Source organism: Streptomyces olindensis, assembly GCF_040645895.1.
GTDB lineage: Bacteria > Actinomycetota > Actinomycetes > Streptomycetales > Streptomycetaceae > Streptomyces > Streptomyces olindensis.
Genome location: NZ_JBEYZD010000058.1, coordinates 1 through 56,459, shown reverse-complemented (window position 1 = coordinate 56,459; position 56,459 = coordinate 1). Strand labels below are relative to the sequence as shown.

At 73.2% G+C, this 56,459-nt stretch carries 46 protein-coding genes; 23 read left to right on the top strand and 23 right to left on the bottom strand.

The annotated features are described in order from the left end of the window. On the top strand, window positions 1–1,496 hold a 1,496-nt coding region (locus ABZ948_RS30115; protein ID WP_435857648.1), incomplete at its 5' end, for an LCP family protein. Here the strand turns inward: ABZ948_RS30115 and mgtA are convergent. After that, window positions 1,483–3,966, bottom strand: coding sequence for a magnesium-translocating P-type ATPase (gene mgtA / locus ABZ948_RS30110; protein WP_359764773.1), 2,484 nt, complete (start codon window positions 3,964–3,966; stop codon window positions 1,483–1,485). The genes ABZ948_RS30115 and mgtA overlap by 14 nt on opposite strands. After that, window positions 3,956–4,303, bottom strand: coding sequence for an ArsR/SmtB family transcription factor (locus ABZ948_RS30105; protein WP_359764771.1), 348 nt, complete (start codon window positions 4,301–4,303; stop codon window positions 3,956–3,958). The genes mgtA and ABZ948_RS30105 overlap by 11 nt, the downstream gene beginning before the upstream one ends. A 176-nt stretch (window positions 4,304–4,479) precedes the next feature. On the opposite strand from ABZ948_RS30105, the gene ABZ948_RS30100 reads away from it, so the two are divergent. The 6 genes from ABZ948_RS30100 to ABZ948_RS30075 all read left to right on the top strand — a co-directional run bounded on the left by ABZ948_RS30100 (window position 4,480) and on the right by ABZ948_RS30075 (window position 10,460). Further along, the gene (locus tag ABZ948_RS30100) at window positions 4,480–5,295 is read left to right on the top strand and encodes an SAM-dependent methyltransferase (protein WP_359764769.1); all 816 of its coding nucleotides are present in this window, start codon (window positions 4,480–4,482) and stop codon (window positions 5,293–5,295) included. 203 nt (window positions 5,296–5,498) lie between these two features. Next, window positions 5,499–6,503, top strand: coding sequence for a substrate-binding domain-containing protein (locus ABZ948_RS30095; RefSeq protein WP_359764767.1), 1,005 nt, complete (start codon window positions 5,499–5,501; stop codon window positions 6,501–6,503). A gap of 191 nt (window positions 6,504–6,694) precedes the next feature. Beyond that, the gene (locus tag ABZ948_RS30090) at window positions 6,695–9,082 is read left to right on the top strand and encodes a sensor histidine kinase (protein WP_359764766.1); all 2,388 of its coding nucleotides are present in this window, start codon (window positions 6,695–6,697) and stop codon (window positions 9,080–9,082) included. Window positions 9,083–9,096: 14 nt separating this feature from the next. Beyond that, complete coding sequence (locus ABZ948_RS30085; protein ID WP_010034179.1) at window positions 9,097–9,528, top strand: roadblock/LC7 domain-containing protein; 432 nt, start codon at window positions 9,097–9,099, stop codon at window positions 9,526–9,528. A 1-nt stretch (window position 9,529) separates the two neighbouring features. Beyond that, complete coding sequence (locus ABZ948_RS30080) at window positions 9,530–9,889, top strand: DUF742 domain-containing protein (protein WP_031121236.1); 360 nt, start codon at window positions 9,530–9,532, stop codon at window positions 9,887–9,889. Then, window positions 9,876–10,460 (top strand): GTP-binding protein, encoded by a 585-nt coding sequence (locus tag ABZ948_RS30075; protein ID WP_359764763.1) that lies wholly within the window; start codon window positions 9,876–9,878, stop codon window positions 10,458–10,460. The genes ABZ948_RS30080 and ABZ948_RS30075 overlap by 14 nt, the downstream gene beginning before the upstream one ends. 2 nt (window positions 10,461–10,462) lie before the next feature. Here ABZ948_RS30075 and ABZ948_RS30070 read toward each other — a convergent pair whose 3' ends face one another. The 7 genes from ABZ948_RS30070 to ABZ948_RS30040 form a co-directional block, all read right to left on the bottom strand. After that, the gene (locus ABZ948_RS30070) at window positions 10,463–11,401 is read right to left on the bottom strand and encodes a hypothetical protein (protein ID WP_359764761.1); all 939 of its coding nucleotides are present in this window, start codon (window positions 11,399–11,401) and stop codon (window positions 10,463–10,465) included. A 124-nt stretch (window positions 11,402–11,525) separates the two neighbouring features. Then, window positions 11,526–12,482, bottom strand: a complete 957-nt coding sequence (locus ABZ948_RS30065) for an ABC transporter substrate-binding protein (protein WP_359764759.1) — start codon at window positions 12,480–12,482, stop codon at window positions 11,526–11,528. Between the two features lie 77 nt (window positions 12,483–12,559). Continuing rightward, entirely contained in the window at window positions 12,560–13,225 is a 666-nt protein-coding gene (locus ABZ948_RS30060) for an ABC transporter permease (RefSeq protein ID WP_359764757.1), read from the bottom strand. Next, window positions 13,222–13,935, bottom strand: coding sequence for an ABC transporter permease (locus ABZ948_RS30055; protein ID WP_359764755.1), 714 nt, complete (start codon window positions 13,933–13,935; stop codon window positions 13,222–13,224). Before ABZ948_RS30055 ends, ABZ948_RS30060 begins: the two co-directional genes overlap by 4 nt. Then, window positions 13,932–15,056 carry an ABC transporter ATP-binding protein gene (locus ABZ948_RS30050; protein WP_359764753.1) on the bottom strand — a complete coding sequence of 375 codons (1,125 nt, stop codon included), beginning with the start codon at window positions 15,054–15,056 and terminating at the stop codon, window positions 13,932–13,934. Before ABZ948_RS30050 ends, ABZ948_RS30055 begins: the two co-directional genes overlap by 4 nt. Before the next feature lie 81 nt (window positions 15,057–15,137). Further along, window positions 15,138–16,592 carry a sensor histidine kinase gene (locus tag ABZ948_RS30045; protein ID WP_359764751.1) on the bottom strand — a complete coding sequence of 485 codons (1,455 nt, stop codon included), beginning with the start codon at window positions 16,590–16,592 and terminating at the stop codon, window positions 15,138–15,140. Next, complete coding sequence (locus ABZ948_RS30040; protein ID WP_359764775.1) at window positions 16,589–17,287, bottom strand: response regulator transcription factor; 699 nt, start codon at window positions 17,285–17,287, stop codon at window positions 16,589–16,591. Before ABZ948_RS30040 ends, ABZ948_RS30045 begins: the two co-directional genes overlap by 4 nt. Window positions 17,288–17,439: 152 nt before the next feature. On the opposite strand from ABZ948_RS30040, the gene ABZ948_RS30035 reads away from it, so the two are divergent. From ABZ948_RS30035 to ABZ948_RS30020, 4 genes are all read left to right on the top strand, one after another. Then, window positions 17,440–18,780: a ferredoxin reductase family protein gene (locus tag ABZ948_RS30035; RefSeq protein ID WP_359764749.1), complete on the top strand. Its 1,341-nt coding sequence runs from the start codon at window positions 17,440–17,442 to the stop codon at window positions 18,778–18,780. A gap of 13 nt (window positions 18,781–18,793) precedes the next feature. Then, the gene (locus ABZ948_RS30030; RefSeq protein ID WP_359764747.1) at window positions 18,794–19,216 is read left to right on the top strand and encodes an FMN-binding protein; all 423 of its coding nucleotides are present in this window, start codon (window positions 18,794–18,796) and stop codon (window positions 19,214–19,216) included. 3 nt (window positions 19,217–19,219) lie between these two features. Continuing rightward, entirely contained in the window at window positions 19,220–19,948 is a 729-nt protein-coding gene (locus ABZ948_RS30025) for an FAD:protein FMN transferase (protein ID WP_359764745.1), read from the top strand. A gap of 357 nt (window positions 19,949–20,305) precedes the next feature. Then, on the top strand, window positions 20,306–21,319 hold the full coding sequence (locus ABZ948_RS30020; protein WP_359764742.1) for a lysylphosphatidylglycerol synthase transmembrane domain-containing protein: 1,014 nt from the start codon (window positions 20,306–20,308) through the stop codon (window positions 21,317–21,319). 1 nt (window position 21,320) lies between these two features. Here the strand turns inward: ABZ948_RS30020 and ABZ948_RS30015 are convergent, their stop codons facing one another. The 6 genes from ABZ948_RS30015 to ABZ948_RS29990 form a co-directional block, all read right to left on the bottom strand. Next, entirely contained in the window at window positions 21,321–22,259 is a 939-nt protein-coding gene (locus ABZ948_RS30015) for a Dyp-type peroxidase (protein ID WP_359764740.1), read from the bottom strand. Window positions 22,260–22,385: 126 nt separating this feature from the next. Then, window positions 22,386–24,446, bottom strand: coding sequence for a beta-galactosidase (locus tag ABZ948_RS30010; RefSeq protein ID WP_359764738.1), 2,061 nt, complete (start codon window positions 24,444–24,446; stop codon window positions 22,386–22,388). Window positions 24,447–24,476: 30 nt separating this feature from the next. Next, complete coding sequence (locus tag ABZ948_RS30005) at window positions 24,477–25,295, bottom strand: carbohydrate ABC transporter permease (protein WP_359764736.1); 819 nt, start codon at window positions 25,293–25,295, stop codon at window positions 24,477–24,479. After that, on the bottom strand, window positions 25,292–26,233 hold the full coding sequence (locus ABZ948_RS30000) for a carbohydrate ABC transporter permease (protein WP_359764734.1): 942 nt from the start codon (window positions 26,231–26,233) through the stop codon (window positions 25,292–25,294). Before ABZ948_RS30000 ends, ABZ948_RS30005 begins: the two co-directional genes overlap by 4 nt. A 21-nt stretch (window positions 26,234–26,254) precedes the next feature. Then, window positions 26,255–27,613, bottom strand: coding sequence for an ABC transporter substrate-binding protein (locus ABZ948_RS29995; RefSeq protein WP_359764732.1), 1,359 nt, complete (start codon window positions 27,611–27,613; stop codon window positions 26,255–26,257). 221 nt (window positions 27,614–27,834) lie between these two features. Further along, window positions 27,835–28,854, bottom strand: coding sequence for a LacI family DNA-binding transcriptional regulator (locus tag ABZ948_RS29990; protein ID WP_435857649.1), 1,020 nt, complete (start codon window positions 28,852–28,854; stop codon window positions 27,835–27,837). A gap of 328 nt (window positions 28,855–29,182) precedes the next feature. Between ABZ948_RS29990 and ABZ948_RS29985 the strand changes: the two genes are divergently transcribed. Further along, window positions 29,183–32,284 (top strand): beta-N-acetylglucosaminidase domain-containing protein, encoded by a 3,102-nt coding sequence (locus ABZ948_RS29985; RefSeq protein ID WP_359764728.1) that lies wholly within the window; start codon window positions 29,183–29,185, stop codon window positions 32,282–32,284. Between the two features lie 58 nt (window positions 32,285–32,342). Here the strand turns inward: ABZ948_RS29985 and ABZ948_RS29980 are convergent, their stop codons facing one another. Beyond that, window positions 32,343–33,107: a sugar isomerase domain-containing protein gene (locus ABZ948_RS29980; protein WP_359764726.1), complete on the bottom strand. Its 765-nt coding sequence runs from the start codon at window positions 33,105–33,107 to the stop codon at window positions 32,343–32,345. A 159-nt stretch (window positions 33,108–33,266) separates the two neighbouring features. Between ABZ948_RS29980 and ABZ948_RS29975 the strand changes: the two genes are divergently transcribed. The 6 genes from ABZ948_RS29975 (at window position 33,267) to ABZ948_RS29950 (ending at window position 42,547) form a co-directional block, all read left to right on the top strand. Beyond that, window positions 33,267–34,151 carry a MurR/RpiR family transcriptional regulator gene (locus ABZ948_RS29975; protein WP_351334658.1) on the top strand — a complete coding sequence of 295 codons (885 nt, stop codon included), beginning with the start codon at window positions 33,267–33,269 and terminating at the stop codon, window positions 34,149–34,151. A 108-nt stretch (window positions 34,152–34,259) separates the two neighbouring features. After that, entirely contained in the window at window positions 34,260–38,471 is a 4,212-nt protein-coding gene (locus ABZ948_RS29970; protein WP_359764724.1) for a glycoside hydrolase family 38 N-terminal domain-containing protein, read from the top strand. A gap of 167 nt (window positions 38,472–38,638) precedes the next feature. Continuing rightward, window positions 38,639–39,112, top strand: coding sequence for a peptidyl-prolyl cis-trans isomerase (locus ABZ948_RS29965; RefSeq protein ID WP_359764722.1), 474 nt, complete (start codon window positions 38,639–38,641; stop codon window positions 39,110–39,112). A 128-nt stretch (window positions 39,113–39,240) separates the two neighbouring features. Then, window positions 39,241–40,614 (top strand): extracellular solute-binding protein, encoded by a 1,374-nt coding sequence (locus ABZ948_RS29960; RefSeq protein WP_359764720.1) that lies wholly within the window; start codon window positions 39,241–39,243, stop codon window positions 40,612–40,614. Between the two features lie 2 nt (window positions 40,615–40,616). Beyond that, window positions 40,617–41,654: a carbohydrate ABC transporter permease gene (locus ABZ948_RS29955; RefSeq protein WP_359764718.1), complete on the top strand. Its 1,038-nt coding sequence runs from the start codon at window positions 40,617–40,619 to the stop codon at window positions 41,652–41,654. Next, window positions 41,651–42,547, top strand: coding sequence for a carbohydrate ABC transporter permease (locus tag ABZ948_RS29950; protein WP_359764717.1), 897 nt, complete (start codon window positions 41,651–41,653; stop codon window positions 42,545–42,547). Before ABZ948_RS29955 ends, ABZ948_RS29950 begins: the two co-directional genes overlap by 4 nt. Here ABZ948_RS29950 and ABZ948_RS29945 read toward each other — a convergent pair. Both ABZ948_RS29945 and ABZ948_RS29940 read right to left on the bottom strand, forming a co-directional pair. After that, the gene (locus ABZ948_RS29945; protein WP_359764715.1) at window positions 42,511–44,766 is read right to left on the bottom strand and encodes a glycoside hydrolase family 3 N-terminal domain-containing protein; all 2,256 of its coding nucleotides are present in this window, start codon (window positions 44,764–44,766) and stop codon (window positions 42,511–42,513) included. The two genes, ABZ948_RS29950 and ABZ948_RS29945, sit on opposite strands and share 37 nt — an antisense overlap. Beyond that, the gene (locus ABZ948_RS29940) at window positions 44,763–46,139 is read right to left on the bottom strand and encodes an N-acetylglucosamine kinase (RefSeq protein ID WP_359764713.1); all 1,377 of its coding nucleotides are present in this window, start codon (window positions 46,137–46,139) and stop codon (window positions 44,763–44,765) included. Before ABZ948_RS29940 ends, ABZ948_RS29945 begins: the two co-directional genes overlap by 4 nt. Before the next feature lie 8 nt (window positions 46,140–46,147). Here ABZ948_RS29940 and ABZ948_RS29935 point away from each other — a divergent pair, with 8 nt between their 5' ends. After that, the gene (locus ABZ948_RS29935) at window positions 46,148–47,416 is read left to right on the top strand and encodes a glycoside hydrolase 5 family protein (RefSeq protein WP_359764711.1); all 1,269 of its coding nucleotides are present in this window, start codon (window positions 46,148–46,150) and stop codon (window positions 47,414–47,416) included. Between the two features lie 4 nt (window positions 47,417–47,420). On the opposite strand, the gene ABZ948_RS29930 is transcribed toward ABZ948_RS29935, so the two are convergent. From ABZ948_RS29930 to ABZ948_RS29910, 5 genes are all read right to left on the bottom strand, one after another. Next, entirely contained in the window at window positions 47,421–48,884 is a 1,464-nt protein-coding gene (locus ABZ948_RS29930; RefSeq protein ID WP_359764709.1) for a glycoside hydrolase family 3 N-terminal domain-containing protein, read from the bottom strand. A gap of 74 nt (window positions 48,885–48,958) precedes the next feature. Further along, window positions 48,959–49,366, bottom strand: a complete 408-nt coding sequence (msrB, locus tag ABZ948_RS29925; protein ID WP_359764707.1) for a peptide-methionine (R)-S-oxide reductase MsrB — start codon at window positions 49,364–49,366, stop codon at window positions 48,959–48,961. A gap of 14 nt (window positions 49,367–49,380) precedes the next feature. After that, complete coding sequence (gene murC / locus ABZ948_RS29920) at window positions 49,381–50,772, bottom strand: UDP-N-acetylmuramate--L-alanine ligase (RefSeq protein WP_359764705.1); 1,392 nt, start codon at window positions 50,770–50,772, stop codon at window positions 49,381–49,383. A gap of 81 nt (window positions 50,773–50,853) precedes the next feature. Then, complete coding sequence (locus ABZ948_RS29915; RefSeq protein ID WP_359764703.1) at window positions 50,854–51,327, bottom strand: indole-3-glycerol phosphate synthase; 474 nt, start codon at window positions 51,325–51,327, stop codon at window positions 50,854–50,856. A 253-nt stretch (window positions 51,328–51,580) separates the two neighbouring features. Continuing rightward, window positions 51,581–52,387: a pyrimidine reductase family protein gene (locus ABZ948_RS29910; protein WP_359764701.1), complete on the bottom strand. Its 807-nt coding sequence runs from the start codon at window positions 52,385–52,387 to the stop codon at window positions 51,581–51,583. A gap of 37 nt (window positions 52,388–52,424) precedes the next feature. On the opposite strand from ABZ948_RS29910, the gene zapE reads away from it, so the two are divergent. The 4 genes from zapE (at window position 52,425) to ABZ948_RS29890 (ending at window position 56,318) form a co-directional block, all read left to right on the top strand. After that, window positions 52,425–53,522 (top strand): cell division protein ZapE, encoded by a 1,098-nt coding sequence (zapE, locus tag ABZ948_RS29905; RefSeq protein WP_359764699.1) that lies wholly within the window; start codon window positions 52,425–52,427, stop codon window positions 53,520–53,522. Window positions 53,523–53,720: 198 nt separating this feature from the next. Next, the gene (locus ABZ948_RS29900) at window positions 53,721–54,149 is read left to right on the top strand and encodes a hypothetical protein (RefSeq protein ID WP_359764697.1); all 429 of its coding nucleotides are present in this window, start codon (window positions 53,721–53,723) and stop codon (window positions 54,147–54,149) included. A 79-nt stretch (window positions 54,150–54,228) separates the two neighbouring features. Next, entirely contained in the window at window positions 54,229–54,810 is a 582-nt protein-coding gene (locus ABZ948_RS29895; protein WP_359764695.1) for a carbonic anhydrase, read from the top strand. Between the two features lie 14 nt (window positions 54,811–54,824). After that, entirely contained in the window at window positions 54,825–56,318 is a 1,494-nt protein-coding gene (locus ABZ948_RS29890) for a SulP family inorganic anion transporter (RefSeq protein ID WP_359764693.1), read from the top strand. The last annotated feature ends 141 nt before the right edge of the window (window positions 56,319–56,459 follow it).

The following is a 56,459-nucleotide window of genomic DNA, read 5'->3' as shown; positions in this document are numbered from 1 at the left end:
GCCGGGGCAGCCGGGCCGCACCCCGCGACCGCAGGCGCCGGCGCGGCCGCCGCAGCGGCGTGCGCACCGCGCTGCTGGTCTGCCTGGCGCTGCTGGTGCTCGTCGCGGGCGGCGCCGGCTGGCTGTACCTGAAGCTGGACGGCGACATCAGCACGTTCGACTCCGGCGGCCTGTCCGACAACCGCCCCGAGGCCGGCTCGTCGACCGGCGAGAACGTCCTGGTGATCGGCTCCGACACCCGCACCGGCGGCAACGAGGCCCTCGGCGGCGGCGACAAGGACGATGTCGGCCGCTCCGACACGGCGTTCCTGCTGCACGTCTACGCGGACCACCGGCACGCGATCGCCGTCTCGATCCCCCGCGACACCCTGGTCACCATCCCGCCCTGCCGGCTGCCCGACGGCAGTTGGACGAAGGCGCAGCCGGACACGATGTTCAACGCGGCGTACTCGGTCGGCCAGACCGCCAAGGGCAACCCCGCCTGCACCCAGAACACGGTCGAGCAGCTCACCGGGCTGCGCGTCGACCACACCGTCGTCGTCGACTTCAAGGGCTTCGCCCGGCTGACGGAGGTGGTGGGCGGCGTGCGGGTGTGCCTGCCGCAGGACGTCTACGAGAACGACCTCAACCCGCACCTCAGGGCTCCGGGCAAGCTGCTGTTCCACAAGGGCGAGCAGACGGTGTCGGGACAGAAGGCCCTGGACTACGTGCGGATCCGGCACGGCATCGGCGACGGGTCCGACATCGGCCGGATCAAGCGCCAGCAGGCGTTCGTGGCGAGCCTGTTGAAGGAGGTGAAGAGCAAGGGCCTCACCCCGACGAACCTGCTGCCGCTGGCGGATGCCGCCACGAAGTCGCTGACCGTCGACCCCGGCCTCGGCTCCGCCGACAAGCTGATCTCCTTCGCGATGTCCATGAAGGACATCGACCTGCACAACACCCGGTTCGTCACCGTGCCCTGGCGGTACCAGGGTTCCCGGGTGGCGCTCGTGCAGCCGGACGCCGACGCGCTGTGGGCGGCGCTGCGGGCCGACCGCACGATCGACGGCAAGGACGCCGCCGGGAAGAAAACCGGAGCGTCCGGTTCCGGCACGCCGTCCGCCTCTCCCACGCCGGTCTCCGGTGACGGCATCGACGTCGCCGTCTACAACGGCACGTCCGTCCCCGGCTTGGCCGCCCGGGCCGCCGCCGCGCTCACCGCGGACGGTTTCACCGTCACGGGGACGGCGACGGCGTCCGCCCAGGACCACACCACCACGCTGGTCGAGTACGGCCCCGGCCTGGAGGACGAGGCCCGGACCGTGGCGCGGGCCTTCCCGGGCGCCGAGCTCCGGTCGGTGACGGGCAGCGGGGTCGGTGTCGTCCTGGGGCAGTCGTACGCCGACACGCGGGCCGGCGCGTCCGCCTCCCCGGCCCCGACCGCCGTGCCGTCCGAGGTGGCCGACGGGGCCCGTTCCGCGGCCGACAACCCCTGCTCGAACCTCACCTACGGCTGAGGCGCCGGTACCCGGCCCGGGCCGCGGCCAGGGCCAGGGCGTACAGCCCCGGGACCAGCGCCAGCAGCAGGTAGTACGCGGGGGGCAGGGCCGTCATGCCGAGGGCCCCGCCGAGGGGGCTGGGCGGGAGCAGCAGTCCGACGGCGGCGAGTCCGGCCGCCGCCAGGGCGACCGGGCCCGGCGCGCGGCCGCCCCCGGCGGGCCTGCCGGTGCGCAGCAGCAGCATCACCACGGCCTGGGTGAGCAGGTTCTCGGTGAACCACGCGGAGTGGAACACGGCCTCGTCGTCGACGGCGTCGGGGCCGTGCAGCGCGAGGGCGAGGACGGCGAAGGTGGCGAGGTCGGCGACCGCGTTGAGCGCGCCGAAGGCGATGACGAACCGGAGGAAGGAACGCGGTCGCAGCCCGGCCGGGCCGCGCAGCGCCGCCGCGCCGGGACGGTCGTGGGCGAAGGCGAGCTGGGCCGCGTCGAAGCACAGGTTCTGCGCGAGGACCTGGGCCGGGAGCATCGGCAGGAAGGGCAGGAGCAGGCCCGCGGCGAGCATGGCGACGACGTTGCCCAGGTTCGAGGAGAGCGTGACGCGCAGGTAGGAGGCGATGTTGCCGCTCGCGTGCCGGCCGGAGGTGATCGCGTGGCCGATCGCCGTGAGGTCCTTCTCGGCGAGCACGACGTCGGCGCTGTCCCGTGCCACGCCGACGGCGGAGCGGGGCGCTATGCCCACGTCGGCCGTCCGCAGCGCGGCCACGTCGTTCACGCCGTCGCCGAGGAAGCCGACGGTGTGTCCGGCGGCGCGCAGGGCGGCGACGACCCGGGCCTTGTCCTCCGGGGTGCAGCGGGCGACGACGGTCGCCGCGCCGGCGTCGTCCGGTTGCCCGGCGGTCCGTACCTCGCCCGGGTCCAGGCCCAGTTCCCGGCAGGCCCGGGCCGCCGTGGCCGGGTGGTCGCCGGTGAGGACCTTCACGGTGACGCCGCGGTCGGCCAGGCCGCGCAGGGCCTCGGCGGCGGTCGGGGCGAGGGCGTCCCGGAAGGTCACCAGGCCCTGGAAGTCCAGGCCCCGGGGATCGGTCGGCGCACCCGGGCCGGCGGGGCGGTCGGCCGTGGCCACGGCGAGCACCCGCAGCCCGGCCTCCGCCTCCCGGGCGGCGAGCGACAGCAGCCGGTCGTGCTCGCCGGGCCGGGTCGCGCAGTGCTCCAGGACCGCCTCGACGGCACCCGTGACGACGAGGGTGTGCCGCCCGAGGGCGCCTCGGACCACCGCCGTGGAGATCCGCCGTACGGGGTCGAACGGCACGGCGTCGACGCCGTCGTACTCCTCGCCCACCGGCCCGGCCGCCGCCAGCAGGGCCTCGTCGAGGGGGTCCGGGGTGGGCAGTTCGGCGAGCTGGAGGGTCCACCAGGCGCCGACGGCGGCCCGGCGCAGCACCTCGGGGTCGTCCCGGCCGGCCGGGTCGAGGGACCGTTCGACGACCGGCCGGTCCTGGGTGAGGGTGCCGGTCTTGTCGACGCACAGCACGTCGACGGCGCCCAGGTCGTGCAGCGCGGGCAGCCGCTTGACGATCACGCCCCGGGTGCGGGCGAGGGAGGCGGCGCCCCGGGCCAGGCAGGTCGTCACGATCACGGGCAGCATCTCCGGCGTCAGCCCGACGGCGACCGCGACGGCGAAGGGCAAGGTCTCCAGGCCGCGGTCGCGCAGCGTCGCGTTGGCCATGAGCACCAGCGGCGGTGTCAGCAGCATGAACCGGATCAGCACCCAGGAGATCCCGTGCACGGACCGGTCGAAGGCCCCGCCCTCCCGGCGGGCGTCCGGCACCCGGTGGGCGGCGGCGAAGCGGGTCCCGGCGCCGGTCGCGACCACGACGGCGGTCGCGCTGCCCGAGGCGACGGTGCTGCCCTGGAAGCAGAGGTGGGACTCGTCGGCGGTACCGGAGTCCGCCGCCGTCTTGCCCACCGGCGCCGACTCCCCGGTCAGGGCCCCCTGGTGCACCGTGAGCCCCCGCGACCGGAGCAGGCGGACGTCGGCCGGGACCAGGTCGCCGGGGCCGAGGCGGAGGACGTCGCCGGGGACCAGTTCGGCGACCGGCACCTCCCGGGGCTCCGGAGAGTCCTGGGCGTCGGCGCGGCGCAGCACGGTGGCGGTGCCGGCGACCAGTTCGCGCAGGGTGGCCAGGGACCGGTCGGCCGCGTGCTCCCCGCTCGCGCGCAGCACGCAGCTGACCGCGACCAGGGCGAGGATCACCACGGCGGTGCCCCAGGAGGCGACGGCGGCGGACACCAGGCCGAGGCAGAGCAGGACGGCGGTGAAGGGGTCGCGCAGGGCCCGCAGGCACCGGCGGGGCCAGGCCGGGGTCCGCTCCTGAGGCAGGGTGTTCTCACCTCGGGCGGCCAGCCGGGACGCGGCCTCCGTGTCGGTCAGTCCCCGCGGGCCCGACTCCAGCCGCCGCAGCACTCCCAGGGTGGTCTCAGAGGCCATGGAGGCGGCGGGGCGCCGGTGCGGCGCGGTCGGTGAGCCGGCCGACCAGGAGCCGTACGACGTCGACGATGTCCGGGTCGTCGACGTAGTACACCTGGCGGCGGCCCTCGCGGCGGGAGCGGACGAGCCCGGCCAGCTTGAGCTTGGTGAGGTGCTGGCTGACCGCGGGCAGCGCGCCACCGACCCGCTCCGCGAGCCCGGTGACGTCGCTCTCGCCCTGGGCCAGCGCCCAGACGATGTGCAGCCGGGCGGGCGAGGCCAGCAGCCCGAAGGCCTCGGCCGCCCGGGCGAGCACGTCGGCGGACGGGTCCTCGAAGCCACTGCCGGCTGCCGCCACCGTCGCCGCCCTCCTGTCGCCGCGCCCTGTCGTCCCGTGAGCCGCACCAGTGTAGGCGGGCCCCGGAGCCCACCGGAGGAAGCGGTTCCTTCCCTCCCGGGGGCAGCGGTGGTGGAATCGCACGCGGCGGGCCAACCCTGGCCCGGAGCAAATGAGTTGAGCCTCGGGAGGCCCGGATGCCGGAGCACCGTATCGACACCGAGAGCGCGCACTCGGCGCGGATCTACGACTACATCCTCGGCGGCGACGAGAACTACCCCGCGGACCGGGAGGCCGGCGACGCCATGTGCCGCGAGTGGCCCGCGCTGCCCGTGCACATGCGGGCCAACCGCGACTTCATGCACCGCGCGGTGCGGTATCTCGCCGCGGAGGCGGGGATACGGCAGTTCCTCGACATCGGCACCGGCATCCCGACCTCGCCCAACCTGCACGAGATCGCCCAGTCGGCGGCGCCGGGGGCGCGGGTGGTCTACGTCGACAACGACCCGCTGGTCCTCGCGCTCTCGGCGGGCCTGCTGTCCGGCACGCCGGAGGGCAGGACGGCGTACGTCGAGGCGGACCTGCGCGACCCGGCTTCGATCCTCGGTGCGCCGGGGTTCCGGGAGACCCTCGACCTGTCGGAGCCGGTCGCGCTGACCGTGATCGCGATCGTGCACTTCATGCTGGACGAGGACGACGCCGTCGGCATCGTCCGCCGGCTCCTGGAGCCGCTGCCCTCCGGCAGCTTCCTCGCGATGTCGATCGGCACCGCCGACTTCGCCCCGGAGGAGGTCGGCCGGGTGGCCCGGGAGTACGCCGCGCGCGGCATGCCGATGCGGCTGCGCACGCATGCGGAGGCCGCTCAGTTCTTCGAGGGACTCGACGTTGCGGAGCCCGGCGTCGTACAGGTGCACAAGTGGCGTCCGAACCGCACGGACGGTATGGAAAGCGCAGGCCAGACCATCCGCGACGAGGACATCGCGATGTACGGGGCGGTGGCGCGCAAGCCGTAAGCGGAACCTCGCTGTTCGGCCGGTCGGACAGATCATCACGATGCGGCAGCATCAACTCACGGCATGTGGCCGCTCACTTGACGACCGGTGGTCACACACGGTTGGCTCCGGGCCAGCGAGAGTCATCCGGCCGGCGCACACCCCGCGGCCCGCCTGCGCTCTCCTCCTGCTCTTGCTCGGCCGCACAGCGAGGTCCGCCCCTCATGAACACTCCTCCCCCGCCGCACGCCGCCGGGAGACTCGCCCGTCTCGCGGCCCTGGCGTCCGCCGTGTGCCTGCTCGTGTCCGGCTGCTCCGTCCTCGGCACGAACGGGGACGACGCGGAGCCCGCGGGCGGGTCCGGCGCCGGGATGAAGGTCGCCCTGGTCACGCACGGCGGCAAGGGCGACGCGTTCTGGGATCTGGTGCGCCGGGGCGCGGAGGCGGCGGCCGCCAAGGACGGCATCGACCTGACGTACGCCAGCGACGCCGACCCGCTCGCGCAGGCCGACCTGGTGCGGAAAGCGGTCCGCGACAAGGTCGACGGCATCGCGGTGACGCTGGCCAAACCGGCGGCGATGCGCGGCCCGGTCGCCCAGGCCAAGGCGGCCGGGATACCCGTCGTCGGGCTCAACTCCGGCATCGACGCCTGGCGGCCGACGGGGCTCCTGGAGTACTTCGGGCAGAACGAGTCCGTCGCGGGCCGGGCCGTCGGCGACAAGCTGAACGACCTCAAGGCCAAGCACGCCCTGTGCGTGGTGCACGAGCGGGGCAACGTGGCGCTGGAGGCCCGCTGCGCCGGAGTGCGCAACGCGTTCCGCGGCGACACCGACAACCTGTACGTGGACGGCAGCGACATGAACGCGGTGACCGCCACGATCGCGTCCCGGCTGCGGCAGGACTCGAGCATCGACGAGGTGGTCACCCTGGGCGCCCAGTACGGGCTCAGCGCCGTCAAGGCGGTGCGGCAGGCCGGCAGCGGGGCCAAGGTGGCCACCTTCGACCTCAACAAGGACCTGGTCGAGGCGGTCCGGCGCGGGGAGGTGCAGTTCGCCGTGGACCAGCAGCCGTACCTCCAGGGCTACCTGGCGGTGGACGCCCTGTGGCTGTACCGGACCAACGGCAACATCAGCGGCGGCGGGGTGTCGCCGGTGCTCACCGGTCCGGCGTTCGTGACCCGGTCGAACGTGTCCGCGGTGGCCCGGTTCGCCGCCGCCGGGACCCGGTGACCGGATCCTTACTGTGACGGTGTCGCCAAAGATTCGGTCAGGCCCGGCGCGTACGTCCACTTGTACGGATAACATCCTGCGCATCCCATGTGCCGCGCCCGGCACACCGCCACCTTCGCGCCCGTCCCCCCGCCCGCACGACCGTTCCGCTTCCCCGTTCCTCGCTCCCCGCTGATCGCCCTAGGACGACGATGTCTCGACGGACAGGTGCCCGGCGCCGTCTCGGTTCCATACGCCTCTCCCTGGTCCTCCTGGCCCTGGTGCCCAGCGTCACCCTCGCCGCGATGTGGGGCGTGACGACGATCCAGATGTTCTCGGAGGGCCTTCGGCTGCGTGACCAGACGGAGCTGAGCCGGTCGACCGGTGCCATGGGCACCGACGCCACGCTCGCGCTGCAGCGGGAACGCAGCCTGTCGGCGGCCTGGCTGGCCTCGCCGCACGGCTCCCGGGCCGCGCTGGACGCGCAGCGCGAGGAGACCGACAAGGCGGTCGCGAAGCTGGTCGGGCAGGCGGACGCGATCGAGAAGGCGCCCTCGCGCATCTCCGACCGGCTGTACTCGGTGCTGGGCTCGGTGGGCAGCCTGGAGTACTACCGGGACCAGGTCGACGACCCCACCGACATCACCCCGCAGCAGGCGCTGGACCAGTACTCCTCGATCGTCGACGACCAGATCCACGCCTTCCAGGAGCTCTCCCAGGTCGACGACGGCGACCTCACCTCGCAGGCCGGCCCGCTGGTCGCGCTGGAGCACGCGGCGGAGCTGGTCTCCCGGGAGGACGCCCAGCTCACCCTGGCCTGGCCGTCGGGCCATCTGGACGACGCGGCCTGGGTGCAGTTCGCCGAACTGGTCAACACGCGGCGCTGGCTGGTCCAGGACCAGGTCGTGCCGCAGCTGACGGGCAGCGCCAAGACGCAGACCGAGCGGATCCTGGCGAGCCCCGAGTGGCAGACGCTCCAGTCCGTCGAGGACCAGGTGCTGGCGGCCCGCAACTCCAGTGCCGACGCGGACAAGATCGCCCTGCCGGACGCGCAGAAGCGGTGGAACGCCGCCATGGACAAGCTGTCCGAGCAGTACGCGGGCCTCATCCAGCAGCAGACGACGGCACTGCTCGAACGCAGCGCCGACAAGGCCGACGCCCTGCTGCTCAAGGCGGCGCTGCTGAGCGCCGGCGGGCTCCTCGCGCTGCTGCTGTGCGTCGGCATGTCCTGGCGGATCACCCGCTCGCTGTCCCGGCGGCTGCGCGGCCTGCGCCGGGCCGCCGTCAGCCTCGCGCAGGAGCGACTGCCCGACGTGGTGGCCCGGCTGGAGCGGGGCGAGACGGTCGACCCGGAGTCGGCGACGACCCCGCTGGACTACGGGCACGACGAACTCGGGCAGGTGGCGCGGGCGTTCAACACCGCCCAGCGCACGGCCGTGCACACCGCCGTCGAACTCGCCGACACCCGGCGCGGCTTCCAGAAGATCATCCTGGGCATAGCGCGGCAGAGCCAGAACCTGGTCAACCTCCAGCTGAGCAAGCTCGACACGCTGGAGCGCGAACACACCGATCCGGACATCCTCAAGGGCCTGTACGAACTGGACTCCACGGCCAGCCAGTTGCGCCGCTACGAGGAGAACCTCGTCATCATCAGCGGCGAACGGCCCGGCCGCAGCTGGACCGAGCCGGTGGCGCTGATCGACATCCTGCGCGGCGCGGTCGGCGAGGTCGCCGAGTACCAGCGGGTGGAGGTGCACACCGAGGAGGAGGTGTACGTCGCCCCGCCCGCGGTGGCCGACGTCATCCACCTGCTGGCCGAGCTCATCGACAACGCGACGGCGTACTCCCCCGCCCCGAGCCCCGTCAGCGTGCGGGCCGGGATGGTGGCCAAGGGCCTGGCCGTCGAGGTCGAGGACCGGGGCCTGGGGATGTCGGAGGAGGACTACGCGTCGTTCAACGAACAGCTGGCGGTGCCCCCGCAGTTCGACGTGGTGGCGCTCGCCGACGATCTGCGCCTCGGCATGTTCGTGATCGCCCAGCTGGCCCACCGGCACGGCATCGCCGTCACCCTGCGCTCGTCGCCGTACGGCGGGACCACGGCGATCGTGCTGATCCCGCACGAGATCGTGGTCCGGGAAGTCCCGGACTCCAGTGCGCCGAAGGCGCGGAACACGGAACCCATGACAGACACCGACGCCCCGCGGGACACGGCCGTCGCGGAGGACACCCGGGCCGCGGAGGCCGGCGCGGCGTCCGCCGCCGAGCCCCGGCCGCTCGTCACGGCCCGGACGGCCCCCGCCGCCGCGCCCGCCGCCCGCACGGTCATCCCCCGCCGCGACGGCCTCGCCCCGCTCCCCCGCCGGGTGCCGCAGACCAGCCTGGTGGAGGAGCTGCGCGAGGAGTCCGCGCCCGCGGGCGACGACGCCTTGCTCGACGACTTCACCGCGGAAGCCGCCGCCTCCTCCCTGGCCGGCTTCCAGCGCGGCACGCTCCGGGCCCGTGACGACGACGCCGAGCCGCCGTCCGGTCAGGGGGCGGCCGCACCACCCCGGCAGGCCGCCGCCGATCCCGTCCCCTCGACTCCGCCCGCCGACCGCTGACGAAGGACACCGCAATGACACGCCCCATCCCCGCCACGCACACCCAGCTCGACCAGCTGCTGACCGGACTCGTGGAGCGGGTCGCCGACGTGAACCAGGCCGTGGTGCTCTCCGAGGACGGCCTGGTGGTCAGCAAGTCCACCGGGTTCCTGCGCGACGACGCCGAGCGGCTCGCGGCGACCGCGTCCGGGCTGATGAGCCTCAGCAAGGGCGTCAGCATGGACTTCCGGGGCGGTCCGGTGCGCCAGGCGCTCATCGAGATGGCCAACAGCTACCTGATCCTGACCTCCGCCGGTCCGGGCGCCCACCTGGTCGTGCTGACCGGGCCGGGCGCGGACGTCGGCGTGGTCGCGTACCAGATGAACATGCTGGTGAAGAAGATCGGCGAGCACCTCAGCGCGGCACCGCGGGGCGTGGCCGGACCCGTCGTCGACCCCGGCGTGTGAGGTGGGCGGAGGCGATTCGGCGGGCCGGCTCGTACGGCCGTTCGCACTGACCGGGGGCCGGACCCGGCCCAGCCGTGCCGACTTCACGCTCATCGCGACGGTGACCGCGGTCGATCCGCCGCCCGACACGGCGACCCGGCCGCAGCCCGAGCACACCCGGATCCTCCGGTTGTGCGCCGAGCCGGTCGCCGTGGCGGAGCTGGCCGCCCGGCTCGACCTCCCGGTGAGTGTGGTCGTCATCCTGCTCTGCGACCTGCTGGAGGCGGGCCGGATCACCGTCCGCCCGCCCCGCCCCGTCTCCCGTACCGCTCCGGACCTGGACCTGCTGCAGAAAGTGAGGGACGGCCTTGGCCGGCTCTGACCCCGCCGCTGACGCGCATTCGGCACCCGACACGGTCAAGATCCTCATCGCCGGGGGCTTCGGCGTCGGCAAGACCACCCTGGTCGGGTCGGTCAGCGAGATCGTCCCGCTGCGCACCGAGGAACCCCTGACGATGGCCGGTCTGGGCGTCGACGACCTCGACGGCATCGAGGAGAAGCGGGCCACCACCGTGGCCCTGGACTTCGGCCGCATCACCATCAGCCAGGACCTGGTGCTCTACCTGTTCGGTACGCCGGGGCAGCAGCGGTTCTGGTTCATGTGGAACGACCTGGCCCTCGGCGCGCTGGGCGCGGTGGTCCTGGTCGACGTCCGCAGACCCGAGTCCAGCTTCGCCGCGATCGACTTCTTCGAGCGCCGGGGCATCCCGTTCGTCGTGGGCGTCAACGGCTTCCACGGCGAACACCCCTACCCGCCCGAGGACATCCGGGAGGCGCTCGCCGTGCCGGAGCACGTGAAGGTGCTGCTGTGCGACGCGCGGGACCGGGAGTCGTGCCGGGACGTGCTGATCGCCCTGATCGACCAGTTGATCGCGTCGGCCGTGCAGGCCTGAGCTCAGCTCCGGGCGTCAGCGGCCCCGGGCCCGTCGGTGTAGGGCACGGGGCGGCCCGTGAAGGCGTCCAGGACGATGCGGTCGCCGAGCGGCCCGGCCAGTTTCACCGTCACGCTCTTCCCGCGCAGTTCGCTCGTGCAGGGTCCGTCGTCGACGCCCGTCACGGCGGCGGACAGCACGACGCTGCCCTTCGTCTCCAGTACGTCCACCACGGGTCCGTCGTCGCAGGAGCCGTGGTGGGCCATCACGGTGACGGACCGGCCGTTCCCGGCGACCCCGGTCAGACCGCCGAGCGGCGCCAGCACGTCGGTGGGCACGTCATTCCCGAGCGGCCCGATCGGCGGCGCGGGGAACCGGGACGGGTGCACCGCGGCGCGTGCGAGCGGGCTGTCGTAGCCCTCCAGCGTGAACAGCCAGGCGGGGACGGTCGCCGGGCCGCGGCTGGTGGCCACGGTCATCTCGCCCCGCCTCGCCCCGGTCACGGTCAGGCGCGGTCCGGGGCTGTCGGCGCGGTCCAGGGTCCGGTAGGCCTGCTCGGCGTCCATGAGCGGCATCGTGAGCGAGGCCCCGCCCGGCCAGGTCACCCGTCCGTCGCCGCCCGGGGCGGCGGGGAGCTTCCCCCGCAGGTCGAAGTTGCCGATCTCGTAGGCCTGCCGGTCGGCGTCGTCCCGGAGAAGACCGGTCCCGGGCAGGTCGACGAGCGGTGCCACGGGGTGGAAGCCCGCGCGCCACCGCGCGGCCGCCCGGGAGCCGTCCCAGGCCTCGGCGACCTGCTGGGCGCGGTGGCCGGTGCGCGGGGCCGGTTCCGGTTCCGGGTCGGTGCCGCCCGCCTTTGTGGAGCCGCAGCCCGCGGCGGCGCCGGCGGCGGACAGGGCGAGGACGAGGAGGAGACGGAGGCGGAGGCGGAGGCGGCGGGCCGTGCGGGTCATGTCGGTGCGCATGACGCTCCCAGGGGTTCGCGGTGGCCGGGGACGGTGTCGTCCCTGTGACGCCGCACCCCCGGCCCGCGTTCGGTCCCCTCCGGATCCGGCCGGGCCCGTTACCGCATCGTGACGGGCTGCCGGGTCAGGCCAGCCCCGCCGACTTCAGCCATGTCCTGGCCACGTCCAGCGGGTCCTTCTTCTCCAGCTGCACCTGCGCGTCCAGTTCCAGGAGCGTCTTCGTGTCGAGCTTGGCGGAGACGGCGTCGAGGGCGTCGACACCTTCCTTGGACAGGCCGCTCTTGTGGACCAGCGGGGTCACGTTGGCGAACCCGAAGAGGTTCTCGGGGTCCTTCAGGACGACGAACTTCTCCTTCACGATGGTCGGGTCCGTGGTGAAGATGTCCGCGGCCTGCACGGTGTTCCTGGCCAGCGCCGCCTGGGTCAGCGGGCCGCCCGCGTCGAGCGCCTTGAAGGACTTGAACTCCAGGCCGTACACGGACTTCAGGCCCTCCAGGCCCTGGTGCCGGGTCTGGAACTCGGGGGAACCGCCGATCACCAGCTCCGGGGCGGCGTCCTTGAGGTCCGCGAGCGTGGAGGAGGACGTCAGCTTGTACTTCTTCGCGGTCTCGGCGTTGACCGTGACGGAGTCCTTGTCCTCGGCGGGCGAGGACTGAAGGATCGTCAGCTTCTTGTCGAGCTTGGCCTTGACGGCCTCGTTCACCGCCTCTGCGGACTTCTGCTCGGCCTTGGGGTCCAGGTAGGCGAGCAGCGAGCCGTTGTACTCCGGCAGCACGGTGATGGTGCCGTTCTTCATCAGGCCGTAGGTGGTCTCGCGGCTGCCGATGTTGTGCTTGTAGGTGACCTTGAGGCCCTTGGCCTTGAGGGCCTCGCCGTAGATGTCGGCGAGCAGGGTGCTCTCGGCGAAGTTGTTGGAGCCGACGACGACCGTGCCGGCCTTCGCCTTCTCGCCGGCCAGGGGGTCGTCGGAGGTGTCGCCGGACGAACAGCCCGCGAGCAGCGCCGCGGCAGCGGTGAGCGCGACGGCCGCCGTGCCGGTGTGCCTTGTTCTGGACCAGCTGCTCTTCGCGGTAGAAGTCATCCACCGATCCAATCCAGCCGCTTTACGGTCAGTCAAGAGCAGCCTGGTCACGGTTTCTTGCAGCCACCGTGGTGACGTCAGCGGCGGCGCACCCCAGGCGACACGGCCAGGCGGCCCGCCGCCCAGAACAACGCCAGCGTGACGAGCGCCAGGACGGCCACGAGTGTGGCGCCGCCGACGACCTTCTCGTAGTCGCGCTGGTAGAGCCCGTCGACGATGTACCGGCCGAGGCCGCCGAGGCTGACGTACGCGGCGATGGTGGCGGTCGACACGATCTGGATGGCCGCCGAGCGCAGGCCGCTGAGGATCAGCGGCAGGGCGACGGGCAGTTCGACCTGGAAGAGGATCCGCGACTCCCGCATGCCCATGCCCCGGGCGGCGTCGACCGGGGCGGGGTCGACGGAGCGGACCGCCTCGTAGGTGGTCACCAGGATCGGCGGGACGGCGAGGATGACCAGCGGGATCATCACGGGCAGCAGGCCGAATCCCATGAGGATGACGATGAGCACCAGCAAGCCGAAACTGGGCAGCGCGCGGGCCGCGGTGGCGACGAAGGCGAGCGCGTTGCCGCCGCGTCCGGTGTGCCCGGTCAGCAGGCCGACGGGCAGGCCGATCGCTGCGGCCAGGGCCAGCGCCAGCAGCGAGAACTGGACGTGTTCCAGCAGGCGTTGCGGGATGCCGTCGTAGCCGTGCCAGTGGGCGCTGTCGCTGAAGAAGGCGTTGACGAAGTTCAGTACGTTCACCGGATCACGTCCTCGGGCACGGGCCGTTGCCGCGTGGCCGTCTTCGGGCGCCTGCGGGTGCCGTTCGGCATCCAGGGGGTCAGCGCGACGCGCAGCAGCACCAGCAGGGCGTCGCACACGATGGCCAGGGCGGCCGTGGTGAGCACGGAGTTCAGGGCCAGTTCGGGGCGGTCGTACTTCTGCGCGGCGGCGAGCAGGTTGCCGAGCGCGCCCTGGTTGCCGATCAGGGCGCCGACACTGACCAGCGAGATGCTGGAGGCGGTGGCGACCCGCAGCCCGGCCATGATGGCGGGCACGGCGATCGGCAACTGCACCTGGAGGTAACGGCGAACGGGCCCGAAGCCCATGGCGGTGGCGGCGGCCAGGGTCTCCTGCGGCACCGAGCGCACCCCGTCGACGATGGCCGGGACGAGCACCACGAGGCTGTACACGGCCAGCGGGATCATCACGGTCAGCTCGGTCTGGCCGGTGTAGTCGATGAGGACGACGAAGAAGGCCAGCGACGGGATGGCGTAGAGGACGGTGGTGGCGCCGAGCAGGGGCGGGTACAGCCAGCGGAACCGGACGCACAGCTGGGCGAGCGGCAGCGCGAGCAGCAGCCCGGCCAGGACGGGCAGCAGCGCCTCGCGCAGATGCAGTCCGATCAGGCCGAGCCAGCTGTGCTGGAGGTCGCTCGGGATGTCGAAGGAACCGTCGAGGAAGCCGTTCACGACGAGACCCTGGCCTCGTCGGCGTGGTCGGCGGCGTGGGCGCTGCGGATCGCCTCCCCGATGGTCTGCTGCGAGACCACTCCGGTCACCCGCCCGTCGGCGTCCACCGCGACGGCCCAGCCGGTCGGGGAGAGCACGGCGCAGTCGAGGGCGGCCCGCAGCGAGTCGGTGCCCGGCACGAACGGCCGCCCGTGGGGCAGGAGTTCGGCGGGCCGGATGGCACCGGCCGTCAGGTCGCGGGGCGCGCCCCAGCCGAGCGGGCGGCCGTCCGCGTCGGTCACCAGGAGGTGGTCCGCGCCGGGGGCGGCGATCTGCTCGGCGGTCGCGTCGAGCGGGATCACCGGGCCGGTCGTCAACTCCAGCCGCGCGGACGGGAAGAACGACAGCCGCCGGATGCCGCGGTCGGCGCCGAGGAAGTCCTCGACGAAGGCGTCGGCGGGGCTGGACAGCAGCTCGGCGGGCGGCGCGTACTGGGCGAGGTGCCCGCCGGTGCGCATCACGGCGACCATGGTGCCGAGCTTGATCGCCTCGTCGATGTCGTGGGTGACGAAGACGATGGTCTTGCCCAGCTCGTCCTGGATGCGCAGCAGTTCGTCCTGGAGGCCCTTGCGGACCACCGGGTCGACGGCGGAGAACGGCTCGTCCATGAGGAGCACCGGCGGGTCGGCGGCGAGCGCCCGGGCCACGCCGACGCGCTGCTGCTGGCCGCCGGAGAGCTGGTACGGGTACCGCTTGGCGAGCGCGGCGTCCAGGCCCACCCGCTCCATCAGCTCGGCCGCCCGGGCGCGGGCCTTCTGCTTGCCCCAGCCGAGCATGCGGGGCACGGTGGCGATGTTGTCGACGATGGTGCGGTGCTGGAAGAGGCCGGCGTTCTGGATGATGTAACCCATGGAGCGGCGCAGGGTGGTGACGGGCTGTCGCTGGATGTCCGCGCCGTCGAGGAGAATCGTTCCCTCGGTGGGTTCGACCATCCGGTTGATCATGCGCAGGGTGGTCGTCTTGCCGCAGCCCGACGGTCCGACGAGGACGGTGATCGAGCGGTCGGGTATCTCCAGCGAGAGCCGGTCGACCGCCACCGTGCCGTCCGGGTACCGCTTGGTGACTGATTCCATCCGTATCAAGACGCCGGAGCCCTTCGGGTTGGCGGAGACTTTTGGCCATGGTCGTACGGGCTGTCGCCGGTCGAGTCTAGAGGGCCGCCGTCACCGGTCCGCAGGGCCCACACCGTTCCGGGGCAGGCACACGGTGAACACGGTCGAGCCCGGCTCGCTGTTCAGGTCGATCCGGCCGCCGTGGGCCCGGACCAGCGACTGGGCGACCGCGAGGCCCAGGCCGCTGCCGCCGCGGTCGCGGCTGCGGGCCTTGTCGACGCGGTAGAAGCGGTCGAAGACGCGGTCCCGGTCGTCGGCCGGGATGCCCGGCCCGGTGTCGGTGACCCGCACCTCGGCCGTGCCGGGCGTGACGCACACCTCGACGGACACCTTCGTACCCGCGGGGGTGTGCACGGCGGCGTTGGTCAGGAGGTTGTCGACGACCTGGCGGATCCGCAGCGGGTCCATGCGCAGCCGTACGGGAGGGCCCGTCCGCACGGTCAGCGGATGGTCGGGGCGGCCGGCGCGGAAGGCGTCGGCGGCCTGGCCCACCAGGTCCGTCAGGTCGGCGTCCTCCAGCCGCAGCGGCGTCTCCACCTCGGCCGCGTCGAGCCGGGCGAGCAGCAGCAGGTCGTCGAGGAGGACGCCCATCCGGGCCGCCTCGGCGCGCAGCCGGGCCAGGTGCCGTTCGCGTTCCTCGGGGGCGTTGGCGGCGGCGTACTGGAAGAGGTCGGCGTAGCCGCGCACCGACATCAGCGGGGTGCGCAGTTCGTGCGAGGCGTCGGCGACGAACCGGCGCAGCCGCTGTTCGGCCTGCGCGCGCACGGCGAGGGAGTCGTCGATGTGCTCCAGCATGGTGTTGAAGGCGGTCCGCAGCTCGTCCACCTCCGGCCCGCCGTCCCGGCCGTCGGCGCGCAGCGGGAGCCGGGCCGCCGACTCGGTCAGGTCGTGCGAGGCGATGCCGTGCGCGGTGCTCGCCATGTCGCTCAGCGGTTTCAGGCCGCGGCGCAGCATCCGGCGGCCGAAGACGACCAGGGCGAGCAGCGCCAGGGCGAAGGTGACGACCTGGATGGTGATCAGCTGCCCGACCGTGTCCTCGATGTCCTCCATGGGCGCGGCGCTGACCAGGACCACCCCGGGCTCGACCTCGCAGGCGCGCAGCCGGTAGGTGCCCGCGCCCTTGAGGTGCTCGGTGCGCAGCAGCTCCCTGTGCGCGGCGGTCTGGGCCGAGGCGAGGGCCGTGAAGTCGTCGACGTCCTTGGGCAGGTCGACCGGATCCTCGGGCCTGCGCAGCTCGGGCCTGCCGTCCGACACGTCGTACACGGCGTAGAACCAGCTGTAGTACTTCTTGCCCGAGAGGGTGCCGTAGTCCGCGATGCTCTTGGACTGGGCGATCTGGGCCTGCGCCAGCTGCGTGTCGAGCTGGGCCGACAGGTAGTCGCGCATGTAGGTGGTCAGGGCCGTGCCGACCACGGCGAACACCACCAGCGACAGGGCGCCGAGGCCCAGGGCCAGCCGGGTGCCCAGGCGCATCCTGCGGTAGGCCCGCCGCAGCCGGGCGATCACTCGGAGACCTGTCGCAGCACGTACCCGAAGCCGCGCACGGTGTGGATCAGCGGGGCGGCGCCGTCGTCGGTCTCGTCGAGCTTGCGGCGCAGCCGGCTGACGACCAGCTCGACGACGTTGGAGCGGCCGCCGAAGCCGTACTCCCACACGTGGTCGAGGATCTGCGCCTTGGTGAGCACGGTGGGCGACTTGCGCATCAGGTAGCGCAGCACCTCGTACTCGGTGGGGGTCAGCGAGAGCAGCTTCTCGCCGCGCCGCACCTCGCGGGTGTCCTCGTCCATCGTGAGGTCGCCGATCTGCAGCACGGACCGCTGGAAGGACGGGCCGGCGCTGCGCCGCAGCACGGTCCGCAGCCGGGCCATCAGCTCCTCCACGGCGAACGGCTTGACCAGGTAGTCGTCGCCGCCCCGGGTGAGACCGGCGACCCGGTCGGCGACACCGTCGCGGGCGGTGAGGAACACCACCGGCACCATCGTGCCGGAGGCGCGCAGCCGGTCCAGGACGCCGAAGCCGTCCACGCCGGGCAGCATCAGGTCGAGCACCACGATGTCCGGGTGGAACTCGGCGGCCCGCTTCAGCGCGTCCTCGCCGGTGTACGCGGTGACCGCCTCCCAGCCCTCGTAGCGGGCGACGGTCGCGACGAGGTCGGCGATGGGCGGGTCGTCGTCGACGACGAGCAGTCGTACTTTCTCCACCCGCTCATAGTGCTTCACCTGTGCGGCCTCCCCCTAGCCGTCCGCCCTCTCGCTGCGGGATCGATAAACACTTGAAAGTTGAGCGACAGTATTCCGACAGCTCCCCGAGGCCAAGCTCGGTATCCCAGGATCCGATCAAGGAGCTGCCGACCGTGACGACCCTCCGACAACCTCCCACGGCGACCCGCCCGGGCGTGCGGCCCAGAGTGGTGGGCCGCACCGGCCTGTACGCGGTGCTGCTCGCCAACGCGGTCGTGGTGACCGTCTTCTTCGTCCAGGCCGGTTTCGCCTCGAACGCGCTGATCGTGCTGGGCCGGCTGACCGGGCTGTTCGGTGCGCTGCTCATGGCGTTCCAGCTGCTGCTGGTGGCGCGGCTGCCCTGGTTCGACCGGCGGATCGGCATGGACCGGCTGACGTCCTGGCACCGCTGGACGGGCTTCTCGGTGCTGTGGCTGCTGCTGGCGCATGCCGTGTTCATCGTGTTCGGCTACGCGCAGGCCTCGTCCCTGGACCCGGTGAACCAGCTGGTGGACCTCGCCGAGACGGTCGAGGGCGTGCTGCGGGCCATCGTCGCGCTGGCGGTCATCATCGTGGTCGGCGCGGTGTCGGCCCGCTACGCCCGGCGCCGGCTGGCCTACGAGACCTGGCACTTCATCCACCTGTACACCTATGTGGCGGTGGTGCTGGCGTTCACGCACCAGGTCGCGGCGGGCACGACGTTCACCTCGTCGGCGGTGGCGGAGGCGTACTGGTACGGCGTGTGGGGCGTGGCCCTCGCCTCGGTGTTCACGGGCCGGCTGGTGCTGCCGCTGTGGCGGAACCTGCGCCACCGGCTGCGCGTGACGGCCGTCGTCCCCGAGAACGACGACGTCGTGTCGGTCTACATCACGGGCCGCGATCTGGACCGGCTGCCCGCCCGGGCCGGCCAGTTCTTCCTGTGGCGGTTCCTGACGAAGGACCGCTGGTGGCAGGCGAACCCGTTCTCCCTGTCCGCCGCCCCCGACGGCCGTACGCTGCGGCTGACCGCCAAGCGGGCGGGCGACGGCAGCGCGGCCCTGCGGCACCTGAAGGTGGGCACGCGCGTGTTCGCCGAGGGCCCCTACGGCGCCTTCACCACCCTGCACCGCACCCGCCCGGACGCCCTGCTCATCGCCGGCGGCGTCGGTGTCACCCCGATCCGGGCCCTGCTGGAGGAGCTGCACGGCCACGCGGTCGTGATCTACCGGGTGGCCACGGACCGGGACGCGGTCCTCTACGACGAGCTGCGCGATCTCGCCGTCGCCAAGGGCGCCGAACTGCACCTGGTCACGGGCCCGCCCGTGCCGGACCGGCTGGCGCCGGACGAGCTGGCGCGGCTGGTGCCGGACATCGCCGGGCGGGACGTCTACCTGTGCGGTCCGCCGCCGATGATGAACGCGGTGCTCGGCAGCCTGCGCGAGCTGGGCGTGCCCGGGCCGCAGATCCACTTCGAACGCTTCAGCCTGGCCGGATGACGAGGAGACTGTCGTGAAGCGAGCCATACCCGTCCTCGTCCTCAGCGTCGCCGGCCTGGTCCCGGTCTGGCGCTACGCGCCCTCCCCCGACACCGGGTCGTCGTCGACCGCCACGGAGGCCGCGGCGCCCGCGTCGACGCCCTCGGTCTCGTCGTCCACGGGGTCAGGCGGCACGACGTCCACAGTCGTGTCGGGGTCCACGGTCGACACGGAGAAGGGGCCGGTACAGGTCGAGGTCACCTTCGAGGGCGACCGGATCGCCTCGGTGCGGATGCTGCGGCAGCCGAACCATCCGCAGACCACGGCCGCCGTGCCCAAGCTGATCGAGGAGACCCTGCAGGCGCAGAGCGCGGACATCGACACGGTGTCCGGCGCCACGATCACCAGCGACGGCTACAGGGAGTCGCTCCAGGCCGCCCTCGACGCGAAGGGCTGACGGATGCGGCGCGTCGAGCACGTCATGGGGTTCCCGGTGTCGGTGCGCATCGACGACGAGGGCTTCCCCGAGGCACCGGTGGACGACCTGTTCGCGTGGCTGCGGGAGGTCGACGCGCGGTTCAGCCCGTTCCGGCCGGACAGCGAGGTGTCCCGGCTGGACCGCGGGGAGGTGGCGGCCCCGAGCCCGGAACTCCGGGAGGTCCTGGACCTGTGCGAGGAGTACCGGATCGCGAGCGGGGGCGCGTTCGACGTGCGGCTGCCCGGCCGGTGCCTGGACCCGTGCGCCGTGGTGAAGGGCTGGTCGGTGCAGCGGGGCGCGGAGCTGCTGTCGGCTGCCGGGGCACGGCGATTCTGCCTCAACGCGGGCGGGGATGTGGTCGCCGCCGGCGGCCCCTGGCGCGTCGGCGTCCGCCACCCCGAGCACGCGGACCGGCTGTGCACGGTCCTGGACCTCACGGACCGGGCCGTCGCCACGTCCGCCCGCTACGAACGCGGCGACCACATCATCGACGCCCGCACGGGCCGCCCGGCGACCGGCCTCCTCAGCATGACCGTCGTGGCCCCGACCCTGACCGAGGCGGACTCGGTCGCCACGGCGGCGTTCGCCCTCGGCACGGAGGGCGTGCGGTGGGCGGCGTCCCGGGAGCACTGCGAGGTGTTCGCGGTGGACGCGGAGCGGCGGGTCCTGCGGAGCGCGGGGTTTCCGGTGGCGGGGGTGGAGGCGGCGTAGGCCGTGCGGGGGGTGGTGAGGTGGTGGCGCCGGGCGGAGGGCATGTCGGCGGCGGCGTGACGGTGGCGGGGCGTGAGGCGGGGCGCATGTCGGGGGTGGTGTGGCGTAGGGCGGAGGCGCATGTCGGCGGCTGCATGACGGTAGCGGGGCGGGAGGCGGGGCGCATGTCGGCAGCGGCGTGATGGTGGCGGGGTGTGGCGGTCGGTCGATTCGGCCGTGTCGCTCTCCCGCCCCTGTCGCTTTTTCTGGCGGACACCGGGCCGTCACACCGGGCGGGCACGTTTCCGGCGTCCCCTCGCCTCGCCCTGCATCCGTCCGCCCTGTCCCCGGGCGCGACGCGGAAGGACGACGTACGCCGTGTCCCAGCTCCAGCTCGAAACACTCCCCGCACCGCTCCCCACCGCCCCCTGCCCCGCCGCTCCGCGCCGCTCCCCCGCCGTCGCCCGCCTGGCCCGGCCGGCCCTGGTCCTGCTCCCGCTGCTGCTGATCGGCGTGTGGGCCCTGGTCGACCGGCGGGCCGCGTACGACGGGGCCGCGCGACTGGCCTCCGCCGACCCCTGGTGGCTGCTCGCCGCCTTCCTCTGCACCTGCCTGACCTGGGTGGCCGCCGCCTGCGTCCGGCAGGGCGCCCTGCCGGAGCGGCTGCCACCGGGCCTGCTGGTGGCCTCGCAGTTCGCCGCCGGTGCCGCGAACCAGGTGCTGCCGGCGGGCCTCGGCGCGCACGCCGTGACGCTGCGCTTCCTGCAGCGCCGCGGCATCGCCCTCCCCCGGGCCACCGCGTCGATCGCCCTGTACTCCCTGGTCAAGCCGGTCGCCAGGACGCTCGTGCTGCTGGTGTTCCTGGTGGCGTTCCCGGACGTCCTGCGGCTCGGCGCGCTCGTCCCCGACGACCGCACGCTGCTCCTGGCGGCGGGCGGTGCCGTGCTCGCGCTCGCCGCGGGCGCCGTGCTCCTGGTGACCGCGCGGGCACTGCGCCGCCCCGTCCTCGGTTTTGTGCGCACCGCCCTGACCGACGCCCGCGAGCTGCACACCCGCCCCGGCCGCGTGCTCGCCCTGTGGGGCGGTGCGGCCGCCACCCCGCTGCTCCAGGGCAGTGTGATCGCCACGGTCGGGTTCTCGCTCGGACTGCCGCTGTCCTGGACGCAGGTGATCCTCGCGCTGCTGGTGGCCGGCACCGCGGTCGGGGCCGTGCCCGCGCCGGGCGGCATCGGCCCCGTGGACGCGGCGCTGGTCTTCGCCATGGCCGCGTTCGGGGCGCCCGTGGGCACGGCCACGGCCACCGTCATCGGCTACCGCGTCCTGACCGTGTGGCTGCCTCTGCTGCCGGGCGCCCTCGTACTGTCGGCCCTCCTGCACCGCAAGGTGCTCTGAGTCAGCCCTCGGGCAGCGACTCCAGGAAGTCCGCCGGAGGCACGAAGAACAGGCTGCCGGTGACGGCCCGCGAGTAGTCCAGCAGCGGATCGGGCCCCGAGCCCGGTCCGCCCAGGAACATCTTGCGCAGCATCGTCTCGGGTATCCCGGGCGTGCGCGCGTAGGCCACGAAGTACGTGCCGAACTCCCCGTGCCCGGGCCTGCCGAACGGCATCGCCGAGCGCAGTATCTTCTGCTCGGAGCCGTCCGGGCCGAGGACGGTGTTGACGTCCTTGTGGGAGCCGGGCGCGTCCAGTTCGAGGTTGGTGAGCTTGGTGCGGCCTATCACCTTCTCCTGCGCCTCGACGGCGAGGGCCTCCCAGGAGTCCACGTCGTGCAGGTACTTCTGCACGATCGCGTAACTGCCGCCGCGGAAGCCGGGGTCCTCCTCGCCGACCAGGGCCGCGTCCGCCGCGGCCGGGCCGACGGGGTTCTCCGTGCCGTCGACGAAGCCGAGGAGGTTGCGCGAGTCGAAGTAGGAGAACGCCTGCGTCTCGTCCCGCACGGTGACCGCGCCGCGCAGCCGCCGCACGAGCTCTGCGGCGAGGGCGAAGCACAGGTCGGTGCGGGCGGCCTTGAGGTGGAAGAACAGGTCGCCCGGCGTGGACGGGGCGTGGTGCCGGGGCCCCGCCAGTTCCCGGAAGGGGTGCAGCTCGGCGGGCCGCGGCCCGCCGAACACCCGGCCCCACGCCCGGGACCCGACCCCGGCGACGCAGCCGAGGCCGCCGTCGGGGCTGGGGAAGCCGACGGACCGCACGAGCCCCGCGAGGGAGCCCAGCACCTCACGTACGGCGGCCTCCCCGCCCGGGTCGATCGTGGCGACGAGGAACACCGCGACCGACGCCGGCGGGTTCAGCACCGGCTGCGGCAACGTCTCTCCCGAGGGCAGCGGTGACGTCATGGTTCCCATCCCTTCGCCAGGCCTCCACGGCCCGCCCGCTCCCCCTCCGGGACGGCACGGCCCGCGCCCCTGACACGATGCCCAGCGAACGGGCGGCCGGAACTCGCCGGGCGGAACGGATGGTTGTCAGCCGGTCTCCTCCAGGAGCACCTTGACGTCCCAGGGTCCGAGCGGCACCGCGTCGGCGTACACGGTCTCCGACAGCACGTCCCGCAGGGCCGAGGGCACCGGCACGGACACCTCCTGCCACGACCAGTTGTGCAGGAAGCGCACGCGGCGGCCGTCGCGGGCGGTCGCCGAGGCGGCCGTGACGCTCGGGTGCGCCGGGCGCCAGGCGCCGTCGGGCGCGTACCGGTCGAACAGGGCCCGGGCGAGGACCGGGTCGGGCACGGTGCCCACGTAGGTGACACGCCCGGCACCGTGGCGGTGGGTGGTGACGGCGGGCCAGCGGCCGAAGTGCGGGTGCACGTACGCCGCCAGCGTCTCGGCGCCCTGCGGCCGCAGCCCGTCCGCCCAGTGCAGGGCGTGCGCGTCGGCCGGCAGGGGGAGGGACTCGGTGCCGGTGACGGGCAGCGGGTCGCGCAGGTTGCTGAACTCGTCGTACGTCACCCCGGCCGCCTCGGCGAGCCGCCCCGGCTGCAGGTCGGTGCGGGCCCGGGCCTCGGTGTCGCCGTAGCCGGTGCGGGGGCCGAGGACGAGGTGGCCGCCGGCCTCGGCGTAGGCGCTCAGCCGGTCGAGGACGGCGTCGTCGGCGGCGTAGTAGGCGGGGACGACCAGGAGAGGCGGCAGGTCGGCGTCCGGGAGTTGCCCGGGGTGCAGTACGCGGGTCTGGAGCCCCGCCTCGAAGGCACCCCGGTAGAAGGCGTCGAAGATCCGCTCGTACGACCGCCCGTCCGGGTTCCCGTCGGCGTCGGCCAGCGGCGGCTGCCCCTGGAGCGCCCACTTGCTGGGGCCGTCGTAGAGGAAGGCGACGTCGGCGTCCGGGGTGAGGGCCGACACGAGGTCCCCGGCCTTCTCCAACTCGGCGCCCAGGGCCGCCAGTTCGCGGTAGACGCGGCCGGGGCGCCCGTGGTGCGGGAGGATGCCGCCCCAGTAGGTCTCGGCGCCGAAGTGCAGGGTGTGCCAGTGCCAGTACTCGATCATCGACGCGCCGCGGGAGATCAGCGCCCAGGCGGCCTGGCGCCACTGGCCGTCGTAGGCGGGGCGGTTGTCCCAGGGCCCGCCGATGGCCTGCGCGTTGGTCTCCGTCACCAGGAAGGGCTCCTGGCGGGAGGAGTACATGCGGTCGGCGCTGCGGTACAGCGCCCAGGTGCCGTTCGTCGTCCAGTTCTGGCCGTCGCCGCCGGTGTCCGGGAGGGCGAGGGCGTCCTGCATCGTGTAGTACGGGTTGCCCGCGGTGACGTCGAGGCGGTCGGTGAGCCGGTCGTCCTCGACGCCCTGGCGGTCGTAGGAGATGCAGGTGGTGACGAACTGGCCGGGGCGGGCGTACTCGCGCACGATGTCCGCCTGCCAGGAGATGAACTCGGTGACGAGCCGGGCCTGGAAGCGCCGCCACGCCAGGTCGTACTGCGGCTGGGCGTTGCCGTCGGGGGTCCACAGATCGGCCCAGGTGGACAGCCGGTGCGACCAGTAGACCAGGCCCCACTCGCGGTTGAGGGTCTCCACGTCGCCGTACCGGGCGCGCAGTTCGTCGGTGAAGCGCTGGAAGACGCCGTGGTTGTGCAGCAGATGCAGGCCGGGCTCGTTGTCGACCTGGTAGCCGATGACCGCGGGGTGGTCGGCGTACCGTTCGGTGATCCTGCGGATGATCCGCTCGGCGTGGAAGCGGAACGCCGGATGGGTGAGGTCGACCTCCTGGCGGGCGCCCCAGCCGAGCCGCTCGCCGGTGCGGGTCTCCCCCGTGATCTCCGGGTACTGGCGGGCCAGCCACGGCGGCACCGCGTAGGTCGGCGTGCCGAGGATGACGGAGATGCCGCGCTCGTGGGCGCCGTCCAGGACCGGCTGGAGCCAGTCGAGGTCGAAGCGGCCGTTCTCGGGCTCCCAGGTGGACCACACGGACTCGCCGACGCGGATCACCGTGAAGCGGGCCTCGGCCATCAGGTCGAGGTCGTCCTTGAGGCGGTCGTACGGCTGGTACTCGTGGTAGTACGCGGCACCGAACAGGACGCGTCGGGGCAGCTCGAACATGCTTCTCCTAGAGGGGAATCGAGAGGGACGTCAGCCCTTGACCGCGCCCGTGGACAGGCCTTCGAGGAGCTGTTTGCGCAGCAGCACGAAGAGGGCGACGGCGGGCAGGACGGCGAGGACGGCTCCGGCGAGCACGAGGTCGTACTGCCGCTGCTCCGACACGAACAGCGTCTGCAGGCCCAGCGGCAGGGTGTACTGGGAGCTGTCGGAGACCAGCACCAGCGGCCACAGGAAGCTGTTGTAGCTCTGCAGGAACTGCCAGACGGCCAGGGCGCCCAGCGAGGGCCGCAGCAGGGGCAGCACGATGGTCCGGAAGATGCCGAACTCGCTCGCCCCGTCGATCCGGGCGGCCTCCAGCACCGAGTCCGGGACGGACTGCACGATGTACTGCTGCATCATGAAGATCCCGAAGGCGGGCGCCACCCAGGGCACGATCAGCGCGAACCAGGGGCTGCCGAGGCCGGTCTTGACGAGGATCACGAACAGCGGCACGAGGATCACCGCGAACGGGATCGACAGCGAGCTGAACATGACGTCGAACAGCAGCCGCTTCCCGGCGAAGCGGAACTTGGCGAAGCCGTAGCCGGCGAGGGCGCACACGAAGACGGACACGGTGGTGGCGACGACGGCGACCACCGTGCTCATCAGGAACCAGCGGCCGAAGGGCTGCTCGGTGAGCAGGGTGCGGTAGTTGTCCAGCGTGAAGGGGTCCGGGACGAGTTCCGGCGGGTAGCCGAAGATGTCGCCGCGCGGTTTGAACGAGCCGCTGAGCGCCCACGCCAGCGGGCCGAGGAAGCCCACGAACAGCAGGACCAGGAAGACGTAGAGGGGCAGCCGGGCGCGTGTCACGATGCGGCCCTCCCGATGCCGAGGAGCCGGTTGACGAGCCGGCTGAGGCCGAAGACGAGGACGAAGAGGACGACGGCGGCGGCCGCCGCGTAGCCGAACTGCTGGCGCTGGAAGGCGGCCCGGTAGATGAACATGGTCACCGAGAGGGTCGACTCGGCCGGTCCGCCGCCGGTCAGCAGGTAGGGCTCCTCGAAGATCTGGGCCGCGCAGATGAAGGACGTGACGACGACGAACGCCGTCACGGGCTTCAGCGCCGGCAGGGTGACGGTGGTGAAGGTGCGCAGCCGTCCGGCCCCGTCGAGGGCGGCGGCCTCGTACAGCTCCCGGGGCACGTTCTGCAGCCCGGCGAGGAAGAAGACGGTGAGGTAGCCGGTCCAGCGCCACAGCATGACCAGGGCAATGCTGATCCTGGCCAGGTTCGGGTCGCCCAGCCAGTCGACGCCGCCGGTGCCGAACAGGGAGCGCAGCACCGCGTTGGCCAGTCCGAACTGCCGGTCGAAGATCAGGCCGAAGATCAGGGCGACCAGGATCGGGGAGACCACGATCGGCACGAAGTAGGCGGTGCGCCACAGGTCGCGCACGCGCAGGCCGCGGGTGTTGAGGGCCTGGGCGATCAGCAGCGCGAGCGGGACGACGAGGAAGACCGCGACCAGCACGAAGACGGCGGTGTTGCCGAGGGCCCGGTGGAAGCTTATGTCGGTGGCGAGGAGGCGGTAGTTGCGCAGCCCCACCCAGTGCGGTGTGCCGAGCCCGACCCACTCGGTGAGGCTCAGCCACAGCGAGACGCCGATCGGGACCAGCATGAACAGGGCGTAGAGGAGATAGAAGGGCGAGACGAAGAGGTAGGGCGCCCAGGCCCGGCGGGGGCGGTGTGCCTCCCGGCCCGGGGCGCTGTGCGCACGGGTGGCGCCGGGCGGCCCGGCGACGGTGGTGGTCATGTGGGGTCCTCCTGATCCGGACTACCGCCCGGCCTGGTCACGGAAATCGGCCGCCGTCCGCCGCAGCGCCTGACGGGGCGACAGATCCCCCTTGTAGGCCCGCAGCAGGTTCCCCCCGAGCACGTCGTAGAGGATCGACTGGTCGGGGCTCTGGTGGAACGGCGGCACGTCCGGGAGCAGGGAGCGGTAGAGGCGGAAGAGCCGCTGGCCGCCGCAGAAGTCGTCCGTGTAGGCGCCCAGGCGGGGGTCGTCGAACACCGAGCGGCGGGTGGGCAGATAGCCGGTCTCGGTGAAGCGGCGGACCTGGCCGTCGTGGGTGAGCCACGTCCGGAAGAGGAACTCCCTGGCCGCGCGGGTGTTGGCCTTGTCCTTGACGACGCCGAAGCCGGTGCCGCCCAGCGCCGCGGTCACACCGCCGCCGTTGCCGAAGCGGGGCAGGGCGCGGACCCGCCAACGGCCCTTCTGCTCGGGCACGTTGGTGACCAGGCCGTAGTTCTTGTACCAGATGGCCATGGGCAGGCCGATGACCCGGCCCCGCTTCAGCGCGGTCTGCATGCCGGCGCCGTAGTAGTCGGAGACCTCGACGGCGAAGCCGCTGCGCAGCCCGTCGCAGAGGAACCGCAGCACCTCCTCGGCCTCGGGCGAGTCCAGGAGCAGGTTCCCGGCGGCGTCGAAGAAGGTGCCGCCGCGCTGGTAGAGCAGCATCTGGAAGGACTGCACGACCTGGGCCGGGTCGCTGCCCACCGTGGAGACCACGCACATCGAGGCCCCGTGGTCCCCATACGCCCGGGCGCCGGCCTCGGCGAACTCCTCCCAGGTGGCCGCGTCTTCGGGTAGGCCGTACTTCTCGAAGAGGTCGTGGCGGTAGAAGTAGACGACCATCGGGGTGTCCGAGTCGAAGGCGTAGACCCTGCCGTCCTTGCTGAAGGGGGCGGTCCGGGCGGGCAGCAGGTCGTCCTTGAGGCCGGGCACGGCCTCGATGTCGGGGGTGAAGTCGTACAGCAGCCGCTCGGCGATGTCGCCGCGCAGCATGCGGGGGAAGCTGCCGATCTCGAAGCCGACGAGGTCGGGGGTGCCGCGCCCGGCGACGGCCTGGGCGAGCAGCTTGGTGACGATGTCCGGGGCGCCGGCGCGGGTGACCTTCAGGTGGTAGCGGAAGTCGGTGGCGCGGTCGGCCTCCGGGACGCCCTCGGCGAAGAACGCCTCGTAGCCGGGGTCGTGGGTCCACAGGGAGAGGGTGACGTCGCCGGAGGTGCGGGGGGTGGTGCTGCCCCCGCCGCAGGCGGCGAGTGCGGCGGTGGTTCCGAGGCCGAGGGTTCCGCGCAGCAGGGCGCGGCGGGTCGGCGGGGACGGGGGCGGTGGGGGCGGTGGGGTGTACACACGTGGCTCCTCACGTGGTGCGGCTCGGGCCGGTGGCGCCCGGCGGGCGGGCGGCGCGTGCGTCGGCGGTCCCGGACGGCGCACGCGGGCAGGGCGGATCCGGCCGGCGGCGGGGTGCCGTGGCGGCCGTGACGCCGACGGTCGACGGGGTGGGGGGCGGTCGGGTCGGGGGCGGGCGGAAAGAGGTAGGGGGCCGGGGCGGGGGTGGGGCGCGGAAGCGGTCAGGGGGCCGGGGCGGGTCGGCGCGCGGGGCCGGGGTCGCGTACCGGCCCGGTCGAGGCCCGTACGGTCAGTTCGACCGCCCGGTCGGCCGGTGCGGCCGGTGCGGGGCGGCCCTCGATCTGGGCGATCAGTACGTCGACGGCGCGGTCGGCGACGGCGGCGAAGTTCTGCCGGACGGTGGTCAGCGGCGGGGAGAGGTAGGCGGCGGCGGGGATGTCGTCGTAGCCGACGACACTCACGTCACCGGGGACGGCGCGCCCGGCGTCGGCGAACGCGCGCAGGGCGCCGATGGCCATGTCGTCGTTGGCGGCGAAGACGGCCGTGACGTCGGAGAGCCGGGCCAGCTGGCGCCCCGCGGCGTATCCGGAGGCCGGGCTCCAGTCGCCGGGTGACGGCAGGGGCGGTTCGGGCGCGCCGGCGGCGGCGAGGGCCTCGCGCCAGCCGCGCAGGCGGTCGCGGGCTGCCCACCAGTCCTGCGGCCCGGGGAGGTGCCAGACGGTGCGGTGGCCCAGGGAGAGCAGGTGCTCGGTGGCGAGCCGGGCGGCCGTGACGCCGTCGGCGCCGACCACGGCACTCGTGCCCAGGGTCAGCTCCACGCCCTCTCCGAGGCTGACCACCGGCACGTCCGCGCTCAGTCTGAGCGGCGTGCCGTCGTCGATGGGTTCGGACAGCACGATCCCGTCCACGCCCTGTTCCAGCAGCGCGTCCACGGCCGCCGAGACGCGCTGGCCCTCCAGGGTGCTGGCCAGGGCGACGGAGTACCCGGCGCGCTGCATGGCCCGCTCCAGGGCGATGAGCAGGGTCGACGGGCCGTAGAGCGAACTGCCCAGCGAGACCACGCCGATCCGGCGGTAGCGGCCGAGGAGCAGGGCGCGGGCCGCGGTGTTGGGACGGTAGTCCAGCTCGCGGATGGCCCTGAGGACGCGGTCGCGGACCTCGGGGCTGACGTGCGGCTCGCCGTTGACGACGCGGGACACGGTCTTCTGCGACACCCCGGCGGCCCGGGCGACCTCGGTCATGCCGGGTCCGCGGCGGCGGCGCCCGCCGACGGGCGGGGTGCCGTCGGCTCCGCTCGTGGTCATGGGCGCTCCCAGGGAGGTCGGCGGGTCCGTCGATGTCGCTGTCCGACTACGTAGTCAGGCTTAGCACGCCGAAGGTGCGGCCTCTGATGACTACGTAGTCAAGCCAGTCTGTGAGCCGGTGCGGGCCGCGTCAAGAGGCGCGGCGCGGACGATCCTCCGAACAGGCGCCATTGATTGATGCATTCAGCATCTCTAGCATCACTCGGTGGCTCCATTCACCTCTTCCCCCACGGGCCGGTGACGCCGGCCCCCGGAAGGAGCATCCGTGTTCCCAGCCACTCGTTTCAGACGGCTCGCCGCCGCGCCGCTGCTGGCCCTGGGCCTCACGCTCACGCCGGTGCCGCCCGCGGCCGCCGCACCGAACGTGCCCCCGAAGGGCCATCCGCCCCAGGTGTGGCCGCGACCGAAGACCATGCACACGGGTCCCGGCCGGTTCACGGTCCCCGACCGGGTCGTGGCGGTCGTCGGGCGGGGCACCGACCCGTCGGCACGGCGGGTCGTCGAGACCGTCCTGCGCGACGCCGGAGCCCGGCGGATCGAGACGGTCACCCGCCCGCCCGCACGGGCCGCCTTCACCGTCTTCCTCGGCGGACCGGAGGAGAACGCCGCGACGGCCCCGGCCCTGAGACGCCTGAAGGCCCCCTCCCCGGCGGGACTGCCCTCCGGCGGTTACGTCCTCGCCTCGGGCCGCAGGGACGGCCGCACCCTCCTCGCCCTGTCCGGCGCCGACCCCACCGGCACCTTCTACGCCGCCCAGACCCTGCGCCAACTGGTCACCCGGACCCTGCCCGAGGCGACCGTCCGGGACTGGCCCACGGCGGCGCTGCGCGGTGTGATCGAGGGTTTCTACGGCACCCCCTGGTCGCACGCCGAGCGGCTCGACCAGCTCGACTTCTACGGCCGCACCAAGCAGAACGTGTACGTCTACTCCCCCAAGGACGACCCGTACCTGCGCGCCCGCTGGCGCGATCCCTACCCGGCCGCCGAACTGCGGCGGCTGAAGGAACTGGTCGACCGGGCCGCCGCCGACCACGTCCGCTTCACCTACGCCCTCTCGCCCGGCCTCTCGGTCTGCTACTCCTCGGACGCCGACCTCCAGGCCCTCGTCCGCAAGCTGGACTCGCTGTACGCCATCGGCGTGCGCTCCTTCGCGATCCCGCTGGACGACATCAGCTACACCAAGTGGAACTGCCCGGCCGACGAGCGGGAGTTCGGCACGGGAGGCGGCGCCGCCGGAGCGGCCCAGGCCCATCTGCTCAACCGGGCGTGGCGGGACTTCTCCGCCGGTCACCCGGGTCTGGAGCCGCTGGAGATGGTCCCCACCGAGTACTCCGACCTCGCCGACTCCCCCTACAAGAATGCGCTGCGGGAGCGGCTCGACCCGTCCGTGGTCGTGGAGTGGACCGGCGTCGGCGTCATCGCCCCGGCCATCACCGCCGAGCAGGTCGCCAAGGCCCGCGAGGTCTACGGCCATCCGATCCTGATCTGGGACAACTACCCGGTGAACGACTACGTCACCAGCCGCCTGCTCCTCGGCCCCTACACCGGCCGCGAGCCCGGCGTGGCGAAGGCGGCGACCGGCGTGACCGCCAACCCGATGGTGCAGGGCGAGGCGAGCCGGATCGCCCTGTTCACCTCCGCCGCCTATCTGTGGAACCCGGACGACTACGACCCGCGGGCCGCCTTCCTCGCCTCCGTGCGGGACCTCGCCGGGCCGGACGCCGCCCCGTGGCTGCGGATCTTCGCCGAGAACAACCACTCGTCCCAGCTCGACCCGACCGAGTCCCCCACGCTGAGCGCGCTCATCGCCGCGTTCCGCAGGGCCTACGACGACGACTCCGGCCTCGACCGCGCCGCCGCCGCGCTGCGCTCGTACTTCGCCGCCATGGCGGACACGCCCGCCGAACTCCGAGCGCGCCTGGACAACCCGGGGTTCCTCAGGGAGACCTCGCCCTGGCTGGACAAGCTGGGCCGCTACGGCACCGCCGGGCAGACGGCCGTGGATCTGCTGCTCGCCGCCAAGCGGGGCGACGGCGACGCGGTCACCGCGTCCTGGAACCGGCTCAGGGCCCAGCGCAAGGAGCTGGACGCGATACCCCAGCAGGTGGCCCCGGGCGTGATGGACCAGTTCCTCTACTCGGCGGAGACCGAGAACGCGCCCGACCCGGGCGTGGACGCCGCGTTCTCGCCCGGATCGGTCACCCTGAAGCCGGGCGGTTCCGCGCGGGTGACCCTCTCCTTCTCCGACGACGCCGACACCGCCGCCCGGACGGTCGCGTGGAGGCTGAACGTCCCCGACGGCGTCACCGTCTCGCCCGCCGAGGGCACCGTGACCGTCCCGGCCGGGGGCAGCGCGTCCGCGACGGTGACCGTGACCGCCGCGGCCGGCGCGTCCGCCGGTGTGCGCTCCGTCGTGGTGTCGGGCGACGGGCTCGTCGGCCGGGCGCTGCCCGTACAGGTCACCGACGGCACCGGCACCCCAAGGGCGCTGACGGCCGACTTCAGCGGCGCGTCCGTCAGTTCGATCGACCTGGCCTCGAAGAAGACCACGGACATCCCCGTGGGCGCCAACCCCGGCGAGGTGGTCACGAGTGCCGACGGGCGCACCGCGTACGTGGCCGCCCAGGGCTCGAACACGGTCAGCGTGATCGACGTGGCGCAGGGGAAGGTCACCGCCACGGTCCCGGTCGGCAAGGTCCCCGCCGGGCTCGCGCTCACCCCCGACGGCGCCACCCTCTGGGTCGCCAACTACGGGGACGGCACGGTCCAGCCCGTCGACACGGCCTCCCTCACCCCGGGCACGCCCGTCCGGGTCGGCAACGGGCCCGAGAACATGGCGATCACCCCGGACGGCCGCACCCTCTACGTGCCCAACATCAAGGACGACACCGTCACGCCGGTCGACCTGACCACCCGGAAGGCCGGGGCCGCCGTCCCGGTGGGCCCGAGCCCCTTCAACGTCGTGGCCGCGCCGGACGGGAAGAGGGTGTACGTGTCCAACTCCGGTGGCTCGACGGTCACTCCGATCGACACGGCCACGCAGGACACCGAGCCGACGCTCCTGGTCTCCGGCCAGGCCTACGGTCTCGCCCTGTCGCCGGACGGCCGGACCCTGTGGGTCAGCCCGAGCACCGGCGACACCGTCACCCCCGTCGACACCGTCACCGGCGTGACGGGCAAGAGGGTGACGGTCGGCAGGTCGGCCTTCGACGTCGCCCTGGACTGGAACGGCGCCACGGCGTACGTCACCACGGCCGACGCGGGCGAACTCGTCCCGGTCGACACGGGCACCGGTGCCGTCCGGACACCGCTGGCGACCGGCGCCTATCCGCTGGCCGTGGCGCTGACGCCGGTACCGGTGGGGTGACGCGGAACGGCCGGGGCCCGGTGGTGGGCCCCGGCCGTCCGGTCCGGGTGGGCGCGGATCAGCTCGCCGTGCGGCGGATCCGGCCCGCGTACTTCTTCTCCAGCTCCAGGTTGCCCTCGAAACCGCCGGGCACGTTGGCCGAGACGTAGACCGGGGGGCGCTCGCCGGCGGCGAGGAGACGGCCGGCCGCCTCGGCGACGGTCATCTGGACCAGCATCACGCCGGTGAGCGTGGACAGGGCGCAGACCGAGCCGCCGCCGGGCAGTTCGAGCAGGGAGTCGCCGCGCGGGGCCGCGTTGTCGAGGACGACGTCGGCGATGTCGGCCAGCTTCCGGCCGCTGGGATGGGCTGCGGGGACGGCCCGGGTGTGGGTGAGGGAGGTGAGGGCCAGGACCCGGTGGCCGCGTTCCTTGGCGTGCAGGGCCATCTCGACGATGACACTGTTGACGCCGGAGTTGGAGATGACGACGAACAGGTCCTGGGGGTGCGGGGCGGCGAGCTCGTAGATCCGCGCGGCCACCCCGGCCCGGCGTTCGAGGAGCGGGTCGTCCAGGGTGGAGGGGTCCTCGCCGCCGTAGAGGACGAGGTCGGCGATGCTCAGCCGGTTGGTGGGGACCAGTCCGCCGGCGCGGCCCGCGAGTTCGAGGACGAGGGCCTGCGAGTGGCCGGTGCCGAAGGCCTGGACGACACCGTCGGAGCGCACGCACGCGGCGACCAGCTCCGCGGCGGCGGCCACGTCATCGTGGGAGGACTCGATGACCTTCCGGAGGACGGCGAGGCTCTCCCCCGCGAACCCCTGGGCGCTCACAGACTCGACGGACACGCGACACTCCCCACTGCGATCCTGATGGATGCGTCCTGATGGATTGAACCACCCTATACTTCTCCATCGATGAATCAATAAATCACAGAGTCAGGCCGGTGGGCAATCGGGTCCTGGTATTCAATCCGCGCCACAATAGGTGGCTGGTACCTTCTCCCCATGCCTCCCACGGACGTCACCACACTGATCCGCACCGAGCTGCCCCGACTGGCGGGGTCCCTGCGGAAGGTCGGCGAGCTGATCCTGGAGGATCCGGCCGCCGTCACCCACTGCTCGGCCGCCGAGCTGGGCCGCCGCACCGGCACCTCCCAGGCGACGGTGACCCGTTTCTGCCGCGCCATCGGGCTCGACTCCTACCAGCACCTGCTGATCGAACTGGCCCAGGAGCGCGGCCGCGGCGAGGCCTCCGACTGGGGCACCGCCGAGATCGGCCCGGACATCTCGCCCGACGACAGCCTGGAACGCGTCGTGCAGGTCGTCGGCACCGCGGACCTGCGGGCGGTGCAGCAGACCATCGACCGGATCGACCTCGACGCCGTCGAGCGCGCGGCGCAGGCGACCGCCCGGGCCCGCCGGATCGACGTCTACGGCGTCGGCGGCAGCGGGGCCGTGGCACAGGAGACCGAGACCCGGCTGTTCCGGATCGGCTGCGCGGTGCGCGGCTGGACCGAGGTGCACGCCGCGACGACCTCCGCCGCCCTGCTCACCCCGGCCGACGTGGCGATCGGCATCTCCCACTCGGGGGTGACGCGCGAGACCATCGAGCCGTTCGAACTGGCCAAGGAGCGCGGGGCCACCACCGTCGCGATCACGGCCGACCCGCGCTCGCCGCTGGCCCGGGCCGCCGACGTCCGGCTCGTCTCCTCGTCCTCCGAGACCAGCTTCCGCACCGGCAGCATCGGCGCCCGGCACAGCGTGCTGGTGCTCATCGACTGCCTGTACGTCCGGGTCGCCCAGCTCTCCTACCAGCGGGCGAGCGCCTCGCTGGCGCTGACCGACCACATCGCCGGGCAGCATGCGGTGAGGTCCCGGCGGGGCAGGTGAGCCCGGCCGGGTGTGCATGGATGAACCACCAAGTTGACGCGAAGGTGGTTGTTTGAATCACTGCTGCCGTGCAGGATGGGGCTCCCCCAGAGCACTCGTAGGAGCCCCATGCGCGTCACCTCTGTCGAGTCGACCGAGCTCTTCACCGGGACCACCGAGCAGCCGCGCCAGGTGGTCGCCGTCGAGCTGAGCCACACCCCGGGCCGGACCGTCCGGCTCACCGTCGAGGGCCCGGGCCTCACCGGCACCGCCGAGACCTCGGTGGACGAGGACGGCACGGCACGCGCCGAGATACCCGTGACCGGCGAGGACCTGGCCCCCGGCGACCGCCGCGAGATCACGGTCACCGCCTCCGACGGGGCCGAGTCCGCCTCCCGCACGGGCCTGTTCACCGCGGCCGAACCCGGCTGGACCATGTTCATGGTCAGCCACTTCCACTACGACCCCGTCTGGTGGAACACCCAGGGCGCCTACACCGAGACCTGGGACGTCGCCGACGACCCCGCCTCCACCGGCCTGCCCGCCCGCACCTTCGACTCGCGCGGTCAGTCCGGCATGAGCCTCGTGCGGGCCCACTGCGACCTGGCCCGCCGGGACCCGGCCTACACCTTCGTGCTCGCCGAGGTCGACTACCTCAAGCCCTACTGGGACGCCTTCCCGGAGGAGCGCGCCTTCCTGCGGCAGCTGATCCGCACCGGCCGCGTGGAGATCATGGGCGGCACCTACAACGAGCCCAACACCAACCTCACCGGCGCCGAGGCGACCATCCGCAACGCCCTGTACGGCGACGGCTTCCAGCGCGGCGTCATCGGCGCGTCCCCGGAGACGGCCTGGCAGCTGGACGCCTTCGGGCACGACCCGCAGTTCCCGGGGCTGATGGCGGACGCGGGCGTGAGCTCCAGCTCGTGGGCGCGCGGGCCGTTCCACCAATGGGGGCCGACGCTGTCGGTCTTCGGCGAGGAGCCGCGCGATCCGAACCGGATGCAGTTCCCGGCCGAGTTCGACTGGATCGCCCCCTCCGGCCGCGGCCTGCTCACCGCGTACATGGTGAACCACTACGGCGCCGGCTGGGCGATCGACAACGCCCCCACCCTGCCCCAGGCGGAGGCCGCCGCGTACCGGCTCTTCCAGCGGCTCAAGCAGGTCGCCCTCACCCGCAACGTGCTCCTCCCCGTCGGCGGTGACTACGCGCCGCCGTGCCGCTGGGTGATGGACATCCACCGCGACTGGAACGCCCGCTACGTCTGGCCGCGGTTCGTCAGCGCGATCCCCCGGGACTTCTTCGCCGCCGTCCGCGCGGAACTGGCGGCCGAGGGCCGCAAGGCGTCGCCCCAGACCCGCGACATGAACCCGGTCTACACGGGCAAGGACGTCTCCTACATCGACACCAAGCAGGCCCAGCGCTTCGGCGAGACCCTCCTCGCCGACGCCGAGGCCTGGGCGACGCTCGCCTCCCTCGTGACCGGCCACCCCTATCCGGACGCGGCCCTCGACAAGGCCTGGCGGCAACTCGTCTACGGTGCCCACCACGACGCCATCACCGGCTCCGAGTCGGACCAGGTGTACATCGACCTGATGACCGGCTGGCGGGAGCTGCACGATCTGGCCGTGAGCGTGCACGCCGACGCCACCCAGGCCCTGGCCGACCAGGTCGCCCCGGGCGACGGACCCGACCTGGTGGTGTTCAACCCGGCGACCTGGCCGCGGCAGGACGTGCTGACGATCGACGACCCGGGGCTCGTGCCGGACGGGCTGCCCGCGGTCCGGGAGGACGGCCGGCTCCACGTCGTCGTCCCGGAGTCGCCCGGCATGGGCCTCAAGGCGTTCCCGCTCACCGAGGGCACCGCCCCCGGCTGGGCACCCGGCGAGGGCCTCACCATCCGCAACGAGTTCTACGAGGTGACGGTCGACCCGGAGCGCGGCGGCGGCGTCGCGAGTCTGCGCGCGCTCACCGAGGGCGGCCGGGAGCTGCTCCGGGACGGGGACATCGGCAACGAGATCGTCGTCCAGGAGGAGTACCCGAGGCACCCGCGCTTCGGGGAGGGGCCCTGGCACCTCACCCCGACCGGCACGACCGCCGCCCGCAGCCGGGACGTGACGGCCGAGGTGCGCACCGAGCACTGCGCCGCCGGCTCCCGGCTCACGGTCACCGCCGACCTCGGCCTGTTCCGCTACACCCAGCGGCTGACGCTGTGGCGGGGCGTGGACCGGCTCGACGTCACCACGACCGTCGACGGGTACGACGGCGCCGACCGGCTGATCCGGGTGCGCTGGCCGTCGGACGTGCGGGGCGGGCTGCCGGTGCACGAGGTGGCGGACGCGGTGATCGGCCGCGGGTTCGGGTTCGTGGAGGTGGACAGCGAGCGGTTCCCATGGACGCTGGACAACCCGGCGAACACCTGGTTCGGCCTCGGCTCCACCGCCCGCGTCGCCGTCCACGACGACTCCGGCACGCTCCTCGGGCACCGCGCGATCGGCGTCGCCGAACTCGTCTACTCCGACTGGGACAGCGCGGGCGACCTCGGGGCGCCGCTGGCGGCGGCCCTGGTCCGCGCCGGGGTCACGGCGACCTCCACCGTCGCCGGAGGCCCCCGCTACGGCGACCTGGAGGTCGACTCCAACCTGCCCGACATCCGCATCGCCGTCGGCGGCCCCGACCGCAACGCCGTGGTCGCCGAGGCGCTCGGCTGGGACCCGGCGGCCGGCCGGGAACTGCGGCGCCAGCTCGCCGAGCGGGGCGTGGCGGCCGTCTGGGTCGCGCCGCGCGCCTGCCTGCGCGAGGAGTGGGTGCCCGGGGCCGACCTGCGCGACCTGGAACGGCTGCCGCTGCTGGTGGTGGCGGGCGCCCGCCCCGAGGACGACGCCAAGGCGGTCGACGCGGTCGTCGCCGACCTGGACGACTTCACGGTGACGGCCACGGCCGCCGGCGGCGGCGAGGCACTGCCGCCCGGCGACGCCTGGGACGGCCGGAGCTTCGCGATCCTCAACCGCGGCACGCCCGGCTGCGTGGTCACCGCCTCCGGCGACCTCTACATGTCCCTGATGCGCTCCTGCACCGGCTGGCCGTCCGGCATCTGGATCGACCCGCCGCGCCGGACCGCCCCGGACGGCTCGGGCTTCCAGCTCCAGCGCTGGTCCCACACCTTCGAGTACGCCGTCGTCGCGGGCACCGGAGACTGGCGGGCGCTCCGCCTGCCCCGGGCCGGGCACGCCTACAACCACCCGCTCACGGCCCGGGTCCGCCGGTCCGGTGGCGGCTCCCTCCCGCGCGAGACGGCCCTGCTGCGGCTGGAGGCCGCCGGCGAGGTGCTCCTCGACGCGCTCAAGCCGGCCGGCTCCCCGCTGGGCCGCGGCAGCGAGGCACGCGTGGATCCGGGGCAGGGCGTGGTGGTCCGTCTGCACGAGGCCGACGGCCGGCCCGCGCAGGTCCGGGTGGCCGGACCTGCGGCCTGGACGGCCGGCGCCCGCGCCGACGTCCTGGAGACGCCCGGGGAGCCCCTGGCCCCGGACGGGGACGGTGGCCTCGAGGTCGACCTGACCGGCTTCGAGGTCACCACCGTCCTCGCCACACCGGCCCACGCCCCGGACAGGGCGGCCGGCCCCGGCATCGACGCCCACGAGCCCGCCCAGCCGGTCGCCACCCGCTACTGGCTCCACAACTCCGGCCCCGCCCCGCGCGGCAACATGCCGGTCGCCGTGTACCTCTCCCCCACCACCCTCACCGCCGACGGCCCGGTCACCGCGACGGTCCGGGTCAGCTCCGAGCTGACCGACGCCCCCACGTCAGGCACGGTCACCTTCGAGACACCCCCCGGCTGGACCACCGAACCCGCCGAACTCCCCTACGCCCTCGGCCCCGGCGGCTTCACCCTCACGGACATCACGGTGACACCGCCACCGGACCCGGCGCCCGGCCGCCACCGCCTCGCGGCACGCCTGTCGTACGGCGGCCAGACGTACGAGGACGTGGTGGCCCTGGACGTACCGGGCGGACCCACGGGCCCGAGCCTGGTGGCAGATCTGGGAGTCGACCGGGTGTCCGTACGCCGGGGCGACCGGGCCCGGATCCCCGTCACTCTCCGGAACCCCACCCACGGCCCCGTCAACGGCACCCTGTGGGCCGTCTCCTCGTGGGGCACCTGGCCCGGAGTCACCCCCGGCTGCCAGGGCTTCACGGTCCCCGGCGGAGAGCAACGGGAGTCCACGATCGAGGTGGACGGCGACGCGATCCCCCCTGGTTCGTACTGGCTGATGGCGAAGGTGGCCTGGCACGGCTGCGTGGCCTACACGAAGGCGGTGGAGCTGGAGGTGACGCCATGACGCAGGACTACGCGGCAAGAGTCCGAGGCGAACCGATCCCACAACAGCACGTGGAAAGGTTCCTCGACTGCCACGCCCTCACGGGCGCGGGGAACCGCGCGACCGGCCACGACGCGGCCGCATCCGCAAGACGACGCCGCCAACAACGGCGCTGGGCGACTCAGATCGTGGTCGCCGACGAGCTGGCTCGCCGCGCCTGCGCGGAACGGGGCCTCGCTCCACCGGACGACGTACTGCCGATGCACCTGCTCACCATCCCCGAAACCGACATCGCCGACCTCGGCAGCATCATCGCGGCAGCACTGGCCCACTCCCCCGCCGCCCGATCCCTGCTCGCCGACCTCGAACGCGAGCAGCACATCCCCGAAACGGCCGTACGCGACTACTACGACCGCAACCGGGACCGCTTCCTCACCCCCGAGGCGCTGAGGCGCGGCGTGGACCCCTACGACGATCCGGCACCGGCGGACATCCAGCCCTACGAGGACGTCCACGACGGCATCGCCCGGGAGCTGCGCCACGCCGCCGCCCGACGCGCGTTCTTCGACTGGCTCGACCGGGCCCGCGAGGACGTCGAGTACGCCGAAGGCCACGAGCACCCGGGCGATCCCACCCACCAGGACCACGAACACCGTCACTGACCGCCGTACGCAACCGAACAGCAACACGGCAAACCATTGACCTCCGATGAATTCTGGTCCACCTTTTCATCAATCGAAGTCCAACTTGGTGATTTGAGCCAGCACCGACTGGTCCCAGGAGGGCAGCAATGCGCGCAAGAAGACTCACCGGATCCCTGACCTGTCTGGTCGTCCTGACGCTGACGGCCGCCGGCTGCGGCCTGTCCGGCGGCGGATCCGACGGCGGTGACGCCACGGCCGGCGGCTGCAAGGTCGACAAGGGCAACGTCGGTTCCGGCAAGCTCTCCGGCGAGGTCAAGGGGAAGATCACCTTCCAGACCACCAACCTGAAGAAGGACTTCGGGAAGTACTTCAACGGCGTCATCGACGCCTTCGAGCAGGCCCACCCCGGCACCACGGTCAACTGGATCGACGACCCGGGCGACGCCACCTTCACCCAGCGCCTGGTCGCCGACGCGCAGGGCTGCACGCTGCCGGACGTGGTGAACATCAACGTCAACACGGCGGTGGCGCTGACGAAGAACGGCTACCTGCTGAACCTGGACGCCAAGGCGCCCGACGCGGGCAAGCCGTTCACGCCCGCGATGTGGAAGTCCAGCAGGTACGCCGACGCCGACGGCAAGCAGGTGCACAGCGTGCTGCCCTGGTACTCCGGCGGCATCGTGCAGACCTTCAACACCGACCTGATGAAGAAGGCGGGCCTGGACCCGGCCAAACCTCCGACGACCGTCCTCGGACTCTTCGACGACGCGGAGAAGATAGCCAAGGCCTCCGGCGGCAAGTACTACGCGTTCCTCGCCAACCCGCAGCTGCGCATCCCCGCCGACTGGCAGCAGATGGGCATCAAGGTCCTGTCGGAGGACGGCAAGAAGTTCACCTTCGCCGACGACCCCAAGACGGCCCAGTGGGTCGAGGCCATGACGAAGCTCTACAAGGCCGGCGGCATGCCCCGCGACTCGCTCTCCTCCACGCAGGACCCGGCCAACGTCTACGGCCAGGGCAAGCTGGTCTACGGCCCGACCAACCCCAACTTCCTGCGGTTCATCCAGCAGAACAACCCGAGCGTCTACAAGAAGACCGGCGTGGCCCGCTACATGCTGGACGCCCTCGGCCACACCGTCGGCGCCCCGCAGTACATCGGCGTCGCCTCCACCAGCAAGAACGCCTCGACGGCACTGGCCTTCGCGCGGTTCCTGACCAACGCGGAGAACCAGCTGGAGTGGGCGAAGGACCCGAACGTCGTCATCTTCCCCTCCACCACGGCCTCCCTGAACGACCCGTTCTTCCAGTCGGTCAAGGGCGACGACCCCTTCGCCCAGGCCCGCAAGATCGTCGCCAGTGACCGCAAGACCGCCACGGCCGACGAGATCGCGCTGACGCCGGGCGAGCTGAACGCCATCTCGGCCCAGATCCAGCTGGCCATGCAGGGCAAGAAGAGCGCCGAGGACGCCCTGAAGGAGGCCCAGTCCAAGGCCAACCAGCTGATCGAACAGGGCAGCTGAGGATGACCCCACCGACCGTCCGCAAGGCGCCCGTCCCCGCTCCCCCGGGTGCGGGCGCCCCGCGCCCCGGCGCCGCTGCCCCCGCTCCGACGCCGGGGCTCCTGCGCCGCGCCCTCCGCTCCGTGACGCCCGGCCCGAGCGCGGACGCGGGGGGCGCGGCGCTCTACCGCCGCTGGTGGCTGCCCTGGCTGTGGATGACCCCGGCGATCATCGGGGCGACCGTGTTCGGGGTCTTCCCGTTCCTCAACACCGTCGTCGTGTCCTTCACCGACGCCAAGCCGCTCGGCGGGGCGTACGACCTCGTCGGCCTGGAGAACTACCGGCGGATGCTGGGCGACCCGGACTTCTGGCTCGCCACCCGCAACAGCCTGCTGTACGCGCTGATCGTCGTCCCGCTGATGGTGCTGCTGCCGCTGCTGCTCGCCATCCTCGTCGAGAAGAACCTGCCCGGCATCGGCTTCTTCCGCTCGGCGTTCTACACGCCCGTCCTCGCCTCCAGCGTGGTCGTCGGCCTGAGCTGGCAGTGGCTGCTGAGCGACCAGGGGCTGGTCAACACCTGGCTGCAGCGGGCGCACCTCATCCGCGAGGCCATCCCGTTCCTGTCCGACTCGTGGCTGATCCTGCTCTCGGCGATGGGCCTGACGCTGTGGAAGGGCCTCGGCTGGTACATGATCTTCTACCTGGCGGCCCTCGGGAACGTCCCCAGGGAGCTGCACGAGGCGGCGGCCGTGGACGGGGCGGGTGCCGTGCGCCGCTTCTGGCACGTCACGGTGCCCGGTGTCCGCCAGTCGATGATGCTGGTCGGCACGCTGACCGGCATCGGCTCCCTCAGGGTCTTCACCGAGATCTACATGCTCGGCGGCTCCACCGGCGGCCCCGGCGGCGCCGACCGCACGCTGCCCTTCTACATCCGCGACGTCGGCCTCGACCCGCTCACCGGCAACGCCGGCTACGGCGCCGCCGTCAGCGTCGCCCTGTTCGCCCTGACCCTTGGCCTCACGCTGCTCGCCCAGCGCCTGACGAAGGAGGACGAGGCATGACGACCGCCGTCGACAAGCGTCCCGGCCCGGCCCGCCGCCGGCGTCTGATGCCCCGCTGGCGCGACTACGGCCGGCCCCGCGAACTCGTCGTCCGCTACCTGCTGCTGGTGTTCGTCCTGTTCATCACCATCGGCCCGCTGCTGTGGCAGCTGCTGTCGTCCCTCAAGGGCGCGGGCGAGGACGTCTTCGGGGCGGGTGCCTCCCTGTTCCCGCACCACCCGTCGCTGCGCGCCTACCGCGAGGTCTTCGACCAGGTGCCGGTGTGGACGTACATCCGCAACAGCGTGTTCGTGGCCGTGCTGTCCATCGCCAGCCAGCTCGTCTTCTCCACCATGGCCGGCTACATGCTGTCCAAGCCCGGCTGGAAGGGCCGGAAGCTGGTGTGGGTCGTGCTGCTGGCGTCCATGATGTTCCCGTTCGAGTCGATCATGGTGTCGCTGTTCCTCAGCGTCCGGGACATGGGCCTGGTCGACAACCTCGTCGGTGTGTGGCTGCCCGGTTTCGTCGCCGCGATCAACGTCCTCATCATGCGGGCCGCGTTCCTCGCCGTACCGCGCGAGATCGAGGACGCGGCGATGCTGGACGGGGCGGGCGAGTGGAAACGCTTCCGGTACCTGTACCTGCCCTCCGCCTACGGGGCGATCCTCGTCGTCACCATCAACACCTTCATCAGCGCCTGGGACGACTTCCTGTGGCCGCTGATCGTGCTGCGCTCCGAGGACCACTTCACGCTGACGCTGGGTCTGGCGCGGCTGCAGACCTCGTCGTTCGGCTACGACCAGCGGATGGTGATGGCCGGTTCGGTGATCTCCGTGATCCCGGTGCTGGTGCTGTTCGTCATCACCCAGCGCTGGTTCTACAAGGGCGTCTCCTCGGGGGCCGTGAAGCTCTGAGTCGGTACGGCGGTCAGGGCGGCCCGCGCGGACTGCGCGACGCGGAACTCGACCACCGTGCCGGGCGGGACGGCGGCCTGGAAGTCGGCGCCGAGCGGGAACGCGACCGTGCGGGTCTCGCCCGGCGCCAGGTCGACGGCCTGGAATCCGTGCAGTTCCAGCGTGCGCGGCCAGACGGGGGTCCGCAGCCGGCGCAGGTAGAGCTGGGCGACGGAACGGCCGGGGCGCCGGCCCGTGTTGGTGATGTCGGCCTCGACGGTGTGCTCTGACAGCCGCGGCGGGCCGTACGCGAAGCTCGTGTACGCCAGTCCGTGTCCGAAGGAGTGGTGCGGCTCGGCGCTGTCATCGACGTAGCCGCCGTACTCGGTGTCCTTGTGGTTGTAGTAGACGGGGAGCTGGGCCGCGGAGCGGGGCACGGAGACCGGCAGGCGGCCGACGGGCCCGGCGAGGCCGAGCAGCACTTCGGCGATCGCCTCGCCGCCCCAGGGGCCGGGGTACCAGGCGGTGAGCAGCGCGGCCGCCGTGTCGGGCACGACGTGCGGGCGGCCCTGGATCAGCACGACCACGGTCGGCGTCCCCGTCGCGACCACTGCGTCCAGGAGCGCGTACTGGGCGTCGCCGAGCCGCAGCCCGGCCAGATCGACGCCCTCGCCGCAGGTCATCTCCGACACGGGGGTGCGCGCGGCGCCGTTGGCGTCGAACTCGGTCCCGGCGGAACGCGCGCTGCTGCCGCCCAGCACCAGCACGGCGACATCGGAGGCGGCGGCCTGGGCGATCGCCTCGGGGATGCCCGACAGGTCGCCGCCGGTGAGGGCGCATCCCCGGGCGTGGCGGATGTCGATGCCGGCCGGGGCGAGTCCCCGCAGCCCGTCGAGGACGCTGGTGCCGGTGCCGGGGCGTTGCGGGGCGGTGTAATCGCCGAGGTGGTGGGCGACGGTGTCGGCGTGCGGACCGAGGACGGCGATCCGTGCGGCGCCCGACAGGGGCAGCACGCCCCGGTCGTCGTGGAGGAGGGTGACGGCGGCGCGGGCGAGGTCGGTGCTGATGTCGCGTCCGGCGGCGGGGTCGGGGAACGGGGCCGTGCTGTAGGGCTGGTCGAACAGGCCCAGGCGGAACTTGAGCCGCAGGACCCGCGCGACGGCCTCGTCCAAGGTCTCCTCGCTCACCAGGCCGCGCTCGACCGCCTCCTCCAGGTGGGTGAAGCCCTCGTCCCACAGGCTGAGGTCGACACCGGCGTGGAGGGCGAGGGCGCCGGCGGAGACCGTGTCGCCGGTGACGCGGGCGAGCCGGTCCACGGCCAGCCCGTCCGCCATGACGAGACCGTCGAAGCCCCAGCGCTCCCGCAGCAGTCCGGTGAGCAGGGCGCGGTTGCCGGAGCAGGGCATCCCGTCGACCTCGTTGTAGGCGGCCATGACGGCGGCGGCCCCGGCCCGGACACCGGCACGGGCGGCGGGCAGGTGGATCTCGTGCAGCTCGCGCGGCCCGAGTTCGGACTCGGCGGAGTTGCGGCCGCCGACGGTCGCGCCCTGCCCGGCGAAGTGCTTGAGGACGACGGGGGCCTTGTCGGCGGCGAAGGTCCCGTCCGGCCCCGGCTCGCCCTGCATGCCGCGGACGAGCGCCTCGGTGAGCCGGGCGGCCAGGTACGGGTCCTCGCCGAAGCACTCCTCGGTCCGGCCCCAGCGCGGGTCCCGGGCGATGTCCAGGGCGGAGACGAGCGCGACATGGCCGCCGCGGGCGCGCAGTTCGGCGGCGGCGTGGGCGGCGGCCCGCTCGTACAGCGCGGGGTCCCAGGTGGCGCCGACGGCCAGGTTGACGGGCAGGACCGTGCCGTCGAGGGCCATGTGGCCGTGCGGCACCTCCTCGACGAACAGCGCCGGTATGCCGAGCCGGCTGCTCTCGACGACGTGCCGCTGCACGAGGTGGGCCAGTTCCGCGCCGTCGGCGGCGCCGGATCCGGTGGCGTGGTCGACACCGGACCAGGCGTCGGCGCGCAGCAGCCCGTACAGCGCGCCGAGTCCGGCGAACCGCTCGGTCTCGGCGTAGAGGGCGTCGGTGAGCTCGAAGCGGCCGTCGGGGGTACGGCGGTAGGCGTCCCAGCCGTACATCCGCTGGTTGAGCTGGCCCGCCTTCTCGCGCAGGGTCATCCGGCAGAGCAGATCGCGGACGCGGGCGTCGACGGGGGCGGCGGGATCCCGGTAGAGGAGCGCGGCGACGGTCATGTGCGGTCCCGGTGGGCGAGGCGGGCCAGGGCGACGGCGCCCCGGCAGCCGTCGGAGACCCAGTCGAGGGTCAGGCCGAGGGCGTGCAGGCGGGTTTCGAGCCGGGAGGTGAGGGGCCCGTCGGGGCCGAGCAGCCCGCCGGTGGCGACGACCCGTTCCCCGGGGGCGGGCTCCAGGGCCCGGACCGTCTCGGTGAGATGGTCGGCGGCCTCGTCCAGGATGGCCAGGGCGACGGCGTCCCCGGCCGCCTCGACGACGAGGGGGGCGAGCCGTGCCAGGCGGACAGGGGGCTCGGCCATGACGGCGGGGAGCAGGTGCCGACGGTAGGCCTCGCGGTGGGGGCGGGACCAGGAGGTGCCGGCGTGGGGCGGGAGGGGGTACCCGGACGCGCCGGGGGTCCCACCCGGACCGCCGGTCCTGCCCAAGCCGGGGGTGCTGGGGGTGCCACCCGGGCCGGGGGCGCCACCCGGGCCACCGCTCCTGCCCGAGCCGGGGCCGCCGGCGTGGGGCGGAAGGGCGTACCCGGGCGCGCCGGGGGCCCCGCCCGGGCCGCCGGTCCTGCCCAAGCCGGGGGCGCCGCGGGTGCCACCCGGGCCGCCGGTCCCGCCCAGGCCGCTGGTGCTTCCCAGGCCGCCGGTCCCGCCCGGGCCCCCCGTCTCGTGCGGGGCGTCCGTGTCCTCGCCGAGCGGCCGGACCACGACACCGCCGGCCGCGCCGAGCGTCGGCCCGCCGGGCAGCACGTCCTCCGGCACGCCCAGTTCCCGTCCCACCGTCGCCGCCAGCGCCGTCGCCGCGCCCCTGCCGTCGGCCATCCTGAGGGCGGCGCGCACCGCCGCCCGGCCGATCCAGAAGCCGCTGCCGTCGTCGCCGAGGAGCCAGCCGTCGCCGTCCACGGTGGCGGTGCCGCGGCGGGCGGTGATCCGCATGGCGACCGCGCCGGTGCCCGCCACCAGGGCGAGTCCGTCGGCCGGTGCTCCCGGCGCGCCGGCGAAGGCCGCCTCGATGTCGCTGCTGACGAGGGGCGGGCCGGCGTCGATGCCCAGGCGGCGCAGGGCGGCCGTGAGGGCGGCCAGGGCGTTGCGCCGCCCCGGCTCGTCGGCGGCGGCGTCCGTGGCGCCCGCGAAACCGCCGGCCACGGCCACCACCCGGTCCCGGACCGGCTCCGGCACGGCCCCCGCGAGCGCCTCGGCGAGGTGCTCGGTGAGCCGCGGCCCGGGGACGGTCAGGGCGTTGCCCGGCCCGGCGGCGCCCTCGCCCAGCGGACGGCCGTCCTCGGCGGTCGCCAGGACCGCCCGGGTGCGCGTGCCGCCCGCGTCGAGACCGATCACCAAGGAGGCGGCGCCTTGACACTCCTGGTTCAATTCATTACCCATCGCCGACTATGGTGATTGATGCATTCACGCAGGGCAAGACTCGACCCGGGGAGGATCCCATCCCTACGCTCCGCTTCGGCGTCAACTACACGCCCCGCCGCGGCTGGTTCCACGCCTGGCACGACTTCGACCCGGCGCACGCCCGCGAGGACCTGGACCAGATCGCCGCCCTCGGTCTCGACCACGTCCGGGTCTTCCACCTGTGGCCGCTGCTCCAGCCCAACCGCACGTTCATCCGCCCGGCGGCCGTGGACCAGCTGGCCCGCCTGGTCGACCTGGCGGGCGAGGCCGGCCTCGACGTCCTGGTGGACGGCGTGCAGGGCCATCTGTCGAGCTTCGACTTCTACCCGGAGTGGACGCGCAGCTGGCACCACCGCAACGTGTTCACGGACCCGGAGGCGGTCGCCGCCCAGGCCGAGCTGATGCGCACGCTCGGCCGCGCCCTCGGCGGCCGTCCCCACCTCATCGGCCTCCAGCTCGGCAACGAGCTCAACAACCTGGTCGAGCACAACCCGGTGACCCCGGCCGAGGTCGACCACTACCTCGACACCCTGCTCGCCGCCGCCCGCGAGCACCTGCCCGCGGGCCGGCTCGCGACCCACTCGGCCTACGACGCCGCCTGGTACGGCGACGACCACCCCTTCACCCCCGAGGCCTCGGCCCGCAAGGGCGATGTGACGACCGTCCACCCCTGGGTGTTCTCCGGCGACTGCGCCCGCCGCTACGGCCCCCGCTCCCCGCAGGTCCTGCACCTCGCCGAGTACGGCACGGAACTCGCCAAGGCCTACGCCGAGGACCCGGTCCGGCCGGTCTGGGTGCAGGAGACGGGTGCCCCGGAGCCCCACATCCCGGCGGCCGACGCCCCGGACTTCGCCCGGGCGACCGTGCGGAACGCGGCCTCGTGCGAGGGGCTGTGGGGCGTGACGTGGTGGTGCTCCCACGACGTGGACCGCTCCCTGGCCGACTACCCGGAACTGGAGTACACCCTGGGTCTGTTCGACTCCCGGGGCCGCGCCAAGCCGATCGCCACCGCGCTCGCCGAGACCGTCGCCGAGGTGCGCGCCGGGCACCACCCGGCCCGGCCCCGCGACACGGCCCTGGTCCTGGACTGCACGCCGTCCACCCGCTCGGTCTCCGGCCCGGGGGGCGCGTACTTCGAGGCGTGGACGGCCCTGCGCGCGGAGGGCGCCCGCCCGGCGGTGGTCCTGGCCGAACGGGCGGACGACGCCGCGTACCTGGCGGCGCGCGGCATCAAGGACGTCGTACGGCTGCCGTGAGGGGTCAGGCTCCGGCCAGCACCTCGGCGACGGCCCGCAGGTTCGCCCGCCCGCGCCCGTAGGAGCAGAGCGCGCCGCCCTCCGGCAGTCCGGTGTCCACGCGTACGGCGTCGGGCCGCCGGGCCAGCAGGGCGGCGCGCAGCCGTTCCTGCCAGGGGTGCAGTCCGGCGTCGCAGGTGGCGACGACCAGCGGCGCGGCGCCCGCGGCGCGCAGGATCCCGTCGACGGCGGCGGCCCGTTCGGCCGGCTCCTCGGTGAGCGCGGTCCCCGTGGCGGTGGGGTCGAGGGCGCGCACCTCGGTGAGCAGGTCCTCGCCGCCCCAGTTGAGCGCCGGGTGCGGCGGCGGGAACAGGTCGACGACGTGGGCGCCGCGCACGGCCGGCGGCGCCGGCCGGCCGCGGACCGCCCGGCGCGCCGCCTCCAGCCCGGCGGCCGCGTCCCAGTCGTCGACCGCCCGGGCCGGGGCGGCGTACCGCTCGGCGAGCCGCCGCACCCGCCCGGCGGCCTCCCGCACCCGCTCCTCGGCCAGCACCCCGGAACGCAGCGCGCCGAGCACCGCGTCCCGGCAGGCCAGGGTGGTCTCCAGGTCCGGCACGGCGACGACGACCTGGTCGGCGCCCGCGGCGAGGGCGATCCGCGCCCCGGCGGCCTCGCCGTAGCGGTCGGCGATGGCCTTCATCTCCAGCGCGTCGCTGACCAGGACGCCGTCGAAGTCCAGTTCGTGGCGGAGCAGATCGCCGAGGATGCGACGGCTCAGGGTGGCGGGCCGCTCGGGGTCCAGGGCCGGGAAGACGACGTGGGCGCTCATGATCATCGGCACGCCCGCGTCGACGGCCGCGCGGAACGGTTCCAGGTCGGCCCGCAGCTCGTCGTACGGCCGGGGGTCGACGGCGATGCCGTGGTGGCTGTCCGTCTCGGTGCCGCCGTGCCCGGGGAAGTGCTTGGCGCAGGAGGCCACGCCCCGCCGTTCGGTGGCGGCGATCCAGGCCCGCAGGTGCCGGGCGGCCAGGGCCGGGTCGGCGCCGAAGGACCGGGTGCGCACGATCGGGTTGCGCGGATGGTGCTGGAGGTCGGCGACGGGGGCGTAGGAGGCGGTGATGCCGAGCGTGGCCAGGTGCCCGGCGAGCGCGTCGGCGCAGCGGGCGGTGAGCGCCGGGTCGTCGGCGACACCGAGGGCGTAGGAGCCGGGCACGTCGGGCGCGCCCGCGCCGACCAGGTGGCCGATGCCGCCGCCCTCGTTGTCGATGGCCACGATCAGGTCGGGGCGCAGGGAGCGAAGCGTGTCGGTGAGCTCGCGTACCTGCTGCGCGTCGCGCACGTTCCGGGTGAAGAGAATGACTCCGCCGAGCCCCCGGTCGATGAGCCGCTTGAGCGGGTCGGGCACGGTCGTCGTGCCGGCGAAACCGGCGACGAGGCAGCGATGGGCGGCCTCGTCGAGACCGGGGGGCAGGGGCGCAGAGTGGGTCACTCCGCGAATCCTCTGGCTCGTTGAGCCAAATGTCAACGGATCAATGGATCACTCATTCATCACCCCGCGCCGTCTCAGCCCTCCTCGGGCGTCAGGCGCAGCGCGATGCTGTTGATGCAGTACCGCTGGTCCGTGGGCGTCGGATACCCCTCGCCCGCGAACACGTGCCCGAGGTGGGAGCCGCACCGCGCGCACCGCACCTCGGTGCGGACCATGCCGTGCGAGCGGTCCTCGATCAGTTCCACCGCGTCGGAGTCCTTCGGGTCGAAGAAGGACGGCCATCCGCAGTGCGACTCGAACTTGGTCTCCGAGGTGAACAGCTCCGCACCGCAGGCGCGGCAGGAGTAGACCCCCTGGGTCTTGGTGTCGGTGTACTCACCGGTGAAGGCGGGCTCCGTGGCCGCCTGCCGCAGGACGGCGTACTCGCCCGGCGTCAGCTCCGCCCGCCACTGCTCGTCCGGCTTCTCCACGTCGTACGGCATGAGCCTCCAGCCCCTCAGTTCGACAGACGGTCCAGGATGCGCGGGCCGAGGTCGGTGACGTCGCCCGCTCCCATCGTGAGAACGAGATCCCCCGGCTTGGCCATTCCCGCGATCGCCCCGGGGACGTCCGCCTTGTCGTGCACCGGCGTCACGTCCGCGCCGGCCGCCCGGGCCGCCTCGATGATCAGCTCGCTCGTCACACCGGGGATCGGGTCCTCGCGCGCCGGGTAGATGTCCAGCACGACGGAGGCGTCCGCCAGGGCCAGCGACCGGCCCATCTCCTTGCCCAGCTCCTGCGTCCGGGAGAACAGGTGCGGCTGGAAGACGACCAGGATCCGGGAGTCGCCCGCCGCGGCGCGCATCGCCTCCAGGTCGGCGGTCATCTCGGTGGGGTGGTGCGCGTAGGAGTCGATGACCTGCACGCCCGCGGCCTCGCCGGTGAGCTGGAGCCGCCGCTTCACGCCCGTGTACGCCGCCAGCGCCGGGGCCAGCTCGGCCGCCGGTACGCCCAGGGCGACGCCCGCCGCCAGCGCGGCGACGGCGTTGTGCGCGTAGTGCCGGCCCGGGACGGAGACCGTGAAGGTCAGCTCCTCGCCCTCCAGCACCACGGTGACCTCGCTCTTCAGCCCCTGCGGGACGACCGACAGGACACGCACGGCGGCGTCCTCGGACTCGCCGTACGTCACCACCCGCACCCCACGGCCCGCGATCCGCCGGGTCAGCTCGCGCGCACCCTCGTGGTCGGCGGTGATCACCAGCGTGCCGCCCTCGGTGATCCGGTCCACGAACGTCTCGAACGACTCGTAGATCTCCTCCATCGAGGCGTAGTTCGCGTGGTGGTCGAGCTCGACGTTGAGGACGATCGCGACCTCGGGCGCGTACTTGTGGAAGCTGCGGTCCGACTCGTCCGCCTCGGCGACGAAGATCTCGCCCTCGCCGTGCAGCGCGTTGGAGCCGGGCGCGTCCAGGTCGCCGCCGATCGCGTACGACGGCTTCAGCCCCAGCTCGCCCAGCGACACGGCGAGCATCGAGGTCGTGGTCGTCTTGCCGTGCGTACCGGCCACCGCGATCGGCCGCAGGCCCTCCATCAGGGCGGCGAGCGCGTCCGACCGGTGCACGACGGGCACCCCAAGCTCGGCGGCGCGGGCCAGCTCGGGGTTGTCCCGCCGGATCGCCGACGACACGACCACGCAACTGGCGTCGTCGGCCAGGTGCTCCGCCGCGTGCCCGATGTGGACGGTCACGCCCAGCGCCCGCAGCGCCTCGGCCGTCGCCGACTCCTTGGCGTCACTGCCCGCCACGAGGGCCCCGCGCTGCGCGAGGATCTTCGCGATCCCCGACATCCCGGCCCCACCGATCCCGATGAAGTGCGGTCGGTCCATGGCGGAGGGAAGGCCGGGTGCCATGCGTTTCTCCCTGTGCGTGTGCGGAACGTTCAGCGGCACAGCCTATGCCGAAGCGTCCACCGGTGATGACACCACCGGCGGCTACGCCTTGCTGTGCGAGAACAGCTTCAGCACCGGCACCCCCACCTTGTGCCGAGCCCGCGACGCCCAGTCCCGGTGGAAGAACTCCTCCACGTAATGGGGGTCGGTGAGCACGATGACCTCGTCGGCGCCGACCTCCTCCACCAGGGACTTCAGCGCGTCCAGCGGGTGATCCTCGATCAGCCGCCCCTCCGCCGCGCTGCCGGAGGACCGCAGCGCGGCGAGGGACACCTCCAGCGCCCGCTGCCCCACGCTCAGCGCCTCCTCGCCCTCCGGCGTCTCCCCCTCCCGCACGGCCTCGTCCAGTTCGCCGAGGGCGACATCGTCGATGGCCCGCAGCAGCCGGTCCGCCTGCTCGCCGCGCGGCTGGAGCAGCACCTGGAAGGAGACCTGCTCCTCACCGTGCAAGGTCGTGACGAACTCCACGTCGGCGGACGTCAGGGCCTTCTCGATCATCAATACGCTTGTGAACACCAGGCGCCCCTTCTGCTCCCGGGGGCCCGCGGCCCCACTCGTCCGTGGGCCGCGCCGGCCCTGCGGAAACCATCCTGCCCCGCGTTCGCACGGGCACTGCCGGATCCAGTGTGCCCTCCGCAATCCAAACAGAACGGCATATTCCGCCGATTAACGGACCGGCGGCGACCCTCGCCCCCGTGTCCGGACGTACCGGCCGGCCGGACTTCCCGACCGCCGACACCTTGTACCCCGCCGTGGCCGGTTCAGTACGTCAGGACCGCCCGTACCGCGTGAAGAGGAAACCGTCCTCCTCCAGCATCGACAGCAGCGTGAAGCGGTGCGGGACCGTGACGGCGGGCCCCCCGGCGATGCGCTGCGCGCCGCCCGCGGTGAGCATCGGGGAGACGGTCAGGCACAGCTCGTCGAGCACGCCGGCCGCCACCATCTGGCCCAGCAGGCGCGGGCCGCCCTCGGTCAGCAGCCGGGTGTGGCCGAGGCCGGCGAGGGCCCGGACGGCGCGGGCGGGGTCCACGCCGATGCCGTCGCCGGCGGTCACCACCCGCGCGCCCGACTTCTCGGCGGCGGCGACGCGGTCCGGGGCGGCCGCGGCGCCGGTGAGGATCAGGGTGGGCACCAGGGGCGAGGTGAACAGCGGGAGCGAGAAGTCGAGGTCCAGGCTGGCGGTGACGACCGCGATCGCGGGGGCGGGCGTCTGCCCGGCGGCCTCCCGCATCGCCGCGAAGTCGGCCCGCGCGCGGGCCGGCCGGTACCCCTCCTGGCGCACCGTCTCCGCCCCGACGACCACCACGTCCGCCAGCGCCCGCAGCGTGCCGAAGATCCGCATGTCGGTCGCGCTGGAGATGGGCTGCGACCGGCCGTCGTGCTGGGCGGCCCCGTCCAGCGTGGACACCATGTTGGCCCGCAGGTACGGCACCGGACCCCCGGGGCCCGGCTCCGGATAGGCGTACGCGGCGGCCAGCTCGGCGAGGCCCCACTCCCGCCCCGCGGCGCCCTCCGCGGGCCCGCCGCCCGGGGCCGGAGCTGCTGTTTCATCGGTCACAGGGAACAGACGTCGCATGCCGTGCAGTGTTCCACGCGCCGTAGCATGGTGAACCGTGTCCTCTTCCCCCGCTCCCTCCGGTACCGGCCCCGTGACCGACGCGGCCCCGCTCTCCCTGTGCGCGCGTGAGCCGCACGTTCCGGCGGACCGGCTGGTCGCCGAGATGGTGCCGCCGCCGCGGTTCGACTCCGTGCGGTTCAGCACGTACATACCCGACCCGAACCAGCCGAGCCAGACCGAGGCCGTCGAGGTCCTGGAGGGCTTCGCGGCGGGACTCGGCGGGCCGGCCGACTCGGGCAGGCGGCGGCTGTTCGGGTTCGGCAAGCCGGCGAGGAAGGCCCCCTCCGGTCCGCGCGGCGTCTACCTCGACGGCGGCTACGGCGTCGGCAAGACCCACCTGCTGGCCTCCCTGTGGCACGCCACCCCGGCCGAGCCCGCGCTCAAGGCGTTCGGCACGTTCGTGGAGCTGACCAACCTGGTCGGCGCCCTCGGGTTCCAGCAGACCGTCCAGACCCTTTCCGGCCACCGCCTGCTCTGCATCGACGAGTTCGAGCTCGACGACCCGGGCGACACCGTCCTGGTCTCCACGCTGCTCGGCAAGCTCGTCGACGCGGGCGTCGCGCTCGCCGCCACCTCCAACACCCTGCCGGGCAAGCTCGGCGAGGGCCGGTTCGCCGCAGCCGACTTCCTGCGCGAGATCCAGGGCCTGTCGGCGCACTTCCGCGCCCTGCGCATCGACGGCGAGGACTACCGCCACCGCGGCCTGCCCGAGGCGCCGCCGCCGTACTCCGACGAACAGGTGACGCGGACGGCGCACGCCACCGAGGGCGCTTCCCTCGACGCGTTCTCGCCCCTCCTGGAGCACCTCGCCCGGGTCCACCCCAGCCGGTACGGCGCTCTGACCGACGGGATCAAGGCCGTGTGCCTCACCGGGGTGCGGCCGGTTCCCGACCAGTCGACGGCGCTGCGGCTCGTCGTCCTCGCGGACCGGCTCTACGACCGGGAAGTGCCCGTCATGGCCTCGGGCCTGCCCTTCGACCAGCTGTTCAGCGAGGAGATGCTGAACGGCGGCTACCGCAAGAAGTACTTCCGGGCCATCTCCCGGCTCACCGCCCTGGCCCGCGACGCGGGCAACCTGGCGACCGCCCGGTAACCACAACCCCAATATCGCCCCAACTGCCGTACCGCAAGGGTTGTTTCCAGCCACCCCGCCTACGGTTTTCAGGCTCTCTTCAGCTTGAAACGTTAAGTTAACCCTGCAAATGGCTTTGCAGGGTTAACGTGTTTCTTGACCAGCCATTGACCAATGGTTGGTCAGCGCTAGACGTGTGAATCACCTGAAGGGGGGCGCATGTTCCGAGGTACGACGGCACGGACCGTGGTTTCGCTCCTCGCCGCCGTCCTGCTCGCCCTTCAGTTCTTCGCACCGACGGCATCCTTCGCATCCGCGCACACGCCCAGTCAAGCCGAGGCCAAGGCTCAGCCCGGAACCAAACCCTCCGGCAAGTCCTCACGCCCCGGTGCCAAGTTCTCCGGCAAGGCACTGCGCGACGAGATCGCCACATGCCGCGCCGGTCACCACGGGGACCCGACCGGTCCCCTGCGGACCCGCGACCGGGCCCACGCCGCCGACTCCGCGCCCTCAGCGCCCGAGCGGCCGCTGCTGAGGCACATCCAGCCGACGGCAGACGACCCGGTCAGACCCGGCACCGCGCACCAACGCACGTCGAGATCCTCGGCGTCGCACACGCCGGCAGCGCTGCAGGTCTTCCGCTGCTGAGCACCAGAGCAGTACCCCCCACCTCTGTCATGCCCGTCCGACGCGCCCCCACTGCGCGCCAGGAGGAGTCACCACACTCATGCAACCCCTCATCGACAACGCCCGCATGTTCGGACAGCGCCCTGAGGAGTTCGCCCGCCTCGCCGAGGGCCAGTCCCCCGACGTCCTGTTCATCACCTGCTCCGACTCCAGGGTCGTACCGGCCCTGATCACGGGCGCCCGCCCCGGCGAGCTCTTCGAGCTGCGCACCGCGGGCAACGTCGTCCCCCCGTACGCCTCCGCCACCCCCACCGGCGAGGCGGCCACGATCGAGTACGCCGTGCAGGTGCTCGGCGTCAAGCACATCGTGGTCTGCGGCCACTCCCACTGCGGCGCCGTCGGCGCGGTGGTGCGCCACGACGACCTCGCCGCCGTACCCGCCGTGCGCGACTGGCTCGCCCACGCGGCGGACGAGCCCAAGTGCTCGGACCCGGCCGACCCGACGGTCGCCGAGGCCGTGCAGAACCACGTGCTGACCCAGCTGCTGCGGCTGCGTTCCTACCCGTGCATCGAGAAGCGCCTCGAGGCCGGTGAACTCCAGCTGCACGGCTGGTACTACGAGGTCCACACCGGCGTCGTGCGGGAACACCGCGCGGAGTCCGACGCGTTCGAGACGCTCTGAGGGGGCTGGTGACCATGCTGTCCAAGTTCCCTTACCTGAGGCAGGACTTCCTCGCCTCGATCGTCGTCTTCCTGGTCGCCGTGCCGCTGTGCGTCGGCGTGGCGGTCGCCTCCGGCGTCCCCGCCGAGCTGGGTCTCATCACCGGCATCGTCGGCGGCATCGTCACCGGGCTGATGCGCGGCAGCAGCCTGCAGGTCTCCGGGCCCGCCGCCGGTCTCACCGTGCTGGTCTTCGAGGCCGTCAGCGAGTTCGGCGTGGCCACGCTCGGCGTGATCGTGCTGTTCGCCGGTCTGCTCCAGCTCGCCATGGGCTTCCTCGGCATAGGCCGCTGGTTCCGGGCGATATCCGTCTCCGTCGTCGAGGGCATGCTCTGCGGCATCGGCCTGGTGATCATCGCCGGGCAGATCTACGCGGCGGCGGGCCTGAAGGCCCCGGAATCCGGGATCGGCAAGATCGCGGGCCTGCCCGGGGCGTTCGCCGACGCCCTCGGCAACACCACGGCCCTGACGTCCCTCGCGATCGGCGCGGGCACCATCGCCGTCATCGTGCTGTGGAAGAAGATGCCGAAGGCCGTCCAGGCCGTGCCCGGCGCCCTCGCCGCGGTCGTCCTGGCCACGGTCGCCACGCTCGCCTTCAGCCTGCCGGTCGCCACCGTCCAGGTGGAGGGTCTGCTCGGCGTCATCCAGGTGCCCGGCGGCGAGGCCTTCGGCGAGCTGGCCAACCCGGCCATCTGGGGCACGATCATCGCCTTCGCGCTGATCGCCTCCGCCGAGAGCCTGTTCAGCGCGGCGGCCGTGGACCGGCTGCACGACGGTCCGCGCACCGAGTACAACAAGGAGATGATCGCTCAGGGCGCGGGCAACACCCTGTGCGGCCTGCTCGGCGCGCTGCCGATGACCGCGGTCATCGTGCGCAGCTCCGCCAACGTGAACGCGGGCGCCAAGACCAAGGCGTCCCGGGTGCTGCACGGCGTGTGGCTGCTGCTGTTCGCCGCCGCGATGCCGTGGGCCCTGGCCCTGATCCCGATCCCCGCCCTGGCGGGCATCCTGGTGCACGCGGGCTGGAAGCTGATCCCGTTCCGCCAGATCACGGCGCTGTGGCGGGCGCACAAGGGCGAGGCGCTCATCCTGGTCGTCACGGCCGTGTCGATCGTCGCGGTGAACATGTTCGAGGGCGTGCTCATCGGTCTGGCCCTGTCGGTCGTCAAGACCGCCTGGGAGGCCTCGCACGTCAAGCTCGAGATCATCGACAAGGGCGCCGGCCCGATCCAGGCGTACCTGTCGGGCAACGCCACCTTCCTGCGGCTGCCGAAGATCCTCGACAGCCTGGAGGCGCTGCCCCAGGACCGCCCGGTCGAGCTGGACCTGTCGGGCCTGCACCACCTCGACCACGCCTGCCGCACGGCCCTGGAGAACTGGGCCGCGCGCCACAGCGCGACGGGCACCGAGCCGGTGAAGGTCACGGAGTCCGAGGAGACACCGGCGGCCGAGAAGGTCACGGCCGCCTAGCCGGTCCCCGCACACCGGAACCCCGGGGCCGGGGCGCGCACACCCTGCGCGCCCCCCCCCAGGCGGCGGGCCGCCCCCCCCACCGCCCCCCGCCCCCCGCCCACCACCCCCGCCCGCCCGCCCCCGGGGCATGCCCCCCCC

Excerpts from the sequence above, each read along its gene's own strand:
- ABZ948_RS30085 (WP_010034179.1), top strand. The coding sequence starts at position 9,097 with ATGACACGCCCCATCCCCGCCACGCACACCCAGCTCGACCAGCTGCTG.
- mgtA (WP_359764773.1), bottom strand. The coding sequence starts at position 3,966 with ATGGCCTCTGAGACCACCCTGGGAGTGCTGCGGCGGCTGGAGTCGGGC.
- ABZ948_RS30000 (WP_359764734.1), bottom strand. The coding sequence starts at position 26,233 with ATGACCACCACCGTCGCCGGGCCGCCCGGCGCCACCCGTGCGCACAGC.
- ABZ948_RS29910 (WP_359764701.1), bottom strand. The coding sequence starts at position 52,387 with ATGCGACGTCTGTTCCCTGTGACCGATGAAACAGCAGCTCCGGCCCCG.
- ABZ948_RS30095 (WP_359764767.1), top strand. The coding sequence starts at position 5,499 with ATGAACACTCCTCCCCCGCCGCACGCCGCCGGGAGACTCGCCCGTCTC.
- ABZ948_RS29990 (WP_435857649.1), bottom strand. The coding sequence starts at position 28,854 with ATGACCGAGGTCGCCCGGGCCGCCGGGGTGTCGCAGAAGACCGTGTCC.
- ABZ948_RS29890 (WP_359764693.1), top strand. The coding sequence starts at position 54,825 with ATGCTGTCCAAGTTCCCTTACCTGAGGCAGGACTTCCTCGCCTCGATC.
- ABZ948_RS29895 (WP_359764695.1), top strand. The coding sequence starts at position 54,229 with ATGCAACCCCTCATCGACAACGCCCGCATGTTCGGACAGCGCCCTGAG.
- ABZ948_RS29955 (WP_359764718.1), top strand. The coding sequence starts at position 40,617 with ATGACCCCACCGACCGTCCGCAAGGCGCCCGTCCCCGCTCCCCCGGGT.
- ABZ948_RS29950 (WP_359764717.1), top strand. The coding sequence starts at position 41,651 with ATGACGACCGCCGTCGACAAGCGTCCCGGCCCGGCCCGCCGCCGGCGT.
- ABZ948_RS30025 (WP_359764745.1), top strand. The coding sequence starts at position 19,220 with ATGCGGCGCGTCGAGCACGTCATGGGGTTCCCGGTGTCGGTGCGCATC.
- ABZ948_RS29900 (WP_359764697.1), top strand. The coding sequence starts at position 53,721 with ATGTTCCGAGGTACGACGGCACGGACCGTGGTTTCGCTCCTCGCCGCC.
- ABZ948_RS29940 (WP_359764713.1), bottom strand. The coding sequence starts at position 46,139 with ATGGGTAATGAATTGAACCAGGAGTGTCAAGGCGCCGCCTCCTTGGTG.
- ABZ948_RS29945 (WP_359764715.1), bottom strand. The coding sequence starts at position 44,766 with ATGACCGTCGCCGCGCTCCTCTACCGGGATCCCGCCGCCCCCGTCGAC.
- ABZ948_RS29935 (WP_359764711.1), top strand. The coding sequence starts at position 46,148 with ATGGTGATTGATGCATTCACGCAGGGCAAGACTCGACCCGGGGAGGAT.
- ABZ948_RS29970 (WP_359764724.1), top strand. The coding sequence starts at position 34,260 with ATGCGCGTCACCTCTGTCGAGTCGACCGAGCTCTTCACCGGGACCACC.
- ABZ948_RS29975 (WP_351334658.1), top strand. The coding sequence starts at position 33,267 with ATGCCTCCCACGGACGTCACCACACTGATCCGCACCGAGCTGCCCCGA.
- msrB (WP_359764707.1), bottom strand. The coding sequence starts at position 49,366 with ATGCCGTACGACGTGGAGAAGCCGGACGAGCAGTGGCGGGCGGAGCTG.
- ABZ948_RS30065 (WP_359764759.1), bottom strand. The coding sequence starts at position 12,482 with ATGACTTCTACCGCGAAGAGCAGCTGGTCCAGAACAAGGCACACCGGC.
- ABZ948_RS30010 (WP_359764738.1), bottom strand. The coding sequence starts at position 24,446 with ATGTTCGAGCTGCCCCGACGCGTCCTGTTCGGTGCCGCGTACTACCAC.
- ABZ948_RS29960 (WP_359764720.1), top strand. The coding sequence starts at position 39,241 with ATGCGCGCAAGAAGACTCACCGGATCCCTGACCTGTCTGGTCGTCCTG.
- ABZ948_RS30090 (WP_359764766.1), top strand. The coding sequence starts at position 6,695 with ATGTCTCGACGGACAGGTGCCCGGCGCCGTCTCGGTTCCATACGCCTC.
- ABZ948_RS30070 (WP_359764761.1), bottom strand. The coding sequence starts at position 11,401 with ATGCGCACCGACATGACCCGCACGGCCCGCCGCCTCCGCCTCCGCCTC.
- ABZ948_RS30100 (WP_359764769.1), top strand. The coding sequence starts at position 4,480 with ATGCCGGAGCACCGTATCGACACCGAGAGCGCGCACTCGGCGCGGATC.
- murC (WP_359764705.1), bottom strand. The coding sequence starts at position 50,772 with ATGGCACCCGGCCTTCCCTCCGCCATGGACCGACCGCACTTCATCGGG.
- ABZ948_RS30015 (WP_359764740.1), bottom strand. The coding sequence starts at position 22,259 with ATGACGTCACCGCTGCCCTCGGGAGAGACGTTGCCGCAGCCGGTGCTG.